This window comes from Lentzea sp. NBRC 105346 (assembly GCF_030269605.1).
Classification (GTDB): Bacteria; Actinomycetota; Actinomycetes; order Mycobacteriales; family Pseudonocardiaceae; genus Lentzea.
This window is the reverse complement of sequence record NZ_BSTQ01000018.1, coordinates 169429-227099: the sequence shown is the minus strand read 5'-3', so window position 1 is coordinate 227099 and position 57671 is coordinate 169429. Positions and strand designations below refer to the sequence as shown.

Below are 57671 nucleotides of genomic sequence, written 5' to 3'. Positions count from 1 at the left end.
GGTCTTGTCGCCGTCCCAGCGGCCGTTGTCGCTGTCCATGACCTTGGCGGTGCCGAGGAGGGTGCCGTCCAGCACGGGGCCGAGGATCTGCGGTACGGCGTCGCCCTTGGCGTTGACCTTGCCGCCGCGCGCGTGGCCGGACTCGATGCGGCCGATCGCGGCCAGCAGCTGCCAGTCGAGGTGGCAGTTCGGCTTGAGGTCGGCCATCTTGTCCTCGGCCTGCATGTAAGCGTCGAGCATCACGCCGGGGATGCCGAGCGTGCCGTCGGGCACGTCGTTGAAGCCGTCGTCACCGGGGCTGAGGGTGCCGTCGGCCAGGTCCTGCAGCAGCGCGGCGCTCAGCTCCTCCGACTCCGCCAGCTTGCCGTTCACGCCGATCTTGCCGCTGGACAACGCCGCGTAGACGTCGGCGGGCCCGAGGGGGCTGGCGGCGATGGGCGAACGGCCGGCGACGTTGACCCAGTCGACGAGCGCGGTGCCGGTGATGATCGCGGGAGCCAGCATGGCAGCCAACGCGGCGACGGCGAAGCCGCGCTGACGCGCCGACAGTGCGGCCGGAGCCGACGTCAGCCTCGTCTTGCGCCTTGCTCGCCGCTTGCTGGGCAGTGCCACGGAAAACTCACCTCTCGAAGAGCCCTATCGCGGCGCGCCGTCGTCCCATTACGGCGAACGCCCCCTCGTCGGCCACCACCCACCCTGCCGGAAAGAGCAGGCAGTGTCACGAGGCCTTGTGTACCGAAGACGGAGTTAAGCGCCAGTACGGTTCCATTCACAGTTGACGAAACTGGACACAGTCTCCCGCAGGCCACGATTCGGCCAACAGGGCCAGCGCCTCGTCACCGAACGGGTTCACGCCGGGACCCTTCGCGAGCGCGTGCGCGACATGCACGTGCAGGCACTTGACGCGGGTCGGCATGCCGCCCGCGGTGACCTGGGTACCCAGCGAGTCGATCGCGTCACGTTCCGCGAGATACTGCTCGTGTGCGCGCTGGTAAGCCCTTGCCAGCTCTTCGTCCTCGGCGAGCCGGGCCTCCATCTCCTTCATCGTCCCCTGGCCTTCCAGGGTGCTGACCAAGGAGTTCAGCTTCGGGCAGGTGAGGTAGTACAGCGTCGGGAACGGCGTGCCGTCGGGCAGTCGCGGATCCGTCTGCACGACGGACGGGTGCCCGCTCGGGCAGCGCGCCGCGATCGCCCTGGCGCCGCGCGGCGTGCGGCCCAGCTGCCTGGCGACGATTTCGAGATCTTCTTGCGAAACCGTCACTTGTGCGTCACCGATTCCCACAGTTGCTCGTACCACGACCTGTTCGCCGCCGGCTTGCCCGACGGCCGCTCCTCTTCCGTCTTGCGTTGTGCGTCGCCCGGCAGCTGGACGACGTACGGGGTCTCCCCCGGCCGCACGTAGTGCAACCGGGTGCGCACCTCGATCTCGACCTGCGCCGGGTCGCTCAGCTGCGCCTTGCGCTGTTCCAGCGCGGCCACGTCCGAGCGCAGCTTCTCCTGCTGCTGCGCCACTTCCCGCAGCTCGTCGCGCTGGGACAGATAGGTCCGCAGCGGGACCGCGACGCTCAGCGCCAGTGCGCACAGCACCATCGCGAACATCGCGGCCCGCCGCGTCCCGGTCATGCCGAAGGCGCCACCGGTGCCCGCACCGGGCCGGGGCGACGCCTTCGGACGGGGCGTGCGGCGAGCGCGTTCGGTCCGGGCGCTCTCCTCGCGACGAGGCCGCCGGGTGTGACCGCGCTCAGCCATCTCAGGCCTCCGGCGTGTACCGGGGGAACGCCAGCTCGCCCGCGTAGCGCGCGGCGTCGCCGAGGCTCTCCTCGATGCGCAGCAGCTGGTTGTACTTCGCGGTGCGCTCGCCACGGGCCGGGGCACCGGTCTTGATCTGGCCCGCGCCCGTCGCGACGGCCAGGTCGGCGATGGTGGTGTCCTCGGTCTCGCCGGACCGGTGGCTCATCATCGACTTGTAGCCGTACGACGTGGCCAGGCTCACCGCGTCGAGCGTCTCGGACAGCGTGCCGATCTGGTTGACCTTCACCAGCAGCGCGTTGGCGGCGCGGCGGGAGATGCCCTCCTCCAGGCGCTCCGGGTTCGTGACGAACAGGTCGTCGCCGACGATCTGGACCTTCTCGCCCAGCTCGGCGGTCAGCTGCACCCAGCCGTCCCAGTCGTCCTCGGACAGCGGGTCCTCAATGGACACCAGCGGGTAGCTGTTCACCAACTCGGTGTAGTAGCCGGTCATCTGCTCGGCGCTGCGCTTGGTCTTCTCGAACGTGTAGGCGCCGTCGTTGAAGAACTCGGTCGCGGCCACGTCGAGCGCGAGCGCGATGTCGCGGCCCGGCCGGTAGCCGGCCTTCTCGATCGCCTGCAGGATCAGGTCGAGCGCGTCCCGGTTGCTGGACAGCGCGGGCGCGAAGCCACCCTCGTCGCCGAGGCCGGTGCCGAGGCCCTTGCTCTTCAGCACGCCCTTCAGCGCGTGGTAGACCTCCGCGCCCCAGCGCAGCGCCTCGCGGAACGTCTCGGCGCCGATCGGCGCGATCATGAACTCCTGGATGTCCACCTCGGTGTCGGCGTGCGCGCCACCGTTGAGGATGTTCAGCATCGGCACCGGCAGCACGTGCGCGTTCGGGCCGCCCACGTAGCGGAACAGCTCCAGCCCGCTGCTGGTGGCCGCGGCCTTCGCGACGGCGAGGCTGACGCCGAGGATCGCGTTCGCGCCGAGCCGCGACTTGTCCGGCGTGCCGTCCAGGTCGACCAGCTTCTGGTCCACCACCCGCTGCTCGACGGCCTCGATGCCGACCAGCTCGGGCCCGATCTCGTCGAGCACCGCGGTGACCGCGCGCTCGACACCCTTGCCCAGGTACCGCTTGGCGTCGCCGTCGCGCAGCTCGACCGCCTCGTGCTCACCGGTCGACGCGCCCGACGGGACGGCCGCGCGCTCCAGCGTGCCGTCGTCCAGCGCCACCTCGACCTCGACGGTGGGGTTGCCTCGCGAGTCCAGGATCTCCCGCGCTCCGACCTGCTCGATGACCGCCACTTGCGCTCCCTGTTTCAGCTGCATGTCGTCTCGCCCTGAGCCTACTGGGGCCAGGTGACCGGGAGGTGTTTGACGCCGTTCTGGAAGTTGGACCTCAGTCTCGTGGGCTCCCCCGCCGGTCGCAGTTGGTGAGGGAGGTCGCACACCGCGTTGAAGAGCGCTCTCATCTGCGTGCGTGCGAGGTGCGCGCCGAGGCAGAAGTGCGGGCCGTACCCGAAGCTCAGGTGATCGGCTTCTTTCCGTGTGATGTCGAACTCGTCCGGGTTCGTGAACACCTGCTCGTCGCGGTTCGCACTGGAGAACCACACGACGACCTTGTCCCCCTTGGCGATCTTGGTTCCGGACAGCTCAACATCCTCGGTAGCCGTGCGCCGGAAGTGCATCACCGGCGTCCACCAGCGCAGCATCTCCTCGACGGCCGTGTCCATCAGGCTCCTGTCCTGCCGGAGCCGTTCGTACTGGTCGGGATGCCGCATCAGGGCGATCATGCCGCCGGGAATGCCGTTGCGCAGAGTCTCATTACCCGCGACGGAGAACAGCCAGAACAGGTTCTCGAACTCCTCGATGGTGATGTCCTGGCGCATCAGGTTGCTCATCACGTCGTCACCGGGGTCGTTCCGCTTGAGCTCGCCGAGCGCGTGCGCGTAGGCGTACAGGTCGGGCATGCCGTTGCGGGCCCGTGGATCACGACCGTCGTCGGGCCGCAGTTCCAGTGCCTTCCGGGCCATGTCCGTCATGCCCGCGGTGTCGCTGCGGCTGAACGCGTACTCGTCGTCCTGGAAGCCGATCACCCGGTTGCTCCAGTCGTAGAGCAGCTTGCGGTCCTGGTGCGGGACGCCGAACACCTCGGCCAGCGTGAGCAGCGGCAGGTCCGCGACGGTCTCGGCGAAGTCCCCGCCCAAACGATCGATCGTGGTGCGAGCGAAGATCCGGATCTGCTCCTCGAGCAGGCCGACAGCCCGAGGTGTGAACGCCTGGGCCAGCATCTTTCTGAGCCGGGTGTGCTCCGGCGGGTCCTGGTTGAGCATCATCCGCTGGACGTAGGCCAGGTCGTCCGGCTGCGGGTCGCGGATCTGCGTCGCGCCGCGGTGGCTGGAGAAGAACGCGGGGTTGCGCAGGACCGTCTTCACGTCGGCGTATCGCAGCACCGCCCAGAAGCCATCGATCCGGACAACGTTCCGATTCCGGAGCCTCGCGAGTGCGGAATACGGCACTTCGGCGGTATACGTGTCTGGGTCGACGATCAGCTCGGCATCGGTCCGCATGAAAGGGATTCTGGCGTGATTCACGTTGAACGCGGTGGAGACGGACCGTTGCTCGTGCTGCTGCACGGACTCGGCGCGACCGGCGAGGTGTGGCGGGACGTGGTGCCGCACTGGGAGGGCAGCTGGCTCGTGCCCGACCTGCCCGGCCACGGCCGCTCGGACCCGATCGAGCGGTACTCGTTCGGCACGTTCGCCGGCGCCCTCGCGCCGGTGATCCCGGCCGGCGAACCGGTGGCGATCCTCGGTCACTCGCTCGGCGGTGTGGTCGGGCTGGCGCTGGCGTCGGGCTGGTTCGGCGTGACCGTGTCGTCCGTGGTCGGCCTGGGGATCAAGGTTCAGTGGTCGGACGAGGATCTCGCGCGTGCCGCGTCGTTCGCCGAACGGCCCGCGAAGACCTACGACAACCGCGACGACGCCGTCGAACGGGCGTCGAAGGTGGCCGGGGTGCCGATCGAGCACGGTGTGACCGAAGTGGACGAAGGCTGGCAGATCTCGTTGGACGCCAAGGCGTTCGCCGTCGGCGCGCCGGACATGCGCGGGCTACTGCAGGCGTGCCGCGCCCGCGTGACGCTGGCGGCGGGCGAACACGACCACATGGGTCCGCCCGCGCACCTGACGTCGTTCGTGCCGAGCCCGGTGGTGCTGGACGGCCAGGGGCACAACGTGCACGTCGAGGCGCCCGCGGCGCTCGCACCACTGCTGGAAAAGCTGCACTGACGTGCGCATACCGGCGTGGTTCGCCACGCTCATGGTGGTCGTGTGGGCGTCCGGCTACGCCGTCGGTGTGCTCGGGGTCGCGGTGGCCCCGCCGTTCCTGCTGACGACGATCCGCTTCCTGATCGCGGCCGCGTTGCTGGCGCTGATCGCCGTGGTCATGCGGGCGCCGTGGCCGCGCGGCCGGGCGCTCGTGCACACCGGCGTGGCCGGGTTGCTGATCCAGGCCTTCCAGTTCTCCGGTGTCTACCTGGGACTGCGGCTCGGCGTGCCGGCGGCCGTGACCGCCCTGGTGATCTCGTGCGCTCCGGTGCTCACCGCGGTGCTGGCGGCGCGGGTGTTCCGCACGCGCATCGGGCCGTGGCAGCTCGTCGGCCTCGGGCTCGGTGTCGCCGCGGTGCTGTTCGCACTCGGTGACCGGCTGCGGACACCTGGTTCCGGAGCGGTCTTCACGGTGCTGGGCATGCTCGCGTTCGTCGCGGGAAGCGTGTACCAGCAGCGGTTCTGCCGCGACGTCGACGTCCGCTCGGGCAACGCCGTGCAGCACCTCGTGTCGGTGCCCGTGGTGGCGTTGCTGTCGCTCACCGAGACCGCGGGCGTCACCGACTGGTCGCGGTTCTGGCTCGCCATGGTGTGGCTGGTCGTCGTCAACTCGCTGGGTGGGTCGTCGCTGTTCCTGGTCGGCGTGCGCATCGGTGGCGCCGCGCGGATGACGACCCTGTCGTGCGTGGTGCCGTCCGTGACGGCGCTGATCGCGTGGCCGTTGCTCGGCCAGGAGATCACCTACGGCGTGCTGGCCGGACTGGTGCTCGGAGTGGTCGCCTGCAGGCTCGGAACCGCCACACCTTCGAGTCCTGTCATCCGGACGGCAGTCGAAGAACCTGTGAACGATAGGTAGCGTTGATCGAATGACGGACAGCACCTTCGACGCGTTCCGCCGGGCCGAGGCGCTGCTGGCCGACCGGCGGCCACTGGAGGCGTTGCGCGAGCTACGCGTCGTGCTCGAGGCGGCACCGGACGCCCCGAGCGTCCAGCTGCTCGCCGGCCGGGCGTACCTGGGTTCGGCGCAGCTGCAGCGCGCCGAGGAGGCGTTCCGCAAGGTGTTGGACCTGGACCCGAGCGACCACTACGCCCGGTTCGCGCTGGGCCGCACGCTGCAACGGCAGAGCCGGCTGCCCGAGGCGCTGGCGCAGCTGCGGATGGCGGCCGCGATGAACCCCTCGCCCGAGTACCAGGAAGCACTGGGTGAGGTCAGCGCACGAATCGCGGTCGAGCGCGACCGCTGAGTTGCCATGGGGGGAGCTTTGCAAGCGCTGAGCGCTTGGAAAGCTCCCTTCATAGCGTTAGGGGCGGCGCCCCCACGCTGCGATGATCACCTGGGGGATGTCCAGGAAGTCGTCCCGTTTCAGGAGTGCGAAGACCTCGTCGATGTCTGACTGGGCCACGTCCAGCTGATCGGCGATCGGGGCCAGCAGTGCGTGCCAGCGGTCTCGTGCACCGCCGCCGAGCAAACCCGGCCGCGCCACGAAGTCGATGTCCGTCAGGCCCGCCGAGGCCAGCTGGTAGGGCATCTGGCGCGACCACCGCAGGTCCGCCCCACCCTGCACCGCGAACTTCCAGTACGCCTCCAGCACTCGGGCGACAGCGGGCGAAGGCGACGCGGAGGTGTCGAGGTGGAACGGCTCGGTCAGCACCAGCCACCCGCCGGGCCGCAACCACGACGCCGCCCGCCGCACGACCTCGTTGCGCGACGGGAGGTGGCTCAGCACGAACCGGCAGTGCACGAGGTCGAACTCGCCGGGCGAGAAGTCGGCCGCGGTGATGTCCGCTTCCAGCACCTTCACGTTGCCGGGCAACGAGCCCAGCGCCGAGGTGTCGATGTCCACCGCGAGCACGGACTCGTACTCGGATCCCAGCCACGCGGCCACCCCGCCGGCTCCGGCGCCCAGCTCCAGGCAGGAAGCCGAGGCGGGCAGCCCGAGACCCAGGATGTTGGCCCGCGTGAACTCGTCGGTGCTGGACTGGATCCGCTTCAACCGCTCGACGTCGGAAGCGCCTCCGCCGACGATCCGCATGGTCCCCCTTCAGGACAGGCTGGCGCGCGCGTAGGCGTCCGCGCCGCTGAACACGTTGCGGCCGTACTCGACCGAGTTGTTGTAGGACATGATCGCCTGCCACCACCCTGCCCCGGTTCCGACGTCACGTCCACCCGCGCACAGGTACCGCGCGGCCGTCAGCGCGGCGTCGTCGATGTTCTGAGGGTCCGCCTGCAGCCCGTCCCCCGCGGCGCGCTGCGCCCAGCGCTGCCACGTGCCGGGGATGAACTGCATCGGGCCGACGGCGCGGTCCCACGTCGTGTCGCCGTCGTAGGCGCCGCCGTCGGTGTCGTGGATCGCGCGCACCCCCGGTGACCCGTTCAGCGGCACCCCGATGATCGGCTTGGACGGCAGGCCCGTGTCCTGCAGGCGGGCGCCGAAGATCGAGCCGTGGTGTGACTCGACGCGCCCGATTCCGGCCAGCGTCGCCCACGACATGCGGCACGCGGGCGCCTGGGACTGCATGATCACGTCGGCCTGCGCGTACGCCTTGAGTGCGCGCACGGGGATGTCCGTCTTCGACGAGACGCGGCGCGCCCACTCGTCGACCGGGTCGGCGCCTTGCTGCTGCTGGGCCGGTTGCGGCAGCTGAGCGGCCCCCGGCGCGGCGGCGCCCGGCGAGACCTCCTGCAGCGGCACGAGGAACGGCGGCGGTGCCAGTGGATCGACGTCCTTGCGGTTCAGCGCGCCGAGCGCCCACGCCCCGCCCGCGATGAACGCGACCAGGACGAGCACGAGCGCGACACGACCGAAAAGGTTGCCCACCCCGCCGCGACGTGCGCGAACCGGGGCTACCTCTGCGGACTCCTTCGGCGGCGAGGGGAGGACCACCTGTCCAGGCTAGCGCGCTCGTGTGATGAAACCCCCGCAATGGCGCCTGGACACGGAGGGGAGGCTTACCTAAATTCAGGCTGCCCTATCCAAAGTGAAGGTGGTCCGATGTTGCTCAACAATGGCCTGATCGGTCTCCGCGAGGGGCTCGAGGCGGCACTCGTCGTGAGCATCCTCGTCGCCTTTTTGGTCAAGACCGATCGAAAACACGCGCTCAAGTGGGTGTGGGCCGGCGTCGGCACCGCTGTCGCGCTGAGCGTCGGCTTCGGCGCGCTGATCACGTTCACCGCCGCGAACATGACGTTCGAGCAGCAGGAGCTGTTCGGCGGTGTCATGTCCATCATCGCGGTCGCGTTCGTCACCGGAATGATCTTCTGGATGCGCGCGACGGCCCGCACGATTGCGGCGGACCTCCGCGGAAAATTGGACGAAGCGTTGAACATCGGTCCACTCGCGGTAATCACCGTGTCCTTTTTGTCCGTTGGCCGCGAGGGCCTCGAAACGGCCGTGTTCTTCTACTCGAGCGTGCAGAGCGCGGGCGGCGGCACGACGGAACCGCTGATCGGGTTCCTCGCCGGCATCGCGGTGTCGATCGTGCTGGCCTGGCTGCTGTACGCGGGCGCGGTGCGGTTCAACCTCACCAAGTTCTTCACCATCACCGGCGCCCTGCTGGTCTTCGTCGCCGCGGGCGTGCTGTCCTACGGCATCCACGACCTGCAGGAGGCGGCGTTCCTGCCCGGCCTGCACAGCCTGGCGTTCGACGTCACCGACACGATCCCCGAGTCGTCCTGGTACGGCGCCCTGCTCAAGGGGATCTTCAACTACTCGCAGCAGACCTCGTGGCTGCAGGCGATCGCGTGGGTCACCTATGTCGCGATCGTGCTCCCCCTGTTCCTGATCCGGCCGCGTACGCGCGTCGCCGCAACCAACTGACACTGGAGAGACCCGTGCGCAAGGCACTCGTCATCATCGGTTCGCTCGCCCTGCTCTCGGCGTGCGGTGGCAATGCCAAGCAGGACGCGGGCGGCGCCATCGCGGTCGAGGCGACCGACGACGCCTGCAAGGTGGCGCGGACCAACGCGAACACCGGCAACGTCACGTTCGAGGTCACGAACAAGGGCACCAAGGTCACCGAGTTCTACCTCTATGCCGAGGGCGACCGCATCCTCGGCGAGGTCGAGAACATCGGCCCCGGCCTGAGCCGCAAGCTGATCGTCGAGGTCGGCGAGGCGGGCAGGTTCCAGACCGCCTGCAAGCCGGGCATGAAGGGCGACGGCATCCGCGGCGAGTTCACCGTCACCGGTGACGCCAAGAAGGCGACCGACGCCGACGCCCAGCTCGCCGAGGCCACCAAGAGCTACCAGCGCTACGTCAACTCGCAGGCCGACCAGCTGCTGGTGAAGACCGAGGAGTTCGTCAAGGCGGTCAAGGACAAGAAGGTCGACGACGCCAAGGCGCTGTTCCCGGTGTCGCGCATCTACTGGGAGCGCATCGAGCCCGTCGCGGAGAGCTTCGGCGACCTCGACCCGAAGATCGACGGCCGCGAGGACACGGTCGAGCCCGGCACCGAGTGGACCGGCTTCCACCGCCTGGAGAAGGATCTCTGGGTCGACGGGCTGAAGGACGACTCGGCCAAGGTCGCCGACCAGCTGCTGACCGACGTCAAGGACATCGTCGCCAAGGCGAAGGCGGTCGAGCTGAACCCGACGCAGCTCGCCAACGGCGCCAAGGAGCTGCTCGACGAGGTCGCCACCGGCAAGGTCACCGGTGAGGAGGACCGCTACTCGCACACCGACCTGTGGGACTTCCGGTCCAACGTGGACGGTTCACAGGCCGCGGTCGCCGCGCTGCGCCCGGTGATCAATGCCAAGGACCCCGCGCTCGCCAAGACGCTGGACGACAAGTTCAAGGCGGTCGACACCGCGCTGGAGAAGCACCGCAAGGGTGACGGTTTCAAGCTCTACAACGAGCTCACCCAGGACGAGGTCAAGGCGCTGGCCGAGGCCGTCGACGCGCTCGGCGAGCCGGTCAGCAAGGTTTCGGAAGTGGTGGCGGCCAAGTGACTGGATTACCGCGTAGGCGTTTGCTGGGTCTCGCGGGCGCCGGTGCGGCGCTCGCGGGCGCGGGTGCCGCGGTCGGCGCGTTCGCCGGCCGCCCCGACCCGGAGATCGAGAACCTCGCCGCGGCGCAGGTTCCGTTCCACGGTGACGTGCAGGCGGGCATCGTCACGCCCGCACAGGACCGCATGCACTTCGTGTCGCTGGACGTGAAGACGACCAAGCGCAGCGAGCTCGTGGACCTGTTGCGCGAGTGGACGAAGGCCGCCGAGCGGATGACCGCGGGCAAGGAGGCGCACGAGAACGGCGCCGTCGGCGGCATCCCGGACGCCCCGCCCAAGGACACGGGTGAGGCGCTGGATCTGCCTGCGTCGGCGCTGTCGCTGACCGTCGGCTTCGGGCCGTCGCTGTTCGACGACCGGTTCGGCGTCAAGGACCAACGCCCGGAGGCGTTGATCGACCTGCCGAACTTCCCGCTGGACCAGCTGGATCCCAAGCGCAGCAACGGTGACCTGTGCATCCAGGCGTGCGCGAACGACCCGCAGGTCGCCGTGCACGCGATCCGCAACCTGGTCCGGATCGGGTTCGGCGCGGTCTCGGTGCGCTGGTCGCAGCTCGGCTTCGGCCGCACCTCCTCGACGTCACGGTCGCAGGTGACGCCGCGCAACCTGTTCGGGTTCAAGGACGGCACGCGCAACATCAAGGCCGAGGACACCGACATGCTGCGCGAGCACGTGTGGGTGCGGAAGGGCGACGGCCCGGACTGGCTGACCGGCGGCACGTACCTGGTGTCGCGGCGCATCCGGATGCACATCGAGATCTGGGACCGCACCTCGTTGACCGAGCAGGAAGGCATCATCGGCCGCACCAAGGGCGAGGGCGCGCCGCTCGGGCAGGAGAAGGAGTTCGACGAGCCGGACCTGCACGTGCACGGCAAGGGCGGGCTGCCGCTCATCGGCGAGGTCGCGCACATCCGCCTCGCGTCGCCGGAGTCGTTGAACGGGGCCAGGATCCTGCGTCGCGGCTACAACTTCACCGACGGCAGCGACGGGCTCGGGCACCTCGACGCCGGGCTGTTCTTCATCGGCTTCAACCGGGACTCGCGCAAGCAGTTCGTGCCTATGCAGCAGGCCTTGTCCAGCAAGGACGAGATGATGGAGTACGTCGAGCACACCGGGTCGGGCCACTTCGCCGTGCCGCCCGGCGTGAAGCCCGGTGGGTACTGGGGCGACACGCTCTTCAAGTAACGCGCACACCACAGCGGGTCCCCGCGGTGCCGGGCGGAATCGGCATCGAAGGGACCCGCTGCGGTTTCTCAGGGTCGTGAGTGGTTCCCGTCGTCGGGGGAACGGAAAGCACTCACGACCCGGCACCAGCCTCTGACGCGGAAGGGGCTGGCGGCTCGGTCGGCTCCACGGCCGAAGGCGGCGGCGTGACGGACGACGGGTCCGGCGTCACCGACGGATCCGGAGTCGGCGTCGGCGTCTCGGACCGCGGCGTCGGCGGGGTCGTCGCGGGCGGCTCGGCCGACGGCGGCTCGGCCGGCAGCGAGGGCTCCGGCGGCAACGTCGGCAGGACGGACGACGTCGGCGCGGGCGGCGGAGGCTCCACAGTGGACGAGACGGTGCCGGGCGCGGTCGGCTGAGTCGGCTCGACGCTCGTCTCGTTCGGCGGCTTCGGCTTCGTCGTCTCGTTGCGGCCGGTCGGCTGCGAGCGCGTCGAGGTCTCGATGACCGTGACGGTCGCCGTGGCGGTGCTCGTCATGGTCACGCGGCTCGTCGCGGCGAGCAGCGCACCGCGCATGTCCTTGCGCTGCTGGGCCTCCACGACCACGGTCTCCGTGGCGGTGACCGGCCGGTCCAGCGGCTCGGTCCACCACTGACTGGTGTTCGTGGGCCGGGGCGTCGCCGGAGCGGCCCCGACGGGGCTGTCCTCCGGCGTGCCGGTCAACGCGATCAGCGCGAACATCCCGCCGAGTGCCAGAAACGGCACGATGACGACGGCTCCGAAACATCCGCGCCCGCTGCGCGGCTCATCACGATGACTCACTGCTCCCACCCCCGAACGACGATCAATTCCACTTGGTTGATCGTCCACAAGGAACGGTGCGTATCAGTTCTTTAGCCACACGACCGGGTGGTTACGGCAGCGGCGGCAACTCCGGAGGGTGAGCAGCCGGACGGGTTTCCAAGGCCTCCAAAACAAGGGAAACGGCCTTCTCCAGTTGCGGATCGCGCCCCGCGGCCCGGTCCTGGGGCGTAATCACCACCTCGACATCCGGGTCGACCCCATGGTTCTCCACTCCCCAGCCATGCCCGGCGAACCACGTCGCGTACCTCGGTTGGGTGACGAGAGTGCCGTCCACAAGGGTGTAGCGCATGTCGATGCCGATGACGCCGCCCCACGTCCGCGTGCCGACGACCGGTCCGAGGCCGAGCTCCTTGATGGCCACGTTGACGATGTCGCCGTCGGATCCGGCGAACTCGTCCGCGATCGCCACGACCGGGCCGCGCGGCGCGTCCGACGGGTAGCTGTCCGGCGCGGTGAACCCGCGCGCGACCGACCAGCCGAGCACGCGCCGGCCGAGCTTCTCGATGACCAGCTCGGACGTGTGCCCGCCGGCGTTCTCGCGCACGTCCAGCACGAGCCCCTCCTGCTGGACCTCCACCCGCAGGTCGCGGTGCAGCTGCGCCCAGCCGGCGCCCATCATGTCCGGAACGTGCAGGTAGCCGACCCGGCCACCGGACAGCTCGCGCACGCGGGCCCGCCGGTCGGCGACCCACGCGTGGTAACGCAACGGCCCCTCGTCGTCCAGCGGCACGACGACGACGCGCCGCGGTTCGCCACCCCCGCCGGGCCGCACGGTCAGCTCGACCGGCTTGCCCGCGGTGCCGACGAGCAACGGTCCCGGCCCGGCCAGGGTCTCGACCGGACGCCCGTCGACGGCCACCAGCGCGTCACCCGCGCGCACCGCCACACCGGGCGCGGCCAGCGGCGAACGGGCCGCCGGGTCCGAGGTCTCGCCTGGGATGACGCGCTTGACGCGCCACACGCCGTCGTCGTCACGGGTGATGTCCGCGCCGAGCAGGCCCTGCCGTTTCGCCGAGTCGGACCGGCCGCCGCGGCCGTAAACGTACGCGTGGGACGTGCCGAGCTCGCCCTGGACCTCCCACAGCAGGTCGACGAGGTCGTCGTGGCTGCCGAGCCGGTCGACCAGCGGCCGGTACCGGTCGAGCACGCCCACCCAGTCGACGCCGCCCATGTCCGTGCGCCAGAAGTGGTCGCGCATCAGCCGGCCGGCCTCGGCGTACGCCTGCCGCCACTGCTGACCGGGGTCGATGACGACGCGGATGCGGGAGAGGTCGATCTCGACGCAGTCGCTGGAGTCGTCGTCGACCTTGCTGTCCGTCGGCACCACCCGCAGGTCGTCGCGGTCGTCGACGATCATGCGCTGCCCGTCGCCGCTGACCGCGAACCCGTCGGCGCCGTCCGCGAGCACCTCGGCCTTCAGCTTGGTCAGGTCGAACCGCTCCAGCACCGTGCGCGGCGGCCGCGACTGCGGCGACGCGAGGTTGTCTCCGAGCACTCCGACCAACGGCCGGCGCAGCCACAGCAGGCCGCCCTTGGCCGCCCGCAACGACGCGTAGTGCGCGGCGGGCACCGGGATCGGCACCACGCGGTCGGCGAGGCCGTCGAGGTCGACCTTGGTGGCAGGCTTGCCGTCCTCGTCGTCCTTCTTGTCCTTGTCGTCGTCACCGCCGATCGCGCGCCCCTTGTGCAACGGGTCGAACGGCGACGGCGTGGTCGCGGCGAGCGGCACCAGGTGCGGGCGGCAGCCGGTCGGGAACGACAGGTCGAACACGTGCGCGTCGTACACCGGGTCGAAGCTGCGCACGCTCAGGAACGCCAGGAACTTGCCGTCCTCGGTGAACGACGGCGAGAAGTCCGTGAACCGCAGCGGCGTCACGTCCACAATGGACAAGTCGGTCGTGTTGACCATCCGGATGTGCCGCAACGGGTTCGGTCCCGGATGCGACCACGCGAGCCAGCTCGAGTCCGGCGAGAACGCGAGGTTGCTGACGTTGCCGTTGGCGCTGGACACGACCTCGCGCACCTCGCCGGACGACACCATGACGATCAGCAGCCGGCCGTCGTGCGTGGCGACCGCGACGCGGCTGCCGTCCGGCGACACGACGTGCGTGATCACGCGCCCCAGCTGCCCGACCGCGATGCGCCGCGGCGTGTTGCCGGGCTCGACGCCGCCGACGGGCGAGATCTCCAGCCCCTCCTCGCCCTCCACGTCGGTCACCCACACGACGTGGTCGGTCTCCCCCACCACGCGCGGCAGCCGGGCCCGCACGTCCGAGCGTTCGGTCAGCGCGCGGACGGGCCCATCCTTGTGCGTCACCCAGTGCACGGTCCCCTGCACCTCGACGGCGCTGGCGCGGCCGGTGTGGTCCGGGCAGATCGAGTCGACGTTGCCGTCCGCCTTGAGCCGCTTGGGCTGCCGGCCGGTGCGCGGCCCGCCGAGCCGGATGTCGAGCCTGCGCGTCTCGCCGTCGAGCAGCCAGAGCTCGCCTCCCTGCTGGTAGACGATCCGCTGCCCGTCCGTGCTGGCCGCGCGGGCGTAGAACTCGCCGGGCTCGGTCAGCCGCTGCAGACCGGATCCGTCGGGGTTGACGGAGTACACGCAGCCGACGCCCTCGTGATCGGACAGGAACGCGATACGCCCGTCGACCCACATCGGGCTCGTCAGCGACGACGTGAGGTCCTTGAGGATTCGTTCGAACTGGCCGTCGCCGGTGGCGTCGACCCACAACTTGCCCGCCGAGCCACCGCGGTACCGCTTCCACCACGCGGGGTCGTTGCCGTAGACGCTGGTGACGACCACCTGCCCGTCCGGCCCGTACCCGGCGTCGCCCACCCAGCCGTACGGCAGCACCTCGGACGGCCCGCCGTCGATCGGGACGGCGCGCGCCAGCCTGCGGTTCGTGTTCGCCTGCCCGGCGGCGCTCGTCACGAGCACCCGGCCGTCGGGCGTCCACCCACGCACGCCGGTGGTGTGGCTGCCCCAGTACGTCAGCCGCGTCGCGGGCCCGCCCTCGACCGGTGCCACGCGCACCTCGTACGCGCCGTCGACGCTGCTCGTCCACGCCAGCGTCGCGCCGTCCGGCGAGATCCGCGGGTTGCGCACGGGCACCTGGTCCGCGCTCACCCGCCACGCGCGGCCTCCGTCGAGCGGGGCTAGCCACACGTCGTCCTCGGCGACGAACGTAACGAGATCGCCGTGCAGATGCGGGAACCGTAGGTACGTCACGTGATCGACGTTAGCTGTTGTTGGTGAGGCACACGATCGAGTGGCGTTGTCTTTGTCTCGTTAACACTCACTGTGATCGCTCGATCACGTTGGTGGAGTTTCCACTCACCCAGGAATGGGAGCAAAGATGAGACGAAGATTCTCCGTCATCGCCGCTGTCGCAGGCGCTCTGCTGTTGCCCGCGCTCCCGGCACAAGCCGCCGAAGCCCCGATCATCGTGTGCTCGGGCGTGGTCACGACGACGTACGACCCGCCGCTCGGCAACACCTTCCGGGCGACGAACCGCACCACCACCGAGGAACTGCTCTGCGTGCCGACGTCCGGCATGCCGTTCACGGGCTCGCGCACGAGCGCGGTCCGCGGGACGTTCTCCTGCCCGATTCCCGCCGACTCCCCCACCCCGGAGTCCTACCGCTACAAGTGGGACAACGAGCACGCGCCCAACAGCACCGTCGTGAAGACCGTCGGCTACTCCGGTGAACGCATGAGCTCACGCACCGGGTCCGTCATCGGCGGGCGCTACAAGGGCTACAGCTACATCCAGGTGACCGACGCCGTCGCATCGTCCCCCTGCGACGGAACCACGCAGACCGCGCGGCGGTCCACCGTGACGTTCACCGCTCCGTAGCAGTCCAGAAGCGGCGCCAGTCCTCGGCTGAAAGGGACTCGATCCCTTCGGCGCGGGCCTTGGACTCGGCGTCGCGCACGTTGGCCACGAACCTCCGGCAGATCGCCCGCAGCTCGGTCTCGGGATCCTCACCCGCGAGCTTCGCCAAGGCGGCAACGGCGAACAGCGTCACCCCGGTGTCGTCACCCTCGGGCAACAGATCCACCGGGAAACCAGCTCGACGAACCCGTTGCACCAGCTTGGCCGCCAGCGCGACCGCGGGCTGACCGAGCGCCACACCGTCCACACTGGACTCACGCTTCTTCTCGACCTGCTTCAGCTCCTCCCAGCGGTGCTGCTGCGAGGTCGCGTCGTGCACGGCCGGGTCGTGGCCCTCGAAGACGTGCGGGTGCCGTCCGACGAGCTTCGCCACCAGGTCCGCGGACACGTCGTCGATGGAGAAAGCGTCCGAAGGGTGCTCCACGGCGATCCGCGAGTGGAAGAGCACCTGCAGGAGCACGTCACCGAGCTCCTCGCGCATCGCGCCACGGTCGCCGTCCTCGATGGCTTCCAGGAGCTCGTACGTCTCCTCGATCAGGTACTGGCGCAGCGACGAGTGGTCCTGCTCGGCGTCCCACGGGCAGCCGCCGGGCGACCGCAGCCGGTCCATCACCGCGGCCGCGTCGAGCAACCGCGAACCGGCGGGCTCGGGCGTGAAGATCACGACAGCACCCGGATACGCATCGGGCTCCGTCGTGAGCACCACGGAACCGTCGGGCAGCGAAGCGGGCGCCGGGCCGTCCACCCCGAGGGGTGCCCAGTAGTCCAGCGGCACGCCGGCCCCGGCGTAGACCGCCGAGGCCGAGCGCAACGCGGGCAGCGCCGCCGCAGGGAGAACGGCGTCGAGCCGTTCGCTCAGGACGACGACGGTGATCACGGTTTGGTGGACTTCCTGGCCACCGCGACGAAGCCGGACTTCTCCTCGCCGTTCGGCGCGACGGCCATCACGGCCGGGTCCCACTGGCCGAACCGCGGGTTGACCTCGACCTTCACCTCGTCCGCGATCAACTGGGTGATCCGCAGGCCGGTGTCGCCGAGCACGCGCGGGTTCAGCTCCTCGGCCGAGGCGCCGCTGCCGGCCTTGGCGTTGGTCTTGCGGTCCTGGATGTAGGCGACCATCCACTCGGCGTTCGCCGGGTCCGGCAGGAACGCGACGACCGTGCCCGGCTTCGTGCCGAACAGCAGCGTCGGGCCCTGCGACGGGGTCTCGGACGTGCGCACGACCTTGCCCAGCTCGGCCAGCCGGGCGCCCTCGGCGCTCGTCGGGGCGTCGCGCACGAACTCCTTCATCTTGTCCGGGTTCGACGCGACCTCCTTCGCCTTGGCGATCGCGTCGCGACCGTCCTTGGTGTAGAAGAAGTCGATCGTGACCTCGAGCCGGTCGATGTAGCGGCGGCCCAGCTCGGTCTGGATCAGCGTGTCCCGGACCAGGTCGCGGATCGTCGCCGGGTCGTGGATGTTGTTCTTGGAGGCCTCCTCGGCGCCGCCCGCGTTCTCCAGCGTCTTGGTCACCTCGGTCTCGTCGACCGTGATGCCCTCCTGCTGGGCGGCGCGCTTGAGCAGCTCGTGCCGGACGACGTCCGTCACGATGGCGCTCGCGACCTGCGCGAGCTTGCCCTGCTCCTGGAGCTTGCGCGCCTCGGGCTCGGTCTTCAGGACGGTGTCCAGCCGTTGCTGGACGACCTCCAGCGGGATCGACGTGTCGCCGATGATCACGGCGGAACCGGCCTGCGCGGGACCCGTGCCGCAGCCCGCGACAAGCAGGCCCACAGCAGCACCGAGCAGCGAGAAACGCTTCAGAACAGTGCTCACGGTCGCTAACCCTCTCACGCCACCGTGACCGGGCTCACGACGGCCTCCAAGAACTTCTGACACCAATCCAGGAGTTCCTGATCACGCAACTGGGGTGCGCCCATTCGGCCGCCCGCCGCTCCCTCCGTCGGCCTAGGCACGGTGATCGTGCCCATCGCGGCCTTGTAGACGGCCTTCGGGAACAGCCGGCGCATCCGCACCAGCTGCGAGTCCCGCAGCTCGATCTTCGCGAACCGGATGTTCTGCCCCATCGTGATCACCTCGGTGACCCCGTGCGCACGGCATGCCTGGCGGAACCGCGCCACACCGAGCAGCCGTTCGACCGGCTCGGGCGGCGTGCCGTAGCGGTCCTTGAGCTCGTCCCACACGGCCTGCAGCGCGGCGGCGTCCGGCGCGGCGGCGATCTTGCGGTACGCCTCCAGCCGCAGCCGCTCGCCCGGCACGTACTCGTGCGGGATGTGCGCGTCGACCGGCAGGTCCACCCGGACCTCGGCCATCTCCTCTTCCTCGGCGCTCTCCGCGCCGGCGTGCTTGCGGAACGCCTCGACGGCCTCGCCGACCAGCCGCACGTAGAGGTCGAACCCGACGCCCGCGATGTGGCCGGACTGCTCCGCGCCCAGGATGTTGCCCGCGCCGCGGATCTCCAGGTCCTTCATCGCGACCGCCATGCCCGCGCCCAGCTCGGTGTTCTGCGCGATCGTGGCGAGCCGGTCGTGCGCCGTCTCGGTGAGCGGCGCCTCCGGCGGGTACAGGAAGTACGCATACCCGCGTTCGCGGCCGCGGCCGACGCGACCGCGCAGCTGGTGCAGCTGCGCGAGGCCGAGCAGGTCGCCGCGTTCGACGATCAGCGTGTTGGCGTTGGAGATGTCCAGGCCGGTCTCGACGATCGTGGTGCAGACGAGCACGTCGTACTCGCGTTCCCAGAACCCCTGGATGAGGTGCTCGAGCTTGTCCTCGTTCATCTGGCCGTGCCCGGTGACGACCCTGGCCTCCGGCACGAGCTCGCGGATCCGCTTCGCCGCCCGCTCGATCGACGAGACCCGGTTGTGCACGTAGAAGACCTGGCCGTCGCGCATCAGCTCGCGCCGGATCGCCGCGCCCACCTGCTTGTCGTCGTACGCGCCGACGTAGGTGAGGATCGGGTGCCGCTCCTCGGGCGGGGTGAGGATCGTGGACATCTCGCGGATGCCCGCCAGCGACATCTCCAGCGTGCGCGGGATCGGCGTGGCGGACATGGTCAGCACGTCCACGTGCGTGCGCAGCGCCTTGATGTGTTCCTTGTGCTCGACGCCGAACCGCTGCTCCTCGTCGACGATCACGAGGCCCAGGTCCTTGTACCGCACGGTTTTCTGCAACAGGCGGTGCGTGCCGATGACGACGTCCACCTCGCCGTCCGCGAGGCCGGCGATCACCTGCTCCGACTCGGCGGGATCGGTGAACCGGCTGAGTCCCTTGACGTTCACCGGGAACGCGCGCATGCGCTCGGTGAACGTGTTCAGGTGCTGCTGCGCCAGCAGGGTCGTCGGCACGAGCACCGCGACCTGCTTGCCGTCCTGCACCGCCTTGAACGCCGCGCGGACCGCGATCTCCGTCTTGCCGTAGCCGACGTCACCGCAGATGACGCGGTCCATCGGCACGGACCGCTCCATGTCCGCCTTGACCTCGTCGATGGCGGCCATCTGGTCCTGCGTCTCGGTGAACGGGAACGCGTCCTCCAGCTCCCGCTGCCACGGGCTGTCGGGGGCGAACGCGTGGCCCGGCGCCGACTGACGGGCCGCGTACAGCTGCACCAGCTCGGCCGCGATCTGCTTGACCGCCTTGCGCGCCTTGGACTTCGTGTTCTTCCAGTCGCTGCCGCCGAGCTTGTTCAACGTCGGCAGCTCGCCGCCGACGTACCTGCTGATCTCGTCGAGCTGGTCCGTCGGCACGAACAACCGGTCACCGGGCTGACCACGCTTGGACGACGCGTATTCGAGCACGAGGTACTCGCGCGTCGCACCGGCGACCGTGCGTTGCACCATCTCGACGTACTTGCCGATGCCGTGCTGCTCGTGCACCACGAAGTCGCCGGCCTTGAGCGCCAGCGGGTCCACGGCGTTGCGCCGCTTCGACGGCATCCGCCGCATGTCCTTTGTGGACGTCCCGCCGCGGCCGCCGGTGAGGTCGGTCTCGGTGAGCACCACGAGCCCGAGGTCGGCGATGACGAACCCGTCCTCGAGCGCACCGCGCACGACCGTGACCACGCCCTGCTTCGGCGGGTCCTGCAGGTTCTCCACGAGCGTCGCGGGCACGTCGGCCTCGGCCAGCTGCTCCGCGGCGCGTTGCGCGGTACCGGCGCCGGGCACGACGAGCACCGCCGCGCCACCCGTCGCGGTGTGTGCGCGCAGGTCGGCGAACGCCCGGTCGATGTCGCCCTGGTAGGCCTCGACGGGCTTGTAGTCCAGCCGGACGACGTCCGCGTCCTCGGTGGTGAGCTGGCTGAGCGTCCACCACGGACGGTCCTTGTCGCGCGCGTTGTCCGCGACCTCGGCGAGGCTGCGGTACGCCGACGCACCGAGGTCGATCGGCGCCTTGCCCCCGCCCGCGGCGGCCATCCAGGACGCCTCGAGGAACTCCTGCCCGGTGCGCACCAGGTCGTGCGCCCGCGCGCGGATCTTCTCCGGGTCGGCGAGCAGCACGTGCGTCCCCTGCGGCACGACGTCCGTGAGCAGCTGCAGCTCACCGGGGCACAACGCGGGGATCAGCGCCTCCATGCCCTCCGACGGGATGCCGTTGGAGATCTTGTCGAGCATCTCGACGAGGTGCGCGTCGTTCGCGTGCTCCTCGACGAGCTGCGCCGCCCGGTCCTTCACCTGCTGGGTGAGCAGCAGCTCTCGGCACGGCGGCGCGACGAACTCGGACACCGGTTCGAGACTGCGCTGGTCCGCCACCGAGAACGCGCGGATCTCGCTGACCTCGTCGCCCCAGAACTCGACGCGCAGCGGGTGCTCGGCGGTCGGCGGGAAGATGTCGAGGATGCCGCCGCGCACCGCGAACTCACCGCGCTTCTCGACCATGTCGACGCGCGTGTAGGCGTTCTCGGTGAGGTTCTGGATCAGCTCCTCGAAGTCCTGCTCCTCGCCGGTCCTCAGGTGCACCGGCTTGAGGTCGCCCAGGCCCGGCGCCATCGGCTGGATGAGGCTGCGCACGGTCGTCACCACGACTCGCAGCGGCTTGCCTTCGGGGTGCCGCAGGCGGCGCAGGATCTGCAGCCGCGCACCGACCGTGTCCGCGCGCGGCGACAGCCGCTCGTGCGGCAGCGTCTCCCACGACGGGAACAGCGCCACCTGGTCCGGCCCGATCAGGTCCTTGACGACACTCGTCAGCTCTTCGGCCTCGCGACCGGTCGCGGTGACCGCGAGCACCGGCTTGACCGTGCTCAGCGCGGCCGTGACCAGCGGCCGCGCGGCGAGCGGGCCTTCCAGTTCGAGGGTGGGCACGCCGGCCTGGTCGATCAGGGCGCGGAGTGCTTTGTCGGACAGAACACCGGTGAGTAGGCCGAGCAGCGGCATCAAGATCCCCGTGGTGTGCGGAAACGCAGACAGACCCCTGCCTGGGACGAGGGGTCTCGGGACCCAGCGTATCTCGGTTGACCGGCGGCCGAGGCTTGAGTGGTGAACACGAGAGAGATCAGGGCCGACTACGACGATCGGTCAGTGGTGGTCTACCAGGCGTACTCGCCGCACATCGCGGAGCCGGCGCTGGACGCGCAACGGTTCGTGGCGCCGTTCAAGCTCGAGCGGATGACGTGGATCAAGCCGTCGTTCCTCTGGATGATGTACCGCTGCGGCTGGGGCCTGAAGGAGGGCCAGGAACGGGTGCTCGCGATCCGGATCCTGCGGTCCGGGTTCGACTGGGCCGTCGCCAACGCCGTGTCGTCACGCGTGGTCGGTGGCAACCCGGACGTGCGCGTGCAGTGGGACCCCGAACGCGACCTGCACCTGCGCCCTCAGCAGCACCGCGCGATCCAGATCGGGCTGCGTGGCGACGCCGTGCGGCGCTACGTGCACGACTGGACCGTGAGCATCACCGACGTGACCGGCCTCGCGCACGAGATCCACGGACTGGTGCGCGCCGGCGACCTCGAAGCGGCGGCCAAGCACCTCCCGGCCGAGCGGCCTTACGGAACCAATACGGCGCCGAGCGCGTACTTCTAGACATGCGGACTCTGGTGGCGGTGTCGTTGCTCGTGCTGGCCGGCTGCTCCTCCGCGGGCGGCTCGGCCCCGACGCAGCCACTACCCCCACCGTCGTCGTCGAACGCCACCGCCAAGTCGACCACCCTCAAGGTGGAGGAGGTCACCGGCGGCCTGGAGCACGGCTGGGACGTGGGCTTCCTCCCGGACGGCTCGATGCTGATCCCCGAACGCGTAGCCCGCTTCACCCTGGTCAGAGGTGGCCAGAAGACCAAAGTGGACGCGGACCTGAGCGACGTCGTCGTACGCGGCGAAGGCGGCCTGCTGGGCCTGGTAGTGCATCCGGACTTCGCCACGTCCGGCAAGTTCACCGCCTGCTACGACACGAGAACCGACATCCGCCTGGTGACGTTCAAACTCGACGGCACCAAGGCCACGAAGGTGAAGGACCTGCTCACCGGCCTGCCGGTCAACCCGAGCGGCCGCCACTCGGGCTGCCGGCCGACGCTGGCACCGGACGGCACGCTGCTGGTCGGCACCGGCGACACCGCCAGGGGCAACATCGCGCAGGACCGCACGAACCTCGGCGGCAAGCTGCTGCGCATCGACCTGAACACCGGCGAGGGCGTGCCCGGCAACCCGTTCGCGAGCTCGCAGAACGCCAACGAGCGGCGGATCTACACCTACGGCAACCGAAACATCCAGGGCGTCGCGCTGCGGCCAGGCACCGACCAAGTGTTCATGACCGAGCACGGCCCGGACGTCGACGACGAGGTCAACCTCGTCAAAGCCGGCGGCAACTACGGCTGGGACCCGTCGCAGGGCGGCACGGTGGGCGGGTACGACGAGAGCGTGCCGATGACCGACACCAAACGGTTCCCGGACGCGGTGCCCGCCGTCTGGTCGTCGGGCCGCCCGACCGAGGCGATCTGCGGCGCGGCGTTCTTCGACGGCATGCTGGCCGTGCCCGCGTTGAAGGGCTCGAAGCTGCTGGTGTTCAGCCTCGACGAACAGGGCAAGGTCACCGGGGTGACCATCCCCGACGAGCTCAACGACAAGTACGGGCGGCTCCGCGCCGCCCGCGCCGCTCCCGACGGCTCGCTCTACGTCACCAGTTCCAACGGCAACGACGACAAGCTGCTGCGCATCACTCGCGGGTAAGCTCGGCCAGACCGCGCAGGAACTGTTGCGGCTCACCGAGTTTCGCGAAGTAGGCGGCGTCCGCGTCCTCGACGTCCTTCATAGCGGCACCGACGAGCCGCTCTCCCGCCGCGGTCAGCGACAGCAGCCGGGCCCGGCTGTCCGCGGGATCCACGGACCGGGTGAGCAGTCCGCGATCCTCCAGTTTGCGCAGCACCTGCGACGTCATCATCGAGTCCGTCCCCGCCTGGGCCGCGAGCCGTTGCTGACTGGGTGAGCCGCCGTGGTTCTCCAGCCACCACAGGGAAGCCAGCAGCACGAACTGCACGTGCGTCAGGTCGTGCGGCGCCAGCGCGGCCCGCATCGCGCGCTGCCACGCCAGCGTCACCCGCCACAGCAGGAAACCCGGACTCTCCTCCGGCCCCTCGAACCGCGTCACGACGCCAAGGCTACGAGGGCCTCCATCGCCTCCGGCACATCCGATGTCACCATCGGGCCCATCTCCCGCGCCCCCGGCCCGGTGATCTCCACCCGGTGGGTGACCCGGACCCCGCCCGGCACCGGCTCGATCACGTGCCGGAACCGCAGCACCGCCCCGTTGAACAGCGTCTCGTCGGTGAACTCACGACCGGGATCGACCGACGTGAGCGTGAAGTCGATCGCCGGCTGACCGGGGATGGTCATCTTGCCGCTGACGCCCGCCTCGAAGGGCCCGTCCAATGTGACCTCGGAAAGCCCCTGGTCCCAAGAAGTCCACTGGGAGATATCGCTGTAGAGCGCCCACACGGCCGCGGCGGACACCGGGGCTTCGACGCTGTGCTCGAACTCGTAAGATGTCATGCACGCATACTATATGCGCGCATGACATCTTCCAAGATCTCTACGCGTGCCACTTCCCGGTCACGGTGTCGATGTACCAGCGGTCGTACCACTTCATCGACACGCTGGTGCCGGACACGGTCAGCGGCAGCCACACGTACGGCGAGGTGCCGAGACTCGAAGGCTGCCACCGGTCGCCCATGAACATGAACGTCGTACCGGCGGTTCCGGTCACCGGCAGCACGAACGTCGTCTGCGAGTTGTAGGTCTTGGATCCCTTGGGCGCGAACAACTTCCACGGCGCCCAGCCGCCCGACAGCGACGTCGACGAGGTGTACATGTTGTCGTTGGTGCGCCAGCCCGTGCGGTGCGAGCCGAGCACGTAGTAGCGGCCGTCGTGCTTGAAGATCGCGGGCGACTCGTAGTCCTCCAGCACGGACACGAGCTTGTCGATCTTCAAGTAGTCGGACGTCAGCTTGTACAGCCGCAGACCGCCGGCCGCCCGCGCCTCACCGAAGAAGTACGCGGAACCGTCGTCGTCGACGAAGAGCTGGATGTCGAGGCTGATGTTGCCCTGCGGCTTGAAGCTGCCGAGGTACTTGTACTGCCCGCACACAGAGGAACTGGTGGCCACGCCCACCTTGGTGATCGTGTGGCCGCCGTCGTCGACGTGCATCCACATCACGTACTGCTTGGTCGAGGCGTTGTAGATGACCTTCGGGCGTTCGATCACGCGCTTGGGCCCGAGGTCCCCGCTCGCCTGCCGGGTGAGCACGTTCGCCTCGAACTTCCAGTGCTGCAGGTCGGACGAGGAGTAGCAGGGCACGTTGCGGAACCACGCGTTGCCCTGGCTCGTGCCGGTCTTGTCCTCGCCGAACCAGTAGTAGGTGGACCCGACCTTGATCATGCCGCCGCCGTGCGCCTGGATCGGGTTGCCGGACGTGTCCTTCCACTGCACGCCGGGCGTGATCATCGCGTCCGCGGCTAGTGCGGGTGGGGCGAAGAAGCAGAGAAGTACCGCCAGCAGGGCCAGAAGTCGCACGACCGCCTCCAACGGGGGAAGGGCGGCGTGTAAACGTTTTCTACCGGGTCAGCGGCGGGTGCGCAATCGAGGCTTGTGGTCCATCGCGGACAGGCCCTTCCAGGCGAGGTTCACCAGGTGCGCGGCGACCTCGTCCTTCTTGGGCTTGCGGACCTCCAGCCACCACTGGCCGGTCAGCGCGACCATGCCCACCAGTGCCTGCGCGTACAGGGCGGCGAGCTTGCGGTCGTAGCCCTGGCGGGCGAAGTGCAGGCCCAGTATGTGCTCGACCTGCGAGGCGATGTCGTTGAGCAACGACGAGAACGTGCCACTGGACGAGGCGACCGGCGAGTCCCGCACGAGGATGCGGAACCCGTCGGTGGAGCCCTCGATGTAGTCCAGCAGCGCGATGGCGGCCTGTTCCAGCAGCTCGCGCGGATGCCCCCCGGACAGCGCGGAGACGATCTGGTCCATCAGCCGCTGCATCTCGCGGTCGACGCAGACCGCGTAGATGCCTTCCTTGCCACCGAAATGCTCGTATACGACAGGCTTCGAGACGCCGGCGCGGTGCGCGATCTCCTCGATCGAGGTGGCCTCGAACCCCTTCTCGGCGAAGAGGGCCCGGGCGACGTCAAGGAGTTGCTCCCGGCGTTCCTTACCCGTCATCCGGACCCTGGTCATCGAACTACCCTACAAAGGTCATTTCTTGACCGTGATCCTGGCCAGGCGCTGCTCGCTCGGCCAGCGCACGTTCGTCGCCCAGCCGAGCTTCTCGAAGATCCAGATCAGCCGCGCCGAGGTGTCGATCTGGCCGCGCTTCACGCCGTGCCGCGCGGAGGTCGGGTCGGCGTGGTGCAGGTTGTGCCACGACTCGCCGAAGGACAGGATCGCCAGCGCCCACACGTTGGCCGAACGGTCGCGCGCCGCGAACGGGCGGTCGCCGACCATGTGGCAGATCGAGTTCACCGACCACGTCACGTGGTGCAGGAACGCGACGCGGACCAGGCCCGCCCAGAAGAACGCCGTCACGCCACCCCAGAACGACCAGGTGATCAGTCCGCCGAGGATGCCCGGCAGGACGAGCGAGAGCGTGGTCCACAGGACGAAGAGCTTGTCGACCCACACGAGGTCCGGGTCGGCCATCAGGTCGGGCGCGAACCGCTTGTGGTTGGTCTTGTCGCGGTCGAACAGCCACCCCATGTGGGCGTGCCAGAAGCCCTTGGCGAGCGCCTTGGCGCCGGTGCCGAACAGCCACGGCGAGTGCGGGTCGCCCTCACGGTCGGAGAACGCGTGGTGGCGGCGGTGGTCGGCGACCCAGTCGATGACCGGGCCCTGCAGCGCCATGCTGCCCGCGATCGCCAGCGCGATCTTGAGCCCCCGCTTGGCCTTGAACGAGCCGTGCGTGAAGTACCGGTGGTAACCGATCGTCACGCCCAGGCCGGACAGGTAGTAGAAGGCGACGAAGAGGGCCACATCGACCCAGCCGAGTCCCCACCCCCAGGCAAAGGGAACTGCGGCCAACAGCGCGAGAAACGGAACGATGACGAAAACGTAGACGGAGATCTGCTCGGCGTTGCCGCGCTGTCCGTCGATCATCGGCTTCGGGCCCTGGTCGGTGGACCGGTCCATCGTCGTGGTCATACGGGTACCTCGGGGTTCGGGGGGATTGCCTACCTACGCAACCGTAACTTACGCGAGCGTAGGTTAGGCCACCCTTGTCCGCTAGACCCAGGCGTGAACTCACGGCCACTTCTCAGGAAACTGCAATGATTTCCGCATGAGGAAGCGGAAGATCGTGAGGATCGCGATCACCACCGTGCTGGCACTGATCGTGCTGGTCACGGCGGGCCTGGGGGTCATCGGCTGGTACTACAGCGGTGAGCTCCTCGTGCCGGAGGAAGTGCAGAAGACCTATCCCGAGACCGCGCTCGGCACGGACGGGAAGAACGTCGTCCTGGCGGAGTCGAAGCTCACCACGTTGCGCGGCACGTTCGGTCTGGTGTGGACCGGCGGCACCGCCAGGGTCGGCGACGTCGTCAAGACCGCGAACGGCCGCGTCGAACGGCCGCTGCTCGAGGGCTCGGCCCCGGCCGACGGCACCAGGGTCCGCATCGAGACCGACCTCTACGAGGGGGACCCGAAACAGGCGCTGGGCCTCGACTTCACCGAGGCGAAGATCCCGACCGAGCTCGGCGACGCGCCCGCGTGGCTCGTGCCCGCGGCGTCGACCACGTGGGTGATCACCGTCCACGGCCGGGGGGCCTCGCGCGAGGAGGCGCTGCGCGTCATCCCACAGCTGCATGATGCGGGGCTACCCGTTCTGGCCATCACTTATCGCAACGACGCCGGTGCGCCGAAGTCGCCGGACGGGCTCTACCACCTCGGCGACACCGAGTGGCGCGATGTTGAGTCCGCGATCCGCTACGCGCAGGGCCAGGGCGCCCAGAAGGTGATCCTCTACGGCTGGTCGATGGGCGGCGCGATCGTCGGCCAGACGCTCGGCCAGTCCGCGCTGGCCGCTTCGGTGGTCGGGGTGGTGCTCGACTCTCCGGTGACGAACTGGTCGATGACACTCGACCTGCAGGCCGAGAACCGCGGCGTGCCCGTGTTCCTCACCCCGGTGGCCGAGCTGGTGTCCGGCTGGCGGGCGGGCATCGAGTTCGGCCGGTTCGACCTGGTCGAGCATCCGCCGATCCTGAAGCCGCCGACGCTGCTGTTCCACGGCACCGCGGATGGAACCGTGCCCACGCAGTCGTCCCGGAATCTGGCGACCGCGGCGGGACGGCTCAACTGGCCGATGCAGTACGTCGAGATCCCCGGCGCCGACCACACTTCGGGATGGAACGTCGCCACCGAGACCTACAAGAGCGCTCTCGCCGACTTCCTGACCAGAACGACCACCACCGGCCCCTAGGACGGCACCCGCGCCGACCACATTTCGGGAAAGAACTTGGCCAGGGACACCCGCAAGAGCGCTCTCGCCGAGTTGCTGACCAGGACGACTAGCGCAGGGTCGTGACCCCGCTACGTTGCGGAAGGCCGCCAGTTGAGTGGTCCCGCGACACGTTGACCATTACTCATGACAACATGTGTGACGCACGGGCGAGCGACCCTCGCCCGTTCCGCCATGGTGTAAAGGCAGCACCTCGGATTTTGGTTCCGATGGTCCAGGTTCGAATCCTGGTGGCGGAGCAGGAGCCCAGCTTGGGAGGTGTGACGCTGCCCGAGGAAACGGTCGACGAGCAGGGCAACGTGGACCACCGGCTGCACGAGATGTCGGACGCGTGGTTGGTCGGCCGCGCGAGCGAACTCGTCGCCGTGGCCCAGAGCAGCCACCTCCAGGGGCAGCTGGAAGCCACCGCGGAGATCGACGACATCCTCGAGGAGGCGCAGAGCCGCGGTGAGCCGCGGATCGTCGCGCAGCTGCTCCGGGCGGCCGCGATCGTGCGCCTCGTCACACCCGGCCTGACCGACATGGCCGACCCGCAGCTCGACGAGCTGCTCACCCACAGCCGCAGGCACGGGCTGCTCGTGCTGGAGGCCGACGCGCGGGCGTTGCGCGGCAGGCGGTTCCTCCTCGGCAACGCCGAGGACAAGGCGCTGACCGAGGTCGCGGCCGGGCTCGCGATGCTCGACGAGGACATCTCGCCGGACCCGGTGATCGACAAGCGCACGTGGGACCAGCTGCTGGCGAGCGCGTTGCAGGACACCGCGCTCGTGCTCACCCAGCTCGGCGTCTACGAGCTCGCCGACGAGGTTTTGGCCCGCGCGCACAACGCGCTGTGGGAGAGCGGCCAGCCGCACCAGATCTTCGTGCACCTGCTCAACCGCACCCGGCTCACCATCGGGTGGGGTCTGCGGCTGGAGCGGGTCGACGAGTACGACAAGGCGCAGGCCCAGTTCAACACCGCCGCGGGGCTCGCCGAGGCCGCCGAGGTGCCGTTCCGGCAGTCGCTGCACCCCGGACGGCGCGACCTCACCGCCGCCGAGCAGGTGCCGATCCTGGGCGCCGCGCAGGCGCTGGCCACGCCGTCCGGTGGCCACCTCGACCGGCTGTGGTCGTTGCGCGGGCTGTCGATGTACGCCCGCGAGCTGATCATCGTGGCGATCGCGATCGCGCGGTGCCTGGTGATCGAGAAGCGCGAGGACGACGCGTTGAAGGTCCTCGGCGACACGCTCACGCAGATGGAGCACGACACGTCCGAGCCGACGCTGCTGCTCTCGCTCGAACGGGAGTACGCGCGGATGTCCGGGCCGCACACGGCCAGCGCGCTGCAGTCGTACAACTCGGCGCTGGAGGCGGAGCTGTGGCAGATGCGCGAGTCGCGCGTGGCCACGTTGAACACCCGCCGCGAGCACGAGCGCCTCACGCGGGCGCACGGCGCGATCGCGCAGCAGGCGATGCAGGACCCGCTCACGGGGCTGCCGAACCGGCGCGCGCTGGACGAGAAGATGGCCGAGCTGATCAGCGGCCAGACCTATCCGCTGTCGATCGCGCTGGTCGACCTCGACGGGTTCAAGGGCGTGAACGACCGGCACTCGCATGCCGAAGGTGACGACGTCCTCAGGGTGATTGCGAGCACACTTCGCCAGGCGTTGCGGGGCGACGACATGGTCGCCAGGTACGGCGGTGACGAGTTCGTCGTACTCCTTCCGGGTGCTCCTCTCACCGCGGCGGAGGCCGCTCTGGGCCGTGCGGTGGACGCCGTCGCGAACCTGCCACTCGACCTCTCACGTGGGGTGACGCTGTCCGTCGGCGTTATTTCCATCCGGCCGAGGGAATCCGCCAACCAGGCCCTGTCAAGGGCCGACTCGGCGATGTACGTGGCCAAACGTCAGGGCGGGTGCCAGGTCGCCGCCGTGGCGGGAGATGCGGACACGGAGGCTTAGGCTGGTCGTCGCACGTCGACAACCAGCCTGTTAGGGAGAGCATCGATGCTCGTGGGCGGAGTCAGCACGGTCGTCCTGGCGGCGGGTGAAGGCACCCGTATGCGTTCAGCGACACCAAAGGTGCTGCACCGGATCGCTGGCCGTTCGTTGGTGGAACACGCGGTACGCGCCGCCGCCGGCACCGACCCCGATCATCTGGCCGTGGTGGTCGGTCACGGGCGGGACGCGGTGACCACGCACCTGGACTCGGTCGCGTCCGAGCTCGGCCGCAAGATCACCGTCGCGGTCCAGGACCAGCAGAAGGGCACCGGGCACGCGGTCGGCTGCGGCCTGGCCGAGCTGCCCGCGGACCTGGGCGGCACGGTGCTCGTCACCTACGGCGACGTGCCGCTGCTCGACACCGAGACGCTGAAGGCGCTGCTCGCCGAGCACGCCGAGCGGGGCAACGCGATCACGGTGCTGACCGCCGTCCTGGAGAACCCGACCGGCTACGGCCGGATCGTGCGGGACGCCTCCGGCGCGGTCGTCAAGATCGTCGAGCAGAAGGACGCCACGCCCGACGAGCAGGCGATCACCGAGATCAACTCGGGCGTCTACGCGTTCGACGCGGCCGTGCTGCGCGACGGTCTCTCGCGGATCTCGACGAACAACGCGCAGGGCGAGCTCTACCTGACCGACGTGCTGGGCATCGCGCGCGGCGACGGCAAGCGCGTCGGCGCACTGATCGCGTCCGACCCGTGGCTGGTCGAGGGCATCAACGACCGGGTCCAGCTGGCCGCCGTGGGCGCCGAGCTGAACCGCCGGATCGTCGAGGGCTGGATGCGCTCCGGCGTGACGTTCGTCGACCCGTCGTCGGCGTGGATCGACGCCGACGTCCAGATCGGCCGCGACGCGCTGATCGAGCCGGGCGTGCAGCTCAAGGCCGGCACGGTCGTCGGCGAGAATGCGACCATCGGCCCGGACACCACGCTGTCGAACGTCACGGTCGGCGCGGGCGCCAAGGTCATCCGCACGCACGGCAGCGACTCGCACATCGGCGCGGGCGCGTCCGTCGGCCCGTTCGCCTACCTGCGCCCCGGCGTGCAGCTCGGCGAGAAGGGCAAGATCGGCACGTTCGTCGAGGTCAAGAACTCCGAGATCGGCGCGGGCAGCAAGGTGCCGCACCTGTCCTACATCGGTGACGCGACGATCGGCGAGGGCTCGAACATCGGGGCTGCGTCCGTCACGGTGAACTACGACGGCGTGCAGAAACATCGCACGATCATCGGTTCCCACTGCCGCACCGGCTCGGACAACATGTTCGTAGCCCCCGTGACCGTCGGCGACGGCGTCTACACGGGCGCGGGCACGGTCGTGCGCCGCAACATCCCGCCGGGTGCGCTGGCCGTCTCCGGCGGTCCGCAGCGCAACTTCGACGAGTGGGTGATCAAGCGGCGGCCGGGCACGGCCGCGGCTCAGGCGGCGGAAGCCGCGCTCGAGCAGCACAATGCCGAGACAACAGAGGAAGGTCGTTGACCGTGGTGAACCCGATGATGCCCGGCACGCCCAAGAAGAACCTGATGCTGTTCGGCGGACGTGCCTACCCCGAGCTGACCGAAGAGGTCGCCAAGCACCTCAACGTCACCGTCACCCCCCAGTCCGCGTACGACTTCGCCAACGGCGAGATCTTCGTGCGCTTCGAGGAGTCCGTCCGCGGCTGCGACGCGTTCGTCATCCAGTCGCACACCGCGCCGATCAACCAGTGGCTGATGGAACAGCTGATCATGGTCGACGCGCTGAAGCGGGCCTCCGCGAAGCGCATCACGGTGATCATGCCGTACTACCCGTACGGCAGGCAGGACAAGAAGCACCGCGGCCGTGAGCCGATCTCGGCCCGACTGGTCGCGGACCTGTTCAAGACCGCGGGCGCGGACCGGCTGGTGTCGGTCGACCTGCACACGGCGCAGATCCAGGGCTTCTTCGACGGCCCGGTCGACCACCTGTGGGCGATGCCGCTGCTGGCCGACCACATCCGCGGCAAGTACGCGGGCCACGACATCACCGTCGTCTCCCCCGACTCGGGCCGCACGAAGCTGGCCGAGAAGTGGGCCGACACCCTCGGTGGCGCGCCGATCGCGTTCATCCACAAGACGCGCGACCCGCTGCGCCCCAACGAGGTCGTCTCCAACCGCGTGGTCGGCAACGTCGCCGGGCGCCTCTGCATCGTGATCGACGACATGGTCGACACCGGCGGCACCATCGCCGGCGCGGTGAAGCAGCTGCTCGCCGAGGGCGCCGAGGACGTCGTGATCGCCGCGACGCACGGCATCCTGTCCGGTCCGGCCACCGAGCGCCTCTCGAACAGCGGCGCGCGCGAGGTCGTCTTCACCGACACGCTGCCGATCCCGGCGGAGAAGCGGTTCCCGCAGATGACCGTCCTGTCCATCGCCCCGCTGCTCGCGCGGGTGATCCAGGAGGTCTTCGAGGACGGCTCCGTCACCTCGCTGTTCGACGGCAACGCCTGAACGTAAGACACAGGGGGCCGGAGCGTAAGACTCGCGCGAGTCTTACGCTCCGGCCCCTCGTGTTTTACCTTCCGGCCACCCGATAGTGGAGGTCGGCGGGGCCGCTCAACGGTTCCAGGTACGTGCGCCCACCGTCGGGCAGCCGGATGCCCGCGCCCAGCAACACCGGCGCGATGTGCACGACGACCTCGTCGACCAGACCGGCGTCGAACGCCAGGCGCGCGAGCGTCGCCCCGAAGATCACGATCCCCCGGCCGTCCGCGGCGTTCAACGCCGCGCTGACGCCGTCCTCGATCGTGCCGGCCACGAAGCCGAACTCCTCGTCCTCCGGCGCCGGCCGCCTGGTCAGTACGAGGACGGGCCCCTGCCAGGCGCCGCCGTAGATGCCCTCCTTGCCGCCCACCCGGCCCGCCGCGTACTTGTCGTACATCCGGCGGCCGATCAGGATCGCGCCGGTCGTGTCGATCACGTGCCGCGCGAGCTCGGGCACGCCGCCACCGCGAGGCAGCCAGTCCATCTCGTCGTCGGGGCCCGCGATGAACCCGTCCAGCGACATCGTCACGTGCCAGCGCACCTTCGGTTCGTCCATGCACGGGTGGACCGCCAAAGGCCCTGGAAGTCATCGGTGGACCCCCGATTGGTGTCCGATGAACGCGTAGGCCTACACTGGTCGGGTTGCCTCGGCGAGGGCGAGCATCACGCTCGGCGTGATCGACGCGGCGGCTTGATGCCGTGCGTGTTTTCCGTTCCGCGCTGCTCGCCGCCGCAGGCCGCCACCCCCGCAGAACTTGTGCACCGCCCGACGTACAAGGCCAGACTTGTAAGGAGAGCCCCACCGTGTCCGAGGTCCGTCTCGCCGCTGAGCAGCGCACCGAATTCGGCAAGGGCGCAGCCCGCCGTACCCGTCGCGCCGGCAAGATCCCCGCGGTGCTCTACGGCCACGGTTCCGACCCGCAGCACCTGGCACTGCCGGCGCTCGAGTTCGCCCGTGTCGTCCGCGAGCACGGTCACAACGCCGTCCTCACCCTCGCCCTCGATGGCGGTAGTGAGCTGGCGCTGACCAAGACCGTCACCACGCACCCCATCAAGAACTACATCGAGCACGTCGACCTGCTGCTCGTCCAGCGCGGCGAGAAGGTCACCGTCGACGTCCCGGTCGTCGTCAACGGCGAGGCCGCGTCCGGCACCCTGGTCAACCAGGACCTGACCACCATCCAGGTCGAGGCCGAGGCGCTGCACATCCCGGAGCAGATCGAGGTCTCGATCGAGGGCGCCGCGTCCGGCACCCAGATCCACGCCTCCGACCTCACCCTGCCGTCCGGCGTCACCCTGGTGACCGACGGCGACGCCCTGGTCGTGGCCGTCAACGACGCGCCGACCGCCGCGCAGCTCGAGGGCGAAGAGTCGGCCGAGCCGGCCGAGGCCACCGAAGAGAGCTGAGCCCATCACGTCGGGCACATTTGACGGCTCGCCACCTCCGGACTCCGGGGGTGGCGAGCCGTTCCTTCGTCCGACGGAGGTGCGCACCGCGACCTTCCGCACGGTCCGCAGCGGCTACGACCCGGACCAGGTGCGGCAGGTGCTGAACATCGCCGCCGACGCGCTGGCCGGTCGGATGCGGTTCAACCCGGACCACGTGCGCACCGCGGTGTTCAAGGTCGTGCCGAACGGCTACGACCAGAAGGAGGTCGACGACCTCCTCGCGTTGCTCGAGTACCAGCTGCGCAACGGGATCGTCCCGCCGACCGGTCTGGAGAACGGCGAGAAACTGCTGGCAGTGAAGCTGCCCCGCGCCTCGAACGGATACGATCGAGGCGAGGTCGACGCCTTCCTCGCCCGCGCCGCGGCCAATCTGGACGGCCGGGGCGCGATGACCGCGAACGAGGTCAGGAACTCCCGGTTCAGCACGACGTCCGGCCTGCTGAACCGCGGGTACCAGGTACAGGCCGTCGACGCGTTGCTGGATGACATCGAGCAGGAGTTGCGGTTCCGTGGACGATGAGCTGGCCCTCGTGGTCGGACTGGGCAATCCGGGCCCCAGGTATGAAGGCAACCGCCACAACATCGGCTTCCTCGTGCTCGACGAGCTCGCCGCCCGCGTGGGCGGGAAGTTCAAGGCACCCAAGGGCGGCGCCTCCCTGATCGAGGGCCGGCTGGCCGGACGCCGGGTGGTGCTCGCCAAACCGCAGACGTTCATGAACCTCTCCGGCGGCCCGGTCGCGGGTGCGATGAAGTTCTTCAAGGTCGAGCCCGCGAACGTCATCGTGATCCACGACGAGCTGGACCTGCCGTTCGCCACGATCCGGATGAAGCTCGGCGGTGGCGACAACGGCCACAACGGACTGCGCTCCATCACGAAGTCATTGGGCACCAAGGACTATCTGCGCGTGCGCTTCGGCGTGGACCGCCCGCCGGGCCGCATGGACCCGGCGGACTACGTCCTCAAGGACTTCTCCACGGTCGAACGCAAGCAGCTCGCCCTGGAGATCGACAGGGCCGCCGACGCCGTGGAAGCCCTACTGGCGTACGGCCTCGAAGCGGCCCAGAACAAGTTCCACTAGACCAGCTCGGCCGCCGCGGAACGCCGGAGCTTGCCCGACGGCGTCTTCGGCAGCGTTCCCGGCGGCTGCACCACGACCGCGAACGGCCGCAGCCCCACGGCGTCCACGACCCGCGCCGCGATCTGCTTCGACAGGTCCCGCACGGCCTCGTCGTCGTCGGCCAGCCGGGACTCGACCACGACCGCGAACCGCTCGCGTTGCGTCCCGGCGTCGAGCCGCACGGCCACAGCGTTGCCGGCGCGCACGCCCTCGACGGAACAGGCCGCCCGTTCGACGTCGGTCGGGTAGATGTTGCGGCCGCCCATGATGATCACGTCCTTGCGCCGCCCGCAGACGACGACCTGGCCGTCGACGACGTAGCCGATGTCGCCGGTGTTGAGCCAGCCGTCGGCGTCCTGCGTGGCCAGCGGGCCGTCCACGGTGAGGTAGCCGGGCGTCACGGCGGCGCCGCGCACCCTCAGCTCGCCGACCTCGCGTTCGCCGAGCACCTTGCCCTCGTCGTCGACGACCTCGACCTCCAGACCCGGCAGCGGCGGTCCCAGGAGCGGGAACGCGCGTCCGGTGTCAGATGGCACCGCGCGCCGACCGGCCTCGAGCTCGTCGGCGTCCACGACGTCCACGGTGAGACCGCTGAACAACGGGGCGAACGCGACGCCCAGCGTGGCCTCGGCCATGCCGTAGGCGGCGAGGATGCACTCCGGGCGCAGCCCGAACCGCGCGCCCGCGTCGGTGAACGACTTCACCGCGGCCGGGTCGATGGGCTCGGCGCCGTTCAGGGCGAGGCGCAGCGTGGACAGGTCGAAGCTGTCGGCCGAGCTGGCCAGCCGGCGCGCGACGATCGCGTAGGCGAAGTTCGGCGCGGCGGTGATCGTGCCCTTGTACCGGGTGATGAGGTCGGCCCAGAGCGTGGGGCGGGACAGGAAGTCGACCGGGGTGACCTTCACCAGCTCGAGCCCGAACAGCATCGGCACGGTCAGGAACCCGACCATGCCCATGTCGTGGAACAGCGGCAGCCACGACACCATCACGTCGTGCTCGGGATCCAGCGCCGCGGCCTCCCGCATGGCCAGCGCGTTCGACATCAGGTTGGCGTGCGTGATGCGCACGGCCTTCGGGTCCGCCGTTGATCCACTGGTTAGCTGCAGCAGCGCCGTGGCATCCTCGGTGACGGGAACAGGTTCGGCGATCGGCGCACCGTCGAGCTCGTCGATCTTGCGGTAAGCGATGCCGTGCTCGTCGAGGACGCCCGCGAGCGCGTCGAACGGGCGGCCGAGCAGCACGAGCGTCGAGCCGATCATGGACAGGACCTTGAGCGTGTCCTGGGCCCATTCGGCCAGGTCCGTGCGGGCGGTCGGCTGGTGCAGCATGGTGACGCTGCCACCGCGCAGCCACGCGGCCTGCACGGCGGGCGCGATCGACGCGGGCTCACCGGCGAGCACCGCGATGGCGGTCCCGGCGGGCACGTCCAGGGCGCCGGCGATGCGTTTGGCGTGCTCGTGCACCTCACCCCAGGTCCGGCGGACGGGGGCGGCGGGCTCTCCCGTCGTGATACCCCGGTCGCGACCATTGGTGGCGGTCGCCAGCATCATGTCCACGAACTGACTCATGGTTTCGGAGCCTAGTGGCGAGTGTTGCTCCGTCAGGGCGAAACACCACCCCACCCTGCACGCGATACTCCCCGTAACAAGCGCACAAGGAGGTAATTGGTGGATCGGGCCGGCTACGGACAACGGCAGCACGCAGCGCCGGCTCACCCGGCGCCTCTGCTGACCGCTCAGGACGTCGCACAGGTGGCGTTCCACCGTCCGCCGCAGGGGGAACGCGGGTACGACGCCAGCGAGGTCGACGCGTTCCTGGACCTGGTCGAGGACACCATGCGCGGCAAGGACTTCCTGACCCGCGAGGACGTGCAGAAACTCAAGTTCAAGCGCGCGATGGGCCGCGACCCCGGCTACGACATGAACGAGGTCAACGTGTTCATGCAGCTGGTCGCCGACACCCTGCGCGCCACCCCGCAACGCCAGCAGGCGCTGGCCCCGGCCCAGGGCGCGCACGCCACGTCGTCCCGCCTGACGCCGGCGATGCGGTTGACCCCCGAAGACGTCGCCGCCGTGCGCTTCCACAAGCCGCGTCCCGGCACCACGGGCTACCACGAGGGCCAGATCGACGCGTTCCTCGACCGTATCGAGGCCACGCTGCGCGGTCAGGACAACCTGTCGGCCCAGGAGGTGCAGACCGCGGAGTTCGGCCCCGCCGCCGCGGGCACATACGGCTACGACGAGGAGGACGTCGACACGTTCCTCGACCTCGTCGTCGTGATGCTCGAGACGATGCCGCCCCCGCGCCCGCCGCGCCAGCAGCCCGTGCCGCCGCCCCGGCCCGCTTCGGCGCCGGGTGCTTCGGCTCCGGTCGCGAAGCCTGTGGCTCCTCCTGCTCCGGTTGTGAAACCGGTCACTCCTCCGATGGTGACCGCGCAGGACGTGCGCGACATCGGCTTTCACCGCCCGCCCCGCGGCCGGCGCGGCTACCAGGAGTCGCAGGTGGACGCGTTCCTCGACCGCATCGAGGCCACCCTGCTCGGCAAGGACAACCTGACCGCCAAGGACATCCGCGACGCCCGGTTCAGCCGCCCGCTGCTCGGCAGACGCGGCTACGACGAGGCGGAGGTCGACGCCTTCCTGTCCCGCGTCGAACAACAGCTGGCGGGCCCGGTGCGCTCGATCCAGCCGATCCGTTCGTGGAAGGAACTGCGCCAGCTGCGCATCCCGACCGCCCCACCCGGCCAGCGCGGCTACCGCACGGCCCAGGTGGACCGGATGCTCGAGGAGATCGGCGTCGCGCTGGACGGCATGCTCGGCGCGTCGTCCGAGGAAGTCGCCAAGGCCAAGTTCACGTACTCGCTGCTGACCGGCCAGGGCTACGACAGCTCGTTCATCGACGAGCTGATGCCCATGCTGGCCGCCGAGCTACGCCGCCGGGGTCGCTAACCCGCGAGTCCCACCTTCCCGCACCCCGTGTCCCACCTTCGCGCGTGCGGGAACGTGGGACTCACCTTGCGGGAAGGTGGGACTCGCGGATGGCTTAGCCCTCGACGACCTCTGCGGCTTCCATCCACTGAGTCTCGACGTCGCCGAGCTCGGCCAGTACGGTTCGCAGCTCGGCGTCCAGCGACAGCAGCTTCTCCGGATCCGTAGCCGCCTCGGCCAGCGCGTTGTGCAACTCGGCTTCCTTCTTGTGCAGCACCTCGAGCCGCCGCTCCAGCCGAGCCAGCTCCTTGCGGGCGGCCCGCTGGTCCGCGGCGTTCGACGGAGCCTTGGGCGCCGCGGCCGGAGTGGATTCCGCAGCCTTCAAGGCATCCCGCCGCGCGAGGTACTCCTCGATCCCACCGGGCAACGAGGTCAGCTTGCCGTCACCGAACAACGCGACCACCTGGTCGCACACGCGCTCGACGAGGTACCGGTCGTGCGAGATGACCACCAGAGTCCCCGGCCAGGAATCCAGCAGGTCCTCCAGCTGCTGCAGCGTGTCGATGTCGAGATCGTTGGTCGGCTCGTCGAGCAGCAGCACGTTGGGCTCGGCCATGAGCAGCCGGCACAGCTGCAGCCGCCGCCGCTCGCCACCGGACAGGTCCGCAACCGGCGTCCACTGCTTCTGCGAGGAGAACCCGAACCGTTCTCCCAGCTGTGACGCGGACATCTCGTACTTGCCGAGCACCACGCGGCGGGCGACCTCCTCGATCGCCTCCAGCACGCGCATGGACCCGTCGAGGTCCTGCAGCTCCTGCGAGAGGTGCGCGAGCTTCACCGTCTGGCCCTGGATCCGTTTGCCTGTCTCAGGTTCGCGCTCGCCGGCGAGCAACCGCAGCAACGTCGTCTTGCCGGAACCATTGACCCCGACGAGACCGACCCGGTCGCCCGGACCGATGCGCCACGTCAGGTCGCGCACCAAAGTCCGGTCCGGAATGGACAGTGTGACGTCCTCCAGCTCCAGGACCGTGCGCCCCAGCCGCCGTTTCGCGAACGCCATCAGCTCGACGGTGTCACGCGGCGCGGGCACGTCCGCGATCAACGCCTCGGCGGCCTCGATTCGGTAGCGGGGCTTGGAAGTACGTGCGGGAGCACCGCGGCGCAGCCACGCCAGTTCCTTGCGCGCCAGGTTGCGCCGCTTCTCCTCCAGCGTGTCGGCGAGCCGGGCCCGCTCGGCGCGCGCGAAGATCCAGTCCGCGTAGCCGCCCTCGTACTGTTCCACCGCTCCATTCACGACTTCCCAGGTGCGGTTGCAGACCGTGTCGAGGAACCAGCGGTCGTGCGTCACGACGACCAGCGCGCCCTTGCGGGCCAGCAGATGGGACGCGAGCCAGCGCACACCTTCGACGTCGAGGTGGTTGGTCGGCTCGTCGAGCACGATCAGGTCCAGTTCGCGCACGAGTGTCGCGGCCAGTGCGACGCGCTGCCGTTCACCACCCGACATCGTGGAGACCACGGAGTCCAGGCCCAGCGCGGAGATTCCGAGTCCGTCCAAAATGGACCGGACGCGGGCGTCCGACGCCCACTCGTGGTCCGCGTCGTGTCCGAGCGGGTCGATGACCGCGTTGCGCACGGTCGAACCGTGCGGCAGCTCCGTTCGCTGCGTCACGACGGCCATGCGCAGGTCGCGGGTTCGCGACACGCGGCCGTCGTCCGCGGGTTCGAGGCCCGCGAGGACCTCCAGCAGCGTGGTCTTGCCGCCACCGTTGAGGCCCACGACACCGATGCGGTCGCCCTCGTTGACGCCGAGCGACACGGCGTCGAGCAACGGGCGCACGCCGAAGGACTTGGAGACGGACTCCAGGTTGACCAGGTTGGCCATCAGGCGTGCACCTCGGGCGGGATCGGACGGGGCGTCTCGTCGGTGGAGATGATCTTCGCGCCGGGCACCGGGCCCTGCGCGACACGGACCGTGCGGCACACGCCGGCACCGGCCAGTTCGGCGGCCACTCGTACGGCGGCATCGCCGTCGGTGCACAGGAAGGCGCACGTGGGGCCGGAGCCGGACACGATGCCGGCCAGGGCACCCGCGGTCACGCCCGCGCGCAGCGTGCGGCGCAGGTTCGGGCGCAGCGAGACGGCCGCGGCCTGCAGGTCGTTGCCCAGCAACAGGGCGAGCTGGCGCGGATCGCCGGAGGAAAGGCCCTCCAGGACCGCCTCGACGGCACCCACGCGCGGCGGGTCGCCCTCGCGGCGCAGGCGGTCCAGCTCGTCGAAGACGTCCGGCGTGGACAGGCCGCGCCGGTCGAACGCGAGCACCCAGTGGAACTGGTGCCTGCCGAGCACCGGCACGATCTGCTCGCCGCGGCCGGTGCCGAGCGCGGTGCCGCCGTAGAGCGCGAACGGCACGTCCGCGCCCAGCTTCGCGGCCAGGCCCGCCAGCTCGTCGCGGCTGATCTCCAGCCGCCACAGCGCGGCGAGGCCGACCAGCGTGGCGGCGGCGTCCGCGCTGCCACCCGCCATGCCCCCGGCGACCGGGATGTTCTTGCGGATCACGACCCGGACCTTCGGGTCGTCGGGGTCCTTGCCGACGTGCTGGGCGAGCACCCGCACGGCCCGCCACGCGAGGTTGGACGCACCCGTGGGCACCGAGTCCGCGCCCTCGCCGTGCACCTCGACGCCGGGCTCGTCGGCCACCGCGACGGTCACCTCGTCCGCGAGCGACAGGGCCTGGAAGATCGTCACCAGGTCGTGGTAACCGTCAGGACGCGCGTCTCCGACGGCCAGGTGCAGGTTGACCTTGGCCGGAACGCGAACCGTGACCGGGGGTGGAACTACTGCGAGCACCACGTCAGCCTACGGGCGTTCCGGCCGTCCTCACGTAATCCCCTGGTCAGACCGCGATCACCGAACCCGAGAACTGCTTGGTGATGTACTCCTTCACCTGCGCGGACTGCAGGAGCTCCGCCAGCTTCCTCACCCGTGCGTCATCCTTCAGTTCCGCCCGCGTGACCAGGCCGTTCGCATTCGGGTTGTTCTCGGCCTTCTCCAGCACGAGAGCGTCCGAAGCGGGCTTGAGGCCGGCGTCGATCGCGTAGTTGCCGTTCACGACGGACGCGTCGGTGTCCTCCAGCGACCGCGGCAGCTGCGCGGCCTCCAGCGTGACGAACTGCAGGTTCTTCGGGTTCTCGGCGACATCGCGGACCGAGACGTCCGCGCCCTGCTTACCCAGCTTGATCAGGCCGTTGGCCTCCAGCAACCGCAGGCCGCGCGCCTCGTTCGTCGCGTCGTTGGCGAGACCGATCTTCGAACCGGACGGCAGGTCGTTCAGCGACTTGTGCTTCTTGGAGTACACGCCCAGCGGCTCGATGTGCACGGGCGCGATCCACTCGACCTTCGCGCCGCTCTGCTGCTTGAACGTCTCCAGGTACGGCACGGTCTGGAAGTAGTTGGCGTCCAGCGACCCGTCCACCAGCGCCGTGTTCGGCTGGACGTAGTCGGTGAACTCGACGACCTCGATCTTCAGGCCCTTGTCCTTGGCCAGGGTGTCCGCGACGTAGCGCAGGATCTGCGCGTGCGGGACGGGCGAGACGCCCACCTTCAACGTGTCGGTGGAGGCGGCCGAACCGCCCCCGGAGCACGCTGTCAGGGCAAGGAGGGCAGCCGAAACAAGGGCAGCACGAATACGCATTACGTTCCTTTTGAGAGAGTCAGCCCGAGTAGGACTCAGATGGCCGCGTGCCGGCGTCGGTCAGACGCCCGAGCAGCACGCGTAAAACCGAACTGGAGAACCGTGGTCAGCACCGCGAGCCACGCGACGGTGCCCCACAGGATCCGGTCGTTGAACCGTTGGTAGCCCTCACGGATCGCGAGGTCACCGAGCCCGCCGCCGCCGATCACGCCGGCCATCGCGGAGTACCCGATCAAGGCGATCACGGTCACACCGATGGCGTTGATCAGCGCGGGCAACGACTCCCGCAGCAGCACGCTGCGCACGATCTTGACCGTCGTCGCACCCGTCGTGACGGCCGCCTCGACGACCGACACGTGCACCTCGGACAGGATGTTCTGCACGAGCCGGCCGACGAACGGGATCGCACCCACGGACAACGGCACGATCACCGCGCTGCTGCCGATCGACCCGCCCACGATGAGGCGGGTGACCGACGTCAGCGCGACCAGCAGCACGATGAACGGCATCGAGCGACCGAGGTCGGTCACGAAGCCGAGGATCCGGTGCACGGCCGGCTGTGGCCGCAGCCCACCCGGTGAGGTGAGCTGCAGCCAGACGCCGACCGGAATGCCGAAGAGCGTGGCGATCAGGGTGGAGACACCGACCATGTACAGCGTCTCGCCGGTGGCCTCGACGAGGAGTTCGACCACGTCGGACCAGGGTGTTGCAGACCTCACGCAGCTACTCCCTGCGGCCCCTTCAGCGTGCGCCGCACCGCGGCACCCGCGTCGGAGATCCACTCGAGCGCCGAGTCGGCCCGCTCACCGGTGAGGCCCACGCGGAACCGCGCGACCGGCGTCTCGCCGAGCCGGGTGAAGCCGCCGCCGAGCAGGTTCAGCTCGACGCCGAACCGGTTGGCGGCCTCGGGCAGCAGCGCGCCGACCGCGGCGAACCCGATCAGCACGACGTCCGCGACGCGGTCGTACGCGCTCTCGTTCACCGGGTTCTGGTCGACGGCGGGCAGCAGCGTGGACGCGGTCCGGCTGGCCGCGTCGGTGACGAGGTCGAGCACGCGGCCGTTCTCCACGACCCGCCCGTCCTCGAGCACGGCGACGTCGTCGCAGATCTTCCGGACGACGCTCATGTCATGGGTGACCACGAGGACGGTCACGCCGAGCTCGGCGCGCGCCCGGTCCAGGACGGTCAGTACGGAGCCGGTGGTCTCGGGGTCGAGCGCGGACGTCGGCTCGTCGGCGAGCAGCACGGAGGGGCCGGCGGCGAGCGCGCGCGCCACCGCGATCCGCTGCCGCTGACCACCGGAGAGCTGGTCGGGGTAGCTGCCGGCCTTGTCGGTCAGGCCGACGAGGTCGAGGAGCTCGCCGACGCGGGTGCGGCGCTGCGGTCCGGGCACGCCTGCGGACTCCAGCGGCAACGCGATGTTGCCCGCGGCGGTGCGCTGCCGCAGCAGCGAGTCCCCTTGCGGCACAACGCCGATCTGGCGCCGCGCGTTGCGCAGCGCGGTGCCGCCGAGCGCGGTGATGTCGGTGCCGTCGACGCGGATGGCGCCGCTGTCCGGGCGCTCCAGCAGCGCGACGCACCGGGCGAGGGTGGACTTGCCCGCTCCGCTGGGTCCGACGACACCGAGCACGGAACCGGACTGGACGTCCAGCGTGACGCCCTTGAGCGCCGGGACACCCTGGAAGGACTTGGTGAGGTTTTCGACTGTGATCATGGCTTCGTTGCTCCCACGACTGCGCGCGGCGGCGCACGCCCCAGGGCGTGTGCTGGCCGGAATCCTGCTCGAGATACGTCCGATGTGGACGACAAGGACTGTTGAAGGCGCCTTAGACGAGGTGGCGACGACAGCCGGACGCGGTACGGCGGCACTGGTCAACTACTCGCCGGCGCGTGAGCATTCGCTGAGTGGGCACTTCTTCCTCCATCGCTCCTGGCGGTAGCACCTGCCCGCATCCAGCGGGTGGTTGCTGCGACGTCGTAGAGCCAGGTCTCTCGGCCGCTCGGGATGGCACTTCGAAGTGAACAGGACCAGACCAGTCGAACGCAAGCCAAAAATGGGATCGTTCGACATATCACACTTCTGGCCGAAAGATCACTTGCTTACGCCTCGGCGATCCGGACGAAGTCCCTTACGGCCAGTTGCTCGCCGCGGGCACCGGGGTCGACCCCGGCCTTGCGCAGCAGCTCCTCGGCCGCCACGGCGCTGCCGGCCCACCCGGCGAGCGCCGCTCGCAGCGTCTTGCGTCGCTGTGCGAATGCCGCGTCCACAAGGGAAAACAGCCGCTCGCGGTCCACAGTGGACAGCGGCTCGGCGCGCCTGGTGAAGGCCACCAGCGCGGAGTCGACGTTCGGCACCGGCCAGAACACGTTCCGGCCCACCGGCCCGGCCTTGCGGGCGTCGGCGTACCAGGCGAGCTTCACGCTGGGCACGCCGTAGATGCGACTGCCGGGGCCGGCCGCCATCCGGTCCGCGACCTCGGCCTGCACCATGACCAGGCCGGTGCGCAGGGACGGCAGCTCGGCCAGCAGGTGCAGCACGACGGGCACCGCGACGTTGTACGGCAGGTTCGCGACCAGCGCGGTCGGCTGCGCCGGCAACTGGTCCGCGGTGACCTTCATCGCGTCGGCGTGGACGACGCTGAGCCGGTCCGCCAGCTCCGGCGCCTGCTCACGTGCGGTCGCGGGCAGCCGCTGCGCCAGCACGGGGTCGATCTCGACCGCCACGACGCTCTTGGCGGCGGGCAGCAACGCCAGGGTGAGCGACCCGAGACCGGGTCCCACCTCGAGCACGACGTCGTCGTCGGTCAGCTCCGCCGCCGACACGATCCGGCGGACCGTGTTCGGGTCGTGCACGAAGTTCTGCCCGAGCTTCTTGGTGGGCCGAATGCCCAACTCGGCGGCGAGCCTGCGCACATCAGCGGGTCCGAGCAACGTCACCGCGGCATTCTCCCACCCCGTGAAGTGCCCTGAAGGGCACCCTCGGGACACCGGACGCCCTGAGGGTGCCCTTCAGGGCACTTCGCGACATCCTCCCGCCCAGCCCGAGAACCGTTATGGCCACCTTCACGGACCTGAAGTCCGTGAAGGTGGCCATAACGGTCGTTCGAAGTGGGGGTTACGGCAGGCCGAGCTTGCTGGAGCAGGCCGGCCAGGCCGAGTAGCTGCCGCCACGGCCGTCGCGCACCTTGGTCGCGATGGCGATCTGCTGCTCACGCGAAGCCTGGTGCGGGTAGGCCGCGAAGGCCGAGCCGCCGTAGGCGTCCCACGTGGACTTGTTGAACTGCAGGCCGCCGTAGTAGCCGTTGCCGGTGTTGATGGCCCAGTTGCCGCCGGCCTCGCACTGCGCCAGCTTGTCCCAGATCGCACCGTCCGGGGGCATCTTGGTGCCCTCGACGACCTTCTTGGGCTTCGGGGCCTTGGTCTCCTTCGCGCCGAGCTTCTCGCGCGAGACTTCCTTGCCGTTCTTGACCGTCACGCGGTAGGTGACGATCTGCTCGCCCGCCTCGCCGGGGTCGAGCACCTTCTGCTCGCCCCGCATCATGTTCGGGTCCTGGGTCTTCTCGACCGGGGGTGCGATCGGCTCGGTGGCGTTCATCACGGTGACGCCGGTCCGGCTGATGTGGACCTCGGCGCCGTTCGTGATCTTGACGTCGAGCCCGGCGTCGACCGCGTCCTCAGGGCCGAGCGTCAGGTTCTCGTTCTTCATCAGCTCGTCGACGGTGACCGCGGTCGTCCTGACCTCGCGGACGTCCTTGGCGCCGTCGTACAGCTTGATGGTCTTGAGGGTCTTGACCTCGAGGTTCATTCCCTCGAGCGGAACGTCCTGCGCACCGGGCGCGGAGAACCACGCGCCCTCGGTGTTGACGCCGAGCTGCTTCGCGGCCTCTTCGACGGTGACCGAGCGGACCCAGTCCTCGCGCTGCTGGCCGTCGACGCTCATCTTGATCAGCCGGCCGCGGTCGAGGGTGATCTTGCCGCCGTCGGAGACCGTGGCGTTCAACGACGGCGACAGCGCGTCGTGCTCGCCGACCTTGATGCCCTCCTCCTGGAGGATCTCACCGACGGTCGAGTCGAACGAGTGGACGGTCTGCGCCTTGCCGTCGATGTCGACGGTGACGGACTTGTCCATCGCCATCGCGGTGACGCCACCGCCGGAGATGGACACCAGGACGGCCGCGACGGCGCCCTTGAGGAACCGGCGCTTCCAGCCGCCGACGGCGGCCACGAGAGCCTCGGGGGTCTCCTCTTCCTCCTTGGGGAGGACCAGAGGAGGCATGACGGTCGTCTCGGCGTTGATGAGCCGGATGAGCTCGTCGACGTCGACGTTGGCCGTCGCGAGCAGATCGTCCGCGTCCGGGCCGAGTACCTCGAGCACGTCCGCCGGGGTGATGCTCAGCGCACCGGCGGGAAAGCTCGGGTGATCCATCAGGCCGACGGAAGTCTTCGTGCCGACCGGGGTGAACCAGTCCGTGTCCTCGTTGAAGTCGTACTGTTCGGACTCGGGCTGTCTACCGTGCGTCACAGGGTTGATACCTCCATTGCGGAAGCCCAGTGCCACCGCATATTTGGTGTTGACGTGATCTTTCGAGGTTGAGCTCGAAGGTTCCCGGCAACTCCTCCTACGTGGTCTGGCGTCTTCTCGCGTCTGGCTCGGAACCCGCCCCGACAGCGGGCGTGCCTGGAAGCGACTAGATCGTCGTCTCTGGCACGGTCACGGGACAGTAACGGGGTCGCGGACGTTGCGCAAACACCCCGGGAGAATTCGTGACCTCAGTTACACCATCGGGGGCGCAACCTGCTGCTCCGAACGCTCTACGCACCATTTGAGTCACCGAGGTCAAAGACCCGTTGGGCGGTTCGAGTGACCGCCGCGCAGAAATCATTCACATCTTCACCACGCAGCGTGGCGAGATCGCGTGCCGTGTACGCCACGCAGTAGGGCTCGTTCGGGCGGCCGCGGAACGGGTGCGGGGTGAGGAACGGCGCGTCCGTCTCGATCAACAGCTGGTCGGACGGCACCAGCACCGCGGCCTCGCGCAACGCGCGCGCGTTCCGGAACGTCACCGGCCCGGCGAACGACAGGACGAACCCGCGGTCGACACACTTCCGGGCGAACTCCGCGTCACCCGAAAAACAGTGGAAGACCACAGTGGAGGGTGCGCCCACCTCGTCGAGGATCTTGAGAATGTCGTCGTGCGCGTCCCGGTCGTGGATCATCAACGGCTTGCCGGCGCGCTTGGAAAGCTCGATGTGCCAACGGAAAGCGGCCTGCTGGGCCTCAGGCGGCGAGTAGTCCCAGTAATAGTCCAAACCGGTCTCGCCGATCGCGACGACCCGCTCGCCCGCCGCCAGTTTCTCGATCTCGGCCTTCTCGGCGTCACCGAACTGTGCGGTCCGGGTCGGGTGCACGGCCACCGCCGCGAACACCCGCGGGTCCCACGTGGAGGCCTCGGCGGCCCACCGGGCCGCGTCGAGATCGTCCGCGACGGTGATCACCCGCGAGACGCCGGCCGCGTTGGCGCGGTCCAGCATCTCGGCGACCTGCTCGGGCGTGGTGGCGCCGCACGCGTCGAGATGCGTGTGGGCGTCCACCACCGGCGCCGGAAGGCGGTCCGGCACCGGTGGCAGCTCTTTCACCTGACGATCGGTCATTTAACGATGGGGGCCCACTCGGGGCCCGTCTCGCCGAGCTCGGGGTCGAGCTTCGCGAACAGCGGCGACGGCTTGTCCAGCGGCCGGCCGACCTCGATCGGCGTGGATTCCCAGACGGCCTGTTCGTTCGCGTAGTCGCCCTGCAGGACGGGGTACGAGCGCTCGGGCACGTCCAGGTCGTCGACCTCGCGGATCTCCGGCTGCGCGGCCCACACGCCCGTGCCGCCCAGCGCCTCGTGCACCTTCTGCGCCGAGTGCGGCAGGAACGGCGTCATCAGGGTGTTCGCGTCCTGCACGACCTGCAGCGCGGTGTGCAGCACGGTGTCGCGCCGGTCCGGGTCGTCCTTGAGCTTCCACGGCTCCTGGTCGGACAGGTACTTGTTCGCCGCGCTGATGACCCGCATGGCCTCGCCGGACGCCTGCTTGAACCGCGACCGCCGCAGGTGCGCGCCGACCGTGTCGAACGCGGCCTTGGACTGCGCGAGCAGCTCGTGGTCCGCGCTGGTGAGAGCCGTGGCCTTCGGGATGGAGCCGACGTTCTTGTGCGCCATCGAGATCGAGCGGTTGACCAGGTTGCCCCACTCGTTGGCCAGCTCGAAGTTCGTCCGGCGGACGAACTCGTCCCAGGTGAAGTCGGTGTCCTGGTTCTCCGGGCCGGCGACCGAGATGAAGTAGCGCAGCGCGTCCGGTCCGAAGTCCCGCAGGAAGTCCGTGACGTAGATGACCGTGCCGCGCGAGGTGGAGAACTTCGACCCGGTCATGGTGAGGAACTCGCTGGACACGACCTCGGTCGGCAGGTTGAGCGTGCCGAACGCACCCGGCTCGCCGCCCTTGTCGCCCGCGCCGTTCTGCCCGAGCAGCAGCGACGGCCAGATCAGCGAGTGGAAGACGATGTTGTCCTTGCCCATGAAGTAGTAGCCCTGGGCGTCACCCGTCCAGAACTCCTTCCAGGCGTCCTTCTCGCCGGTGCGACGTGCCCACTCGACGCTCGCGCTCAGGTAGCCGATGACCGCGTCGAACCACACGTAGAACCGCTTCATCGGCTGGTCGCGCCACCCGTCGAGCGGGATCGGCACACCCCAGTCGAGGTCGCGCGTGATCGCGCGCGGCCGCAGGTCGTCGATCAGGTTCGAGCTGAACTTCAGCACGTTGGGCCGCCACTCGGTGCGGCTCTGCAGCCACTCGCCCAGCGCCGTGCTGAACGACGGCAGGTCGAGGAACAGGTGCTCGGTCTCGACGAACTTCGGCGTCTCGCCGTTGACCTTGGACCGCGGGTTCTTCAGCTCGATCGGGTCGAGCTGACGGCCACAGTTGTCGCACTGGTCGCCGCGCGCGCCGTCGTAGCCGCAGTGCGGGCAGGTGCCCTCGATGAACCGGTCCGGCAGCGTGCGGCCGGTCGACGGGCTGATCGCGCCCATCTCGGTCTTGGGGATGACGTAGCCGTTGCGCCACAGCGCGAGGAACAGCTCCTGCACCACCTGGTAGTGGTTGCCGGTGGTCGTGCGGGTGAACAGGTCGTAGGACAGCCCGAGGCCCTGCAGGTCCTCGGCGATCACGCGGTTGTACTTGTCCGCGAGCTCGCGGGTGGTCAGGTTCTCCTTCTCGGCCTGCACCGAGATGGGCGTCCCGTGCTCGTCCGTGCCGCTGACCATGAGCACCCGGTGGCCCGACATTCGCATGTAGCGGGAGAAGACGTCGGAGGGGACACCGAAACCGGAGACATGACCGATGTGCCGGGGGCCGTTGGCATAAGGCCAGGCCACCGCGGTCAGTACGGAGGCACTCATGCGCAACAGCCTACGGAGGCCGTGCTACCGACTTCCCACGGCATGGGGTCGTGAGTGGTTTCCGTCGTCATAGCGACGGAAACCACTCACGACTTGATCGCGGCGTCGTAGAGCGCCTTCTTGCTCACCCCGGCCGCCTCCGCCACCTCCGCGGCGGCGGACTTCATCCGTTCCCCATCGGCCACCCGCTGCTTCACCTCGGCGACCAGCGTCTCCATGTCCGGCTTCTCCGACGGGGGCGCCGGCGCGAGCACCACGGTGATCTCACCCCGAGCCCCCTCGACAGCCCAGGCCGCCAGCTCGGCCAGGGTCCCCCGACGCACCTCCTCATAGGTCTTGGTCAGCTCCCGGCAGACGGCGGCCTGTCGTGAGGGCCCGAGCACCTCCACCGCGTCGGCCAACGTGGCGGCGAGCCGGTGCGGCGCCTCGAAGAAGACGACGGTGCGCTGCTCGGTCCGCAGCGGCTCGAACCAGCGCTTGCGTTCGCCCTGCTTACGCGGCGGAAAGCCGTCGAAGGCGAACCGGTCGGACGGCAGCCCGGAGACGGCCAGCGCGGTCGTGACCGCCGAGGGACCCGGCAGGCAGGTGACCGTGATGTCCTCGGCCACGCACGCGGCGACGAGCCGGTAGCCGGGGTCCGACACGCTCGGCATGCCGGCGTCGGTCACGAGCAGCACGGTCTCGCCCGCGTGCAGCGCCTCGACCAGGCCCGGCAGCCGCGCCGACTCGACCTGGTCGTAGAAGCTGATCACCCGCCCGGACGGCTTGACCTGCAGTGCGGCGGCCAGCGAGTGCAGCCGCCGGGTGTCCTCGGCGGCGATCACGTCGGCCGTTTCCAGGGCGTCGACCAGGCGAGGCGAAGCGTCGCGGATGTCGCCCAGCGGCGTGGCGGCTAGGACCAGACGGCCTGATCCGGATACGGGGCTCACACGGTTCACCCTACGATCGGCCCCGTGACAGTCCTCGTACCGCCAGGCGAGGCGCCCGAAGCCGTCGAGGCGCCCCGCACGGACCGTGCCGCCCAGCTCGACCAGCCGATGCCGGCCAACCGCCTGCGCGGCTGGCTGATGACGCTGGCCGTGACGCTGCTGGGCGCGATCGTCCGGTTCTGGAACCTCGGGTCCCCGACGGACAAGGGCACCCCGATCTTCGACGAGAAGCACTACGTGCCGCAGGCGGCGCAGGTGCTGCGCAACGGGGGTTACGAGGACAACCCCGGCTACGAGCTGATCGTGCACCCGCCGTTCGCCAAGCAGCTGATGGCGATCGGCGAGGGCATCTTCGGCTACGACGGCCTCGGCTGGCGCTTCGCGTCGGCCGTCGCGGGCACGTTGACGATCTTCCTGATCGTCCGGATCGCGCGCAGGCTGACCCGGTCCGACCTGCTCGCCGCGATCGCCGGCGTGCTGCTGATCGCGGACGGCGTGTCGCACGTCCAGTCGCGCATGGGGATGCTCGACATCTTCCTGGCGCTGTTCGTCGTGGTGGCGTTCGGCTGCCTGGTGGTCGACCGCGAACAGGTGCGCTCGCGCCTGGCCGTGGCGGTGCGCGAGGGATTTGTCGACAACTCGCCTTATGGCCCGTGGCTGGGCTTCCGCTGGTGGCGCTTCGGCGCCGGTGTGGCGCTGGGCCTCGCGGGCGGCGTGAAGTGGTCCGCGCTCTGGTACATGATCGCGTTCGGCCTGCTGTGCCTGGTGTGGAGTGCTACGGCCCGCCGCGCGGCCGGTGTCGAACGGCCGTGGTTGGGCGCGCTGGCGAAGGATCTGCTGCCGTCGGTGATCGCGCTGGGGCTCATTCCGATCCTCGCCTACGTCGCGACCTGGACCCCGTGGATGGCCAGCGAGACGGGCATCGACCGGCACGTGGTCGGCACCAAGGTGCAGGACGTCTGGTGGATCCCGGATGTGCTGCAGTCGTTGTGGTACAACGCGAAGGTCGTCTTCAAGTTCCACACCGAGCTCGTCACGTCGGCGACGAACCGGCACCCGTGGGAGTCGAAGCCGTGGACGTGGCCGATGGGCCTGCGCCCGATGCTCTACTACTACGAGGGCGCGCTGCAGGGCTGCGGCGCGGCGTCGTGCGTCGGCGCGATCATGCTGATCGGCACGCCGGCGATGTGGTGGCTGGCGTTCCCGGCGATCGGCTGGGCGTTGTGGCGCGCGTTCGGGCGCTACGACTGGCGCTACGCGGCCGTGCTCGTCGGGTACATGGCGGGCCTGCTGCCGTGGTTCCTCAAGGTCGACCGGCAGATGTACTTCTTCTATGTCACGCCGATGGCGCCGTTCCTCGTCCTGATGATCACGCTGGCGCTGGGCGAGATCCTCGGCCGCGCGAACGCGGGTCAGGAACGCCGGGGCACCGGGCTGCTCGTCGTCGCCCTGTACGTCGGCCTCGTCGTGGCGAACTTCGTGTGGCTGTGGCCGATCCTCAACGGCGACCCGATCACCCCGGACCGCTGGCAGCAGGAGCTGTGGCTGCCTAGCTGGCGCTGATCTCCAGCGCCTGCTCCTTCGTGAAGTCGCCGGACAACCGGAACGTGACGGCGTCGCGTTGCCAGATCAGGGTTTTACCCGTGCCCTGCTCCGGCTCGCGATGCCACTCGCCGCGGCGGTCGATGTAGAACACCTCGTGGGGCCGGGGAATCCAGATCCTCCCGTCCGGCAGCTGTTCGACGTCCTGCTGGCCGACGATCTTGGCCAACGTGCTGTCGATCGTGCCGTCGAACTGGTCCAGGCGCATTCCGTTGGCGGACAAGGAGATGAACCGTCCTTCGTAGACGGTGACCTTGTCCGGGTTCGCGAACGCCGGCGGCACGTGGACGTCGAACGGCACGAGCTTGCGCGCGTCCGCCAGCGACGCCTCGCGTTCCCCGGTGATCGGCGGCGCGGTGCTCGGCGGCGCCTGCGACCGGAACTCGATGCCGGCGAACCTGAGGATCTCCACCACGCCCGCGCGCACCGCGGGCGACACGGCGACGGCGATCCCGAACGCCGTCAGCAACGCCAGAACCATTACCAGCAAACGGTTCCTGGGCTTCGGCCGCGTGATCCGCGCGTGCACCCGCGCCGTGAGGTCGGGTGCCGGCGGGACGTCGATGGTGGCCGCGAGCGCGCGGAGGTCGTCCTCAATCATGGGCCACCTCCTCCACCATCGGCCGCAGCTTCCCGAGTGCGCGCGACAGCCGTGACTTCACCGTTCCCCTGGCGATGTTCAGGGTCTGAGCGGTCTCGGCCTCGGTGAGGTCGAGCAGGTACCGGCAAGTGATGACCTGCCGGTCCTTCTCCGGCAGCCGCTTCACCGCGTCGAGCAGCCTAGAGTCGCCGACCAGGTCCGCTGGGTCGTCGTGGTCGACCGGGTCGGTCGTGTTCAGCACGCGCAACTCCATGAGGTTGCGCCGCTTGCGGGACCGGTGCAGGTTCTTGGTCTCGTTGGCGACGATCGCGAGCAGCCACGGCCGGAACGCGGCCCCTTCGCGGAACGTCCCGAGCTTGCGGAACCCCTTCACGAACGCCTCCTGCGCGATGTCGGCCGCGTCCGGTCCCGCCCCGAGCAGGAACGCCGTCCGGTGCGCGAGCGCGCTGTACCTGGCGACCAGCACGCCGTACGCGTCCAGGTCACCCCGCTGCGCTCTCGCCACCGCTTCGCCGTCGTCCGTGATGCCTTCCCTACACCGGGAACCGCCGATCGGTTCCCGGTGTATCCGCGACATGAGAATTGTTGCGCTGGTGTTGGCATTGCTGCTGATCACGCCGGCCGCGCACGCCGGCAACTGGGCCGTCACCTACGTCGACCCGACGCCCTCGTTCGAGGCGGACAGGTCCTACACGGTCGGGTACTGGGTCCTGCAACACGGGAACCATCCGTACGGCGGAGACCTCGGGAAGACCGGGTTCCGGTTCGTCGGTGGGGGGAAGCCCTACGAGTTCACCGGTGTCGCGCTGCGGGAGACCGCGCATTACGCGGTGGCCTTCACGTTGCCCGCCGGCCGCTACCGGGTACTCGCCATCCAGGGCCCGTTCGCCGACCACGAGGTCGGCACGCTGACCGTGCCGGGCACGCTCTCCGTGAAGCCGGTCGAGCACTACAAACCATGGGAAGGCGCGGCCAAGACGTGGGTCGACATCAAGCCGCCGGTTCCCGCGGTGGCCTCGCCTGAACCCGCTGCGGTGACCACTCCCGTGGATCCGCCTCGCCAGGAGCTGCCGATCTGGATCGTCGCGACGGTGCTGCTGGGCGCCGGAGGTGTGTTCTGGCTCGTCCGGCGACTGCGCAAGGTGTAAGTGAGTGGTGAGGCGATCGGCGGAAACCGCCTCACCACCCTCCGCAAGGCGTCACCCGAAACGACGCCCGATGGCTCAGCCACCAGGACTTTCGTTGAGCGGTAAACGACTGTTACCGGATTTCCGCCGGTTCACCCATTCGGCATCTGCCGCGTTGGCGGCGGAACCGGCTTGGTGATCATGGTGGTCATCGGACCTTCCTTGCTGACGCCGGCCTGCTCGATCCAGCGTCCGAGCTCGGCCCGCACCACGGGCAGCGTCGGCCGCTTGGCCGGGTCCGGGTCGAGCGCGGCGAGCAACAGTCGCGAATGGGCACTGCGCTGCGGCAGCTTCGTGCACGGCTCGCCCTGTGCCGCGGCCATCAGCGACGAGATCGGGTTCTCCCGCGACCCGCGCGGCGGCTGCCCGGTCAGCGCGTAACTGATCGTCGCGGCCAGCTGCCACGAGTCGGACGCGGGCGTCGCCGCCTCACCGCGCGCGGTCTCCGGCGCGAGGAAGTCCGGCGTGCCGACCATCATCCCGGTCGCGGTCAGCGTGCTGTCGCCCTTGGACCGCGCGATGCCGAAGTCGATCAGATGGGCGTTGCCCTGCAGGTCGACGAGCACATTGGACGGCTTGACGTCGCGGTGCAGCACGCCGATTTCGTGCGCGGCGGCCAGCGCGCCGGCCATGGTCGCCCACAGCCGGGCGGCCATCGCGTCCTCCAGCAGGCCGTTGTTCAGCACGACCTCGGACAGCGACTTGCCCTCGATGTACTCCATGACCAGGGCGAGCCCGTCCGGGTCCTGCACGATGTCGTAGACCCGCACACAGTTCGGGTGCCGCACCGCCGCGAGCGCGCGGGCCTCACGCAACATGCGCTGCTCGGCCTCGTTGTCCGGCGCGTGCGCCAGCTTCACCGCGACGGTCCGATCGAGCTGCTCGTCCACGGCGAGCCACACCGTGCCGAAGCCGCCGGACCCGATCTGCTTGACGCGCCGGAACCGCCCGTTGCCGGGGTTCCAGACCTTGCCCGACTTCTGCACGGGCTCCGGCGTCTGCGCGCCGGCCGCCCCCGGCCCGAACGGCAACGGCCCAGGCGTGTCCGCCAATACCGACGGCTTCGCCGGCTGCGGGGTCTGGACCGGCGGCTGCACGACGGGCGTCATGGGCCGGTTCATCGGGGCCGGCTGGTACGGCGGGATGTGCGCCGGCTGGTACGGCGGCGGCTTGTTCGGCGTCTGTTGCACCGGCTGCACCCGCGTGGGCGGGTACTGCTTGTTGTGGTTGACCGGCTGCTGATGGGGCTGGTGCTGCGGCAGCGGCGGAGGCTGCGGGGAGCGCGCGGCAGCGGGTTGTGGCTTGTCGCGGTCGCGGCCGGGGCGGTTCAGCATGGCGGTAGTCAACCCGAAAATCCGCACGACGATTGAGCCGATTATCGCAATCGGGAAGAACCCGAGGAGTACGTGACCCACGAGCGTGACCGGCAGTGCACTCGTAGCGAGCAACAGCACCAGGAACGGCGGCCAGAACACGCGGCGCGGCCAGTTCGGGCCGAGCCGGAACGCCGAGCCGGCCTGCAGCATCACGAAGATCAGGCACAGCAGCGCCAGCACGACCATGGCCGCGGCGGCCGCCATGAACAGCGGCGCGCGTCCGGGGTGCTGGATCACGTTGATGATCGACGGCGCCTGGTCGACGAGGTACCGGCCCTGCGTGACGACGCCGAAGCAGGTCGTGCTGTCCAGCGTCTCCATGCCGCCCAGCGCGCGGTCCTGCATCAGCCGCGTGGTGTCGCGCAGGATCAGCCAGGGCAGCACCAACGTGCTGGTGACGCCGACGATGGCGAAGATCGCCCCGACAACCGGCCCGTACGAGTTACCGACCACCCGCCTGATCGCGATGGCGATCAGCGCGGCGACCGTCGGGAACACGCCGATCACGGCCCCGAGCGCGGTGGTGGTCCACACCCAGTCGCCGGGACATACGGGCACACCGACGAAGCCGTGCAGCCACGTGAGCAAGGACTCCGCGAGCCCCACGACCTCTCACCACCCTCCAGGTACACCCCCAGCCTAGGCGCGGTCAAAGCTTACGGTGCGTGATTGGTCTGCGGTTCACGCCACGTCAACTCAGGCCATACTGGGACTACGGGTAGATAGACGCATTGGTTGCCGTAGTTGCTGCACCCCGTGACCAACCTGTTTCGTAACACTGTCGATCGACCAGACCGTGTCTCAGTAGGCCGTCGGCGTGTGTGGCGCGTGGCAGCCTCCCGCCCATGAGACTCGCGGCCTTGATCGCCACCATCACCACAGCCGTCGCGTTGGTCCCGGTCCCCGCCTCGGCGGCGCCCGTGACGATCGCGGTCGGTCCCCGTCCGGAGAGCATCACGAAGGGCTGGGACGGCAAGTTCTTCGTCTCCGTCCAGGGCGTACCCGACCTGGGCAAACTCGACGGCGAGATCCGGATCGTGAACCCGGCCACCGGCGAGGTGAAGCCGTTCGCCACCGGCCTGGACAACCCGCGCGGCCTGGCGTTCACCCAGAACCACCTGGTCGTCACCGACACGGACAAGATCTGGCTGATCGACTCCAAGGGCACCAGGAAACTGCTGGCGTCGGCGGCCCAGTTCCCGCACCCGGCGGAGTTCTTCAACGACGCGGCCCCGGCCCCCGACGGCGTCTACGTGACCGAGATGGGCGCCCGCACCAAGATGCGCGACCCCAACGGTTTCCTCTGGCCGACCGACAGCCAGCAGGGCCTGGACATCCCCGCGCTCGCCCGCGTCTACCGCGTGTCGTTGAGCGGCAAGATCACCGAGGTCGTCAGCCCGTCCCGCAAGACCCTTGTCATCAACGGCACCGCACCCGCTCGGAAGCCGGGGACTTTGCTGGTCGGTGAGTTCTTCTACGGCAACGTCGTGTCGGTGAACCTCATGACCGGCGCGAAGACCGTCATCGCCACCGGGTTCCGCGGCGCCGACGGGATCGAGCAGGGCCGCGACGGGACCATCTACGTGTCCAGCTTCGACAACGGCATCGTGTGGAAGATGGACCGCGACGGCGAGAAGCCCGTCGTGCTGCTCAAGGACGTCGGGCGGAGTAGTACCGCCGACTTCTACCTCGACGAGGCCGGCAACCGCCTGCTGGTGCCGGACACCGCGCACGGCACCGTGATCGTCGTCCCGACCAAGTGAGCCTTCGGCCGGGTCCTTCGCCGCCGGACCCGGCCGCCTACTCCGGTTCGTCGCCGCGGTATCGCCTGGCCCGGCGCTCGATCTCCTCGTCCTTCGCGCGTTGACGCGCGGCCTCCTGCTCGTTGACGACCTCGTGGTGGACCGCGATGTTCGTCGCGTGCCGCGCCCGCGCCCTGACCGTGCCGAACTCCTCGTCCAGCTCGAGCTGCCGGGCGTGCATCCGCCTGCCCGCGGCGAGCTGGTCGCGGAGCAACAGGTCGTACATGGTGGCGCCGCCCATCCACTTGGTCAGCACGGGCAGGCAGTCGAGGAGGACCAGCAACAGCCGCAGCACCCACTGCCCGATCAGGACCGGGACACTCCGACTCGAGAGCTGGCCGAGCGCCGTGAGCTCCTCGAGGATGCCGGTCGTGCCTCGGCTCGACCTCCAGTCGTCGATCTTCTTCCTGACCTCCGACTCGATCCTCGCGCCGTAGGACTTCTCGGCCTGCTTCACGTCCTCGGTCAACTTGCGGAGTTCGCCTTCCACCGCGGCCAGTTCCGCCTGGCGCTCACCGAGCCGCTTGTCCTGCCAGAAGCGGTCGGCCATCTGCCGGTTGCGGGTGCATTCGGGACCTTCCCCCGGAACGCCGGTGGTCTCGGCGCCGGGCTCACCGCGGCATTCGGCGCGGGCCTTCGCCTCCAGTTCGTTCCAGGTCGCCTGGTCCCGGTTGACGTCGTCGGCCATCTTCGTCCGCTGGGCGGCGAGGTTGTCGCGCTGCGACCGGAACGCCGCCCTCGAGTCCTCGATGCTCAGCCGGTGATCCGCGCAGCCGGGCTCGGTCACGACCTCGCCCGAGGCCGGGTTGCACCGCTGCCACGTGCTTTCGAACGCGGCCAGGTCGGCTGCCCGGTTGTCCTGCACCTGCTGGTTGATCGCCGGGTGGAACACCATGACGACGAGCGGTTCCGCGATGACGAAGCCCAGCAGGCACGAGATCAGCAACCTGGGCAGGTACAGCATGGCCTTGCGCCGGCTCTGGCCGTGGGTGCTGGAGATGAGCCAGCTGTCGAGCGCCAGGATGACGAGGCCCCACAACGTGGCCACGAGTGGCACGAGCAGGACCGGGATGTCGGTCATGCGGGTCAGCAGCACCGTCATGGACAGTCCACTGAGGACACCGGTGACGACGACGATCACGCCCATCCTGGTGTACCGCGGACGTTCCTCGG

General features: G+C 69.4%; 53 protein-coding genes, 1 tRNA gene and 1 riboswitch (2 of these 55 only partly in view). Of the genes, 21 read left to right on the top strand and 33 right to left on the bottom strand.

Annotated elements, in window-relative coordinates; genetic code table 11:
• The 5 genes from QSK35_RS33350 to QSK35_RS33330 form a co-directional block, all read right to left on the bottom strand.
• A protein-coding gene (locus QSK35_RS33350) for a lytic transglycosylase domain-containing protein (RefSeq protein ID WP_285751629.1) crosses the window boundary here: on the bottom strand, positions 1-612 show its start. 720 nt of this gene lie to the left of the window's left edge; the window shows 612 of its 1332 coding nt (coding positions 1-612); its start codon is at positions 610-612; its stop codon lies beyond the left edge, outside the window.
• Positions 613-769: 157 nt separating this feature from the next.
• Complete coding sequence (locus QSK35_RS33345; protein ID WP_285751628.1) at positions 770-1261, bottom strand: DUF501 domain-containing protein; 492 nt, start codon at positions 1259-1261, stop codon at positions 770-772.
• Entirely contained in the window at positions 1258-1749 is a 492-nt protein-coding gene (locus tag QSK35_RS33340; protein WP_285751627.1) for an FtsB family cell division protein, read from the bottom strand. Before QSK35_RS33340 ends, QSK35_RS33345 begins: the two co-directional genes overlap by 4 nt.
• Before the next feature lies 1 nt (position 1750).
• Complete coding sequence (gene eno, locus QSK35_RS33335; protein ID WP_285751626.1) at positions 1751-3037, bottom strand: phosphopyruvate hydratase; 1287 nt, start codon at positions 3035-3037, stop codon at positions 1751-1753.
• A 41-nt stretch (positions 3038-3078) separates the two neighbouring features.
• Positions 3079-4302 carry a cytochrome P450 gene (locus QSK35_RS33330; RefSeq protein WP_285751625.1) on the bottom strand — a complete coding sequence of 408 codons (1224 nt, stop codon included), beginning with the start codon at positions 4300-4302 and terminating at the stop codon, positions 3079-3081.
• Positions 4303-4317: 15 nt separating this feature from the next.
• Here QSK35_RS33330 and QSK35_RS33325 point away from each other — a divergent pair, with 15 nt between their 5' ends.
• From QSK35_RS33325 to QSK35_RS33315, 3 genes are read left to right on the top strand one after another with little or no spacing between them, the layout of a single operon-like run.
• Positions 4318-5019 carry an alpha/beta fold hydrolase gene (locus QSK35_RS33325; RefSeq protein WP_285751624.1) on the top strand — a complete coding sequence of 234 codons (702 nt, stop codon included), beginning with the start codon at positions 4318-4320 and terminating at the stop codon, positions 5017-5019.
• 1 nt (position 5020) lies between these two features.
• On the top strand, positions 5021-5914 hold the full coding sequence (locus tag QSK35_RS33320) for a DMT family transporter (RefSeq protein WP_285751623.1): 894 nt from the start codon (positions 5021-5023) through the stop codon (positions 5912-5914).
• A 10-nt stretch (positions 5915-5924) separates the two neighbouring features.
• Complete coding sequence (locus tag QSK35_RS33315; protein ID WP_285751622.1) at positions 5925-6302, top strand: tetratricopeptide repeat protein; 378 nt, start codon at positions 5925-5927, stop codon at positions 6300-6302.
• A gap of 57 nt (positions 6303-6359) precedes the next feature.
• Here QSK35_RS33315 and QSK35_RS33310 read toward each other — a convergent pair whose 3' ends face one another.
• Positions 6360-7091 (bottom strand): class I SAM-dependent methyltransferase, encoded by a 732-nt coding sequence (locus tag QSK35_RS33310; RefSeq protein WP_285751621.1) that lies wholly within the window; start codon positions 7089-7091, stop codon positions 6360-6362.
• Positions 7092-7100: 9 nt separating this feature from the next.
• Positions 7101-7943: a lytic transglycosylase domain-containing protein gene (locus tag QSK35_RS33305; RefSeq protein ID WP_285751620.1), complete on the bottom strand. Its 843-nt coding sequence runs from the start codon at positions 7941-7943 to the stop codon at positions 7101-7103.
• A 108-nt stretch (positions 7944-8051) separates the two neighbouring features.
• Here QSK35_RS33305 and efeU point away from each other — a divergent pair, with 108 nt between their 5' ends.
• From efeU to efeB, 3 genes are read left to right on the top strand one after another with little or no spacing between them, the layout of a single operon-like run.
• On the top strand, positions 8052-8876 hold the full coding sequence (efeU, locus tag QSK35_RS33300; RefSeq protein ID WP_285751619.1) for an iron uptake transporter permease EfeU: 825 nt from the start codon (positions 8052-8054) through the stop codon (positions 8874-8876).
• Between the two features lie 14 nt (positions 8877-8890).
• Positions 8891-10006: an iron uptake system protein EfeO gene (efeO, locus tag QSK35_RS33295; protein ID WP_285751618.1), complete on the top strand. Its 1116-nt coding sequence runs from the start codon at positions 8891-8893 to the stop codon at positions 10004-10006.
• Positions 10003-11247, top strand: coding sequence for an iron uptake transporter deferrochelatase/peroxidase subunit (gene efeB / locus QSK35_RS33290; protein WP_285751617.1), 1245 nt, complete (start codon positions 10003-10005; stop codon positions 11245-11247). The genes efeO and efeB overlap by 4 nt, the downstream gene beginning before the upstream one ends.
• Before the next feature lie 112 nt (positions 11248-11359).
• On the opposite strand, the gene QSK35_RS33285 is transcribed toward efeB, so the two are convergent.
• Together QSK35_RS33285 and QSK35_RS33280 are read right to left on the bottom strand one after the other, a co-directional pair.
• Entirely contained in the window at positions 11360-12049 is a 690-nt protein-coding gene (locus tag QSK35_RS33285) for a hypothetical protein (RefSeq protein ID WP_285751616.1), read from the bottom strand.
• Positions 12050-12140: 91 nt separating this feature from the next.
• Positions 12141-15317 (bottom strand): S41 family peptidase, encoded by a 3177-nt coding sequence (locus QSK35_RS33280; RefSeq protein ID WP_285751615.1) that lies wholly within the window; start codon positions 15315-15317, stop codon positions 12141-12143.
• Between the two features lie 127 nt (positions 15318-15444).
• Here QSK35_RS33280 and QSK35_RS33275 point away from each other — a divergent pair, with 127 nt between their 5' ends.
• A complete protein-coding gene (locus QSK35_RS33275) occupies positions 15445-15945 on the top strand; it encodes a hypothetical protein (RefSeq protein ID WP_285751614.1) in 501 nt (166 codons plus the stop codon).
• On the opposite strand, the gene QSK35_RS33270 is transcribed toward QSK35_RS33275, so the two are convergent.
• Genes QSK35_RS33270 through mfd form a run of 3 tightly spaced genes read right to left on the bottom strand, consistent with a single transcriptional unit; the run spans position 15932 to position 21347 of the window.
• Positions 15932-16861 carry a nucleoside triphosphate pyrophosphohydrolase gene (locus QSK35_RS33270; RefSeq protein ID WP_285751613.1) on the bottom strand — a complete coding sequence of 310 codons (930 nt, stop codon included), beginning with the start codon at positions 16859-16861 and terminating at the stop codon, positions 15932-15934. The genes QSK35_RS33275 and QSK35_RS33270 overlap by 14 nt on opposite strands.
• Positions 16858-17796 (bottom strand): hypothetical protein, encoded by a 939-nt coding sequence (locus QSK35_RS33265; protein ID WP_285751612.1) that lies wholly within the window; start codon positions 17794-17796, stop codon positions 16858-16860. The genes QSK35_RS33270 and QSK35_RS33265 overlap by 4 nt, the downstream gene beginning before the upstream one ends.
• A 14-nt stretch (positions 17797-17810) precedes the next feature.
• Positions 17811-21347 carry a transcription-repair coupling factor gene (mfd, locus tag QSK35_RS33260; RefSeq protein WP_285751611.1) on the bottom strand — a complete coding sequence of 1179 codons (3537 nt, stop codon included), beginning with the start codon at positions 21345-21347 and terminating at the stop codon, positions 17811-17813.
• 102 nt (positions 21348-21449) lie between these two features.
• Here mfd and QSK35_RS33255 point away from each other — a divergent pair, with 102 nt between their 5' ends.
• Positions 21450-21992, top strand: coding sequence for a DUF4291 domain-containing protein (locus tag QSK35_RS33255; protein WP_285751610.1), 543 nt, complete (start codon positions 21450-21452; stop codon positions 21990-21992).
• A 2-nt stretch (positions 21993-21994) separates the two neighbouring features.
• Entirely contained in the window at positions 21995-23131 is a 1137-nt protein-coding gene (locus QSK35_RS33250) for a PQQ-dependent sugar dehydrogenase (protein WP_285751609.1), read from the top strand.
• Here the strand turns inward: QSK35_RS33250 and QSK35_RS33245 are convergent.
• From QSK35_RS33245 to QSK35_RS33225, 5 genes are read right to left on the bottom strand one after another with little or no spacing between them, the layout of a single operon-like run.
• Positions 23118-23549 carry a MarR family winged helix-turn-helix transcriptional regulator gene (locus QSK35_RS33245; RefSeq protein ID WP_285751608.1) on the bottom strand — a complete coding sequence of 144 codons (432 nt, stop codon included), beginning with the start codon at positions 23547-23549 and terminating at the stop codon, positions 23118-23120. The genes QSK35_RS33250 and QSK35_RS33245 overlap by 14 nt on opposite strands.
• Positions 23546-23950: an SRPBCC family protein gene (locus QSK35_RS33240; protein ID WP_285751607.1), complete on the bottom strand. Its 405-nt coding sequence runs from the start codon at positions 23948-23950 to the stop codon at positions 23546-23548. Before QSK35_RS33240 ends, QSK35_RS33245 begins: the two co-directional genes overlap by 4 nt.
• A 40-nt stretch (positions 23951-23990) precedes the next feature.
• Complete coding sequence (locus QSK35_RS33235) at positions 23991-24971, bottom strand: family 43 glycosylhydrolase (RefSeq protein ID WP_285751606.1); 981 nt, start codon at positions 24969-24971, stop codon at positions 23991-23993.
• Positions 24972-25019: 48 nt separating this feature from the next.
• Positions 25020-25616, bottom strand: a complete 597-nt coding sequence (locus tag QSK35_RS33230) for a TetR/AcrR family transcriptional regulator (RefSeq protein WP_285751660.1) — start codon at positions 25614-25616, stop codon at positions 25020-25022.
• A gap of 33 nt (positions 25617-25649) precedes the next feature.
• Entirely contained in the window at positions 25650-26591 is a 942-nt protein-coding gene (locus QSK35_RS33225) for an acyl-CoA desaturase (RefSeq protein WP_285751605.1), read from the bottom strand.
• Between the two features lie 136 nt (positions 26592-26727).
• Here QSK35_RS33225 and QSK35_RS33220 point away from each other — a divergent pair, with 136 nt between their 5' ends.
• From QSK35_RS33220 to QSK35_RS33200, 5 genes are all read left to right on the top strand, one after another.
• Positions 26728-27864 carry an alpha/beta hydrolase family protein gene (locus QSK35_RS33220; protein WP_285751604.1) on the top strand — a complete coding sequence of 379 codons (1137 nt, stop codon included), beginning with the start codon at positions 26728-26730 and terminating at the stop codon, positions 27862-27864.
• A gap of 207 nt (positions 27865-28071) precedes the next feature.
• Positions 28072-28142: transfer RNA gene (locus tag QSK35_RS33215), tRNA-Gln, on the top strand.
• On the top strand, positions 28113-29840 hold the full coding sequence (locus QSK35_RS33210; RefSeq protein WP_285751603.1) for a GGDEF domain-containing protein: 1728 nt from the start codon (positions 28113-28115) through the stop codon (positions 29838-29840). The genes QSK35_RS33215 and QSK35_RS33210 overlap by 30 nt, the downstream gene beginning before the upstream one ends.
• A gap of 45 nt (positions 29841-29885) precedes the next feature.
• Positions 29886-31355 (top strand): bifunctional UDP-N-acetylglucosamine diphosphorylase/glucosamine-1-phosphate N-acetyltransferase GlmU, encoded by a 1470-nt coding sequence (gene glmU / locus QSK35_RS33205; protein WP_285751602.1) that lies wholly within the window; start codon positions 29886-29888, stop codon positions 31353-31355.
• Between the two features lie 17 nt (positions 31356-31372).
• Positions 31373-32344 (top strand): ribose-phosphate diphosphokinase, encoded by a 972-nt coding sequence (locus QSK35_RS33200; protein WP_285751659.1) that lies wholly within the window; start codon positions 31373-31375, stop codon positions 32342-32344.
• A 64-nt stretch (positions 32345-32408) separates the two neighbouring features.
• On the opposite strand, the gene QSK35_RS33195 is transcribed toward QSK35_RS33200, so the two are convergent.
• Positions 32409-32933, bottom strand: coding sequence for a dihydrofolate reductase family protein (locus tag QSK35_RS33195; RefSeq protein WP_285751601.1), 525 nt, complete (start codon positions 32931-32933; stop codon positions 32409-32411).
• 248 nt (positions 32934-33181) lie between these two features.
• On the opposite strand from QSK35_RS33195, the gene QSK35_RS33190 reads away from it, so the two are divergent.
• From QSK35_RS33190 to pth, 3 genes are read left to right on the top strand one after another with little or no spacing between them, the layout of a single operon-like run.
• A complete protein-coding gene (locus QSK35_RS33190; RefSeq protein ID WP_285751600.1) occupies positions 33182-33784 on the top strand; it encodes a 50S ribosomal protein L25/general stress protein Ctc in 603 nt (200 codons plus the stop codon).
• Between the two features lie 4 nt (positions 33785-33788).
• Positions 33789-34346 carry a DivIVA domain-containing protein gene (locus QSK35_RS33185; RefSeq protein WP_285751658.1) on the top strand — a complete coding sequence of 186 codons (558 nt, stop codon included), beginning with the start codon at positions 33789-33791 and terminating at the stop codon, positions 34344-34346.
• Positions 34309-34905, top strand: a complete 597-nt coding sequence (pth, locus tag QSK35_RS33180; protein ID WP_502881756.1) for an aminoacyl-tRNA hydrolase — start codon at positions 34309-34311, stop codon at positions 34903-34905. The genes QSK35_RS33185 and pth overlap by 38 nt, the downstream gene beginning before the upstream one ends.
• Here the strand turns inward: pth and QSK35_RS33175 are convergent.
• Positions 34902-36512, bottom strand: a complete 1611-nt coding sequence (locus QSK35_RS33175; RefSeq protein ID WP_285751598.1) for a fatty acyl-AMP ligase — start codon at positions 36510-36512, stop codon at positions 34902-34904. The genes pth and QSK35_RS33175 overlap by 4 nt on opposite strands.
• A 99-nt stretch (positions 36513-36611) precedes the next feature.
• Here QSK35_RS33175 and QSK35_RS33165 point away from each other — a divergent pair, with 99 nt between their 5' ends.
• The gene (locus QSK35_RS33165; RefSeq protein WP_502881755.1) at positions 36612-37892 is read left to right on the top strand and encodes a DivIVA domain-containing protein; all 1281 of its coding nucleotides are present in this window, start codon (positions 36612-36614) and stop codon (positions 37890-37892) included.
• 94 nt (positions 37893-37986) lie between these two features.
• Here the strand turns inward: QSK35_RS33165 and QSK35_RS33160 are convergent, their stop codons facing one another.
• The 10 genes from QSK35_RS33160 to rsmI form a co-directional block, all read right to left on the bottom strand.
• On the bottom strand, positions 37987-39753 hold the full coding sequence (locus QSK35_RS33160) for an ABC-F family ATP-binding cassette domain-containing protein (RefSeq protein WP_285751597.1): 1767 nt from the start codon (positions 39751-39753) through the stop codon (positions 37987-37989).
• Positions 39753-40718 carry a 4-(cytidine 5'-diphospho)-2-C-methyl-D-erythritol kinase gene (locus QSK35_RS33155; RefSeq protein ID WP_285751596.1) on the bottom strand — a complete coding sequence of 322 codons (966 nt, stop codon included), beginning with the start codon at positions 40716-40718 and terminating at the stop codon, positions 39753-39755. The genes QSK35_RS33160 and QSK35_RS33155 overlap by 1 nt, the downstream gene beginning before the upstream one ends.
• Before the next feature lie 46 nt (positions 40719-40764).
• Complete coding sequence (locus QSK35_RS33150; protein WP_285751595.1) at positions 40765-41469, bottom strand: MetQ/NlpA family ABC transporter substrate-binding protein; 705 nt, start codon at positions 41467-41469, stop codon at positions 40765-40767.
• A gap of 128 nt (positions 41470-41597) precedes the next feature.
• On the bottom strand, positions 41598-42281 hold the full coding sequence (locus tag QSK35_RS33145; protein ID WP_285751594.1) for a methionine ABC transporter permease: 684 nt from the start codon (positions 42279-42281) through the stop codon (positions 41598-41600).
• On the bottom strand, positions 42278-43276 hold the full coding sequence (locus QSK35_RS33140) for a methionine ABC transporter ATP-binding protein (RefSeq protein WP_285751593.1): 999 nt from the start codon (positions 43274-43276) through the stop codon (positions 42278-42280). Before QSK35_RS33140 ends, QSK35_RS33145 begins: the two co-directional genes overlap by 4 nt.
• A gap of 204 nt (positions 43277-43480) precedes the next feature.
• A riboswitch (SAM riboswitch) is annotated at positions 43481-43574 on the bottom strand.
• Positions 43575-43662: 88 nt separating this feature from the next.
• Positions 43663-44493, bottom strand: coding sequence for a 16S rRNA (adenine(1518)-N(6)/adenine(1519)-N(6))-dimethyltransferase RsmA (gene rsmA / locus QSK35_RS33135; protein WP_285751656.1), 831 nt, complete (start codon positions 44491-44493; stop codon positions 43663-43665).
• A gap of 184 nt (positions 44494-44677) precedes the next feature.
• The gene (locus QSK35_RS33130; RefSeq protein WP_285751655.1) at positions 44678-45988 is read right to left on the bottom strand and encodes a resuscitation-promoting factor; all 1311 of its coding nucleotides are present in this window, start codon (positions 45986-45988) and stop codon (positions 44678-44680) included.
• A gap of 386 nt (positions 45989-46374) precedes the next feature.
• Positions 46375-47214, bottom strand: coding sequence for a TatD family hydrolase (locus QSK35_RS33125; RefSeq protein ID WP_285751592.1), 840 nt, complete (start codon positions 47212-47214; stop codon positions 46375-46377).
• Complete coding sequence (gene metG, locus QSK35_RS33120) at positions 47211-49001, bottom strand: methionine--tRNA ligase (protein ID WP_285751591.1); 1791 nt, start codon at positions 48999-49001, stop codon at positions 47211-47213. Before metG ends, QSK35_RS33125 begins: the two co-directional genes overlap by 4 nt.
• A gap of 86 nt (positions 49002-49087) precedes the next feature.
• Positions 49088-49930 (bottom strand): 16S rRNA (cytidine(1402)-2'-O)-methyltransferase, encoded by an 843-nt coding sequence (gene rsmI / locus QSK35_RS33115; RefSeq protein ID WP_285751590.1) that lies wholly within the window; start codon positions 49928-49930, stop codon positions 49088-49090.
• A gap of 24 nt (positions 49931-49954) precedes the next feature.
• On the opposite strand from rsmI, the gene QSK35_RS33110 reads away from it, so the two are divergent.
• Positions 49955-51493, top strand: coding sequence for a dolichyl-phosphate-mannose--protein mannosyltransferase (locus QSK35_RS33110; RefSeq protein ID WP_285751589.1), 1539 nt, complete (start codon positions 49955-49957; stop codon positions 51491-51493).
• Here the strand turns inward: QSK35_RS33110 and QSK35_RS33105 are convergent.
• Both QSK35_RS33105 and QSK35_RS33100 read right to left on the bottom strand, forming a co-directional pair.
• Positions 51480-52133, bottom strand: a complete 654-nt coding sequence (locus QSK35_RS33105) for a hypothetical protein (protein WP_285751588.1) — start codon at positions 52131-52133, stop codon at positions 51480-51482. The two genes, QSK35_RS33110 and QSK35_RS33105, sit on opposite strands and share 14 nt — an antisense overlap.
• Positions 52126-52638, bottom strand: coding sequence for an RNA polymerase sigma factor (locus QSK35_RS33100; protein WP_285751587.1), 513 nt, complete (start codon positions 52636-52638; stop codon positions 52126-52128). Before QSK35_RS33100 ends, QSK35_RS33105 begins: the two co-directional genes overlap by 8 nt.
• Positions 52639-52708: 70 nt before the next feature.
• On the opposite strand from QSK35_RS33100, the gene QSK35_RS33095 reads away from it, so the two are divergent.
• Positions 52709-53281 (top strand): hypothetical protein, encoded by a 573-nt coding sequence (locus QSK35_RS33095; RefSeq protein ID WP_285751586.1) that lies wholly within the window; start codon positions 52709-52711, stop codon positions 53279-53281.
• A gap of 131 nt (positions 53282-53412) precedes the next feature.
• On the opposite strand, the gene QSK35_RS33090 is transcribed toward QSK35_RS33095, so the two are convergent.
• Positions 53413-55302: a serine/threonine-protein kinase gene (locus tag QSK35_RS33090; protein ID WP_285751585.1), complete on the bottom strand. Its 1890-nt coding sequence runs from the start codon at positions 55300-55302 to the stop codon at positions 53413-53415.
• A gap of 239 nt (positions 55303-55541) precedes the next feature.
• Between QSK35_RS33090 and QSK35_RS33085 the strand changes: the two genes are divergently transcribed.
• Positions 55542-56459: an SMP-30/gluconolactonase/LRE family protein gene (locus QSK35_RS33085; protein ID WP_285751584.1), complete on the top strand. Its 918-nt coding sequence runs from the start codon at positions 55542-55544 to the stop codon at positions 56457-56459.
• A gap of 37 nt (positions 56460-56496) precedes the next feature.
• Here QSK35_RS33085 and QSK35_RS33080 read toward each other — a convergent pair whose 3' ends face one another.
• Positions 56497-57671, bottom strand: the 3' portion of a protein-coding gene (locus QSK35_RS33080; RefSeq protein ID WP_285751583.1) for a DUF4407 domain-containing protein. The gene runs 118 nt beyond the window's last position; the window shows 1175 of its 1293 coding nt (coding positions 119-1293); the start codon falls outside the window, past its right edge — the gene reads right to left on this strand; its stop codon occupies positions 56497-56499.

Bases quoted from the DNA above. Each gene is read 5' to 3' on its own strand.
- QSK35_RS33340 (WP_285751627.1), bottom strand. From the start codon at position 1,749: ATGGCTGAGCGCGGTCACACCCGGCGGCCTCGTCGCGAGGAGAGCGCC.
- QSK35_RS33330 (WP_285751625.1), bottom strand. From the start codon at position 4,302: ATGCGGACCGATGCCGAGCTGATCGTCGACCCAGACACGTATACCGCC.
- QSK35_RS33315 (WP_285751622.1), top strand. From the start codon at position 5,925: ATGACGGACAGCACCTTCGACGCGTTCCGCCGGGCCGAGGCGCTGCTG.
- QSK35_RS33310 (WP_285751621.1), bottom strand. From the start codon at position 7,091: ATGCGGATCGTCGGCGGAGGCGCTTCCGACGTCGAGCGGTTGAAGCGG.
- efeU (WP_285751619.1), top strand. From the start codon at position 8,052: ATGTTGCTCAACAATGGCCTGATCGGTCTCCGCGAGGGGCTCGAGGCG.
- QSK35_RS33275 (WP_285751614.1), top strand. From the start codon at position 15,445: ATGAGACGAAGATTCTCCGTCATCGCCGCTGTCGCAGGCGCTCTGCTG.
- mfd (WP_285751611.1), bottom strand. From the start codon at position 21,347: ATGCCGCTGCTCGGCCTACTCACCGGTGTTCTGTCCGACAAAGCACTC.
- QSK35_RS33250 (WP_285751609.1), top strand. From the start codon at position 21,995: ATGCGGACTCTGGTGGCGGTGTCGTTGCTCGTGCTGGCCGGCTGCTCC.
- QSK35_RS33240 (WP_285751607.1), bottom strand. From the start codon at position 23,950: ATGACATCTTACGAGTTCGAGCACAGCGTCGAAGCCCCGGTGTCCGCC.
- QSK35_RS33230 (WP_285751660.1), bottom strand. From the start codon at position 25,616: ATGACGGGTAAGGAACGCCGGGAGCAACTCCTTGACGTCGCCCGGGCC.
- QSK35_RS33225 (WP_285751605.1), bottom strand. From the start codon at position 26,591: ATGACCACGACGATGGACCGGTCCACCGACCAGGGCCCGAAGCCGATG.
- QSK35_RS33220 (WP_285751604.1), top strand. From the start codon at position 26,728: ATGAGGAAGCGGAAGATCGTGAGGATCGCGATCACCACCGTGCTGGCA.
- QSK35_RS33210 (WP_285751603.1), top strand. From the start codon at position 28,113: ATGGTCCAGGTTCGAATCCTGGTGGCGGAGCAGGAGCCCAGCTTGGGA.
- glmU (WP_285751602.1), top strand. From the start codon at position 29,886: ATGCTCGTGGGCGGAGTCAGCACGGTCGTCCTGGCGGCGGGTGAAGGC.
- QSK35_RS33200 (WP_285751659.1), top strand. From the start codon at position 31,373: ATGCCCGGCACGCCCAAGAAGAACCTGATGCTGTTCGGCGGACGTGCC.
- QSK35_RS33195 (WP_285751601.1), bottom strand. From the start codon at position 32,933: ATGGACGAACCGAAGGTGCGCTGGCACGTGACGATGTCGCTGGACGGG.
- pth (WP_502881756.1), top strand. From the start codon at position 34,309: ATGACATCGAGCAGGAGTTGCGGTTCCGTGGACGATGAGCTGGCCCTC.
- QSK35_RS33175 (WP_285751598.1), bottom strand. From the start codon at position 36,512: ATGAGTCAGTTCGTGGACATGATGCTGGCGACCGCCACCAATGGTCGC.
- QSK35_RS33160 (WP_285751597.1), bottom strand. From the start codon at position 39,753: ATGGCCAACCTGGTCAACCTGGAGTCCGTCTCCAAGTCCTTCGGCGTG.
- QSK35_RS33140 (WP_285751593.1), bottom strand. From the start codon at position 43,276: ATGATCACAGTCGAAAACCTCACCAAGTCCTTCCAGGGTGTCCCGGCG.
- QSK35_RS33130 (WP_285751655.1), bottom strand. From the start codon at position 45,988: ATGGATCACCCGAGCTTTCCCGCCGGTGCGCTGAGCATCACCCCGGCG.
- QSK35_RS33125 (WP_285751592.1), bottom strand. From the start codon at position 47,214: ATGACCGATCGTCAGGTGAAAGAGCTGCCACCGGTGCCGGACCGCCTT.
- metG (WP_285751591.1), bottom strand. From the start codon at position 49,001: ATGAGTGCCTCCGTACTGACCGCGGTGGCCTGGCCTTATGCCAACGGC.
- QSK35_RS33105 (WP_285751588.1), bottom strand. From the start codon at position 52,133: ATGATTGAGGACGACCTCCGCGCGCTCGCGGCCACCATCGACGTCCCG.
- QSK35_RS33095 (WP_285751586.1), top strand. From the start codon at position 52,709: ATGAGAATTGTTGCGCTGGTGTTGGCATTGCTGCTGATCACGCCGGCC.
- QSK35_RS33085 (WP_285751584.1), top strand. From the start codon at position 55,542: ATGAGACTCGCGGCCTTGATCGCCACCATCACCACAGCCGTCGCGTTG.